The sequence below is a fragment of the Aliikangiella maris genome (assembly GCF_040719265.1).
GTDB classification, from domain to species: Bacteria; Pseudomonadota; Gammaproteobacteria; order Enterobacterales; family Kangiellaceae; genus Aliikangiella; species Aliikangiella maris.
The window spans coordinates 1-57,671 of the sequence record NZ_JBFDAH010000010.1 but is presented as its reverse complement, the minus strand read 5'-3'; the positions used below and the strand labels follow the sequence as shown (position 1 = coordinate 57,671).

The window sequence follows — 57,671 nt, the reverse complement described above, 5'->3', positions numbered from 1 at the left end:
AAAGACATGCATGAAGAAGCTATGCCTGAGTTTGCTAATTCCGACATCACTACCGATTTCGACACCAACGCCGATTCAGACATCAATACTGATTATGAAGCCGCATTAACCCAAATTGGTAATGAACTAAAAAAAGCCTATAAAAACAAAGAAGGATTCGATCAGGCCCAGCAGGATGCCGATCAGGCTCTGAAAGATAATAAAATTGTGTTAAATAAGCGTTTTGTGCTCGAATCCACCTTGGGGGCTGGTGGAATGGGGACGGTTTATAAAGCTCAGGATTTACGCAAGGTCGAAGCCAGTGATACTAACCCTTATGTTGCGGTTAAAGTGTTAAATAGTGATTTCCGCAATCACCCCGATGCTTTTATTTCTTTGCAAAGAGAAGCCAGTCGATCACATATATTGTCTCATCCTAATATTGTCACAGTGCATGACTTTGATCGAGATGGCAATACCATTTTCATGACGATGGAATTACTGGCAGGAGAAGATCTTGATACCTTGTTAAAAAAACATAAAGGGGTCGGGTTGCCTAAAGAGCGAGCTTTAAAAATTTTAAGTGAATTTTGTCAGGCTTTAGTTTTCGCACACGAAAAAGGCATCATTCACTCTGATTTAAAACCAGCCAACATATTTATTACAGATGATCAGGCTAAAGTGCTCGATTTTGGTATCGCTAGGCTGGCATCTGAATCGAAGTATCAAGATCATTTTGATGCGGGCACAATTCGAGCGCTTACGCCAGAGTATGCCAGTTTAGAAATGTTGGCCAATCAACCGCCACATATGAGTGATGATGTGTATGCTGCCGCAATTATTACCTATGAATTGCTGACCGGTACTCACCCTTACCAACGGAAAACGGCCGCTGCCGCGCAATCAATGGGATTAAAACCCAAACGAATTCCAGGGTTGAGTCGCCGCCAATGGAGAGCGTTGTCTCAAGCACTGGCACTAAAACGTAGTGAGCGAACTCAATCGATCGATGCTTTTAATCAGGCATTAACCGTGAAGCCCCGATTACCAGTTTTTAAAGTTGCCAGCTTTTTGTTATTAAGCATATTATTCTGGTTTGCATATTCTCAGTATTTTGTCCCGGACGAATTGACTCGATTCATCGATCAATCAATGAATAAGGCACAAAACTGTTATCACACAGAAGATTTTCAATGTGCCATTGATAGTAGTTTGGATATTTTAAAAGTGGAACCGAATCATGTTAGTGCGGTCAATTTATTGGCTAGAGCACAAAAAGCACAACTGGCTTTTGTACAACAACAACAAATAGATGAGGCGCTAAGCGCTGCTGAGTTGTGCGTGTCACAAAAGAATTTTAACTGTGTTTTAGAACAAACTCGGCGAGTATTAGCGATTGATCGTCACCATGTTTTGGCGTTAGCGCTAGCTGATAAAGCCGATAAAGCCATTGTGGCAGAACAACAACGTATATTGCAAATTGACAAGGCTTATACTGAAAATATGCAAAAAGCCACTCGTTGTTTCGAAGCAAAAGACTATCTTTGTTCGCAAAAGTACGCCACTTTAGCATCAGAAAATAAGCCAGATGATACCTCGGCCAAGTCGTTACTAGAAAACTCTGGGTATGCACTACGGCAGCAACAAGAGAATTTAAAGAAAGCAGATAAAATTTTGCTCGATGGATTACGTTGTTTTAAAAAGCTTGATTATAGCTGTGCGATTGCCAAGTCTGAATCTGCTCTGGAATTTGTACCTGGACATCGTGCGGCGCTAAAACTTAAACTCGATGCCAGTGATGCATTGGCTAATGTAAAAGAAACCATCGAAATTCAATAAGTCAGAGGAGCAAGTTTCGTGAGTGTTGTAAAAAATTATTTGATTACTGGCAGTGTTGTATTTTTTATGGTGACTGCGGGGTTAGGCTGTAGTGTTAGTAATAAACGTTTAAAACAAATCGGTGCGGTCGTGGTCATCGGGCTTGCAGCCAAGTTAATTTACGACATGGTAATTGATTCAGAATCGACGCAAACCACTAATGAAGAGAACGTGATTTCTAAATATAAAGCAGCTCATTTTACTTTGCCTCCACAGCCGCTGCTTGTATCTTACCAATCGAATATTAAACCCGGTGAAGTGGTAAAAGCAGGTAATGATATTTCTGTTGTTTCATCGCTTGAAGTGGTGCCGGGCACTTCAACTCGTCAGGTGGATATTAAAGAAAAGATTATTATTTTTGATAATGAAGATCACACCAAAGAACTGAAGAGCCTGACTAAAATGGTAAATAAAGAAACCCGAGCTGGTGGTATTTTTAAAAATCAATTTACCTTTAAATTACCCAAAGGAATGCCACAAGGTGTCTATCCAATCAAAACATTGGTTTATGTTAATGGCAAAGCGTTTGCACCAAATGATAATCGCATGCAGTTAGTCATGAATGAGGCCGACACACAATCACTGCTTGAGGTGAGCGTGGCACCTTAAGTTACTAACCTTAGTCATCGGCTTGCATGGATAACTTTTGCGATATTATTATCAGCAACATCAATAGAGCACAGTAAGGTATTTGCCTAAAAAGCTGTGCTACTGCGCTTAAATTCTGGTGGTTTAGTAGCAAAATTTGTCTGATGTCACTGGTTTTGCGCCGATTTTGCGTTGCAATCTATTATTAAGCCCCGTATAATCGCGCCTCTTGACCAAACTCCGTTGATTGTTTTATGAACAGTGAGCAGAGTTTAATTTTAAAAACTGACCTAACTCCTTGTTACTTGGTTGATTTTATCAAAATGATTGATGCAAGTGACTGGAAACCGTGAGGAGATCTTAATGCGACACTACGAAATCGTATTTCTGGTGCATCCCGATCAAAGTGATCAGGTTTCAGCAATGATCGAAAGATACAGTGCTGTTGTTACTGAAGCTGGTGGAACTATTCACCGACTTGAAGATTGGGGACGCCGTCAAATGGCTTATGCTATTAGCAATGTCCACAAAGCTCATTATGTATTAATGAATGTAGAGTGTGAATTTTCAGCGATTGAAGAATTGGAAAATTTATTCCGTTTTAATGACGCTGTACTACGTAACCTAGTTATCAAAAAGAAATCAGCAATTACTGAAGCCTCGCCTATGGCTAGAGCAAAAGAAGAAGCGGCCAAAAACTTTGACGCTCCTGAGAGAGGCACGAACAGCAACGATGATTCATCTGATGAAGTTGAAGACGACGTTGAAGAGTCAGTAGAAGATTAAGGGGAGAGCTAATATGTCAAGACATTTCAGACGTCGCAAATACTGCCGTTTCACTGCCGAAGGCACAAGTGAAATTGATTACAAAGATTTGGCTACATTAAAAAGCTATATCACTGAAACTGGTAAAATTGTTCCTAGTCGTATCACTGGAACTCGCTCAAAATATCAGCGCCAGCTTTCTACAGCAGTCAAGCGTGCACGTTATCTGGCATTATTGCCATATTCAGACGCGCATAAATAAGCAACGATTAACGAATAAGAGGAAAGACTAATGCAAGTCATTCTACTTGAAAAAATCCGTAATCTTGGCGAACTGGGTGATAGCGTTACTGTAGCAAATGGTTATGGTCGTAACTTCCTGCTCCCTAGAGGTAAAGCGGTTCCTGCAACTAAGGATAACCTGGAAAAATTTGAAGCTCGCCGAGCTGATCTTGAGAAAAAAGCAGCTGATGAATTAGCGGCTGCGCAAGCAAGAGCCAATCAGTTTGCTGACGCAACAATTACGATTGAAGCGCATGCTGGTGATGAAGGTAAGTTATTTGGCTCTGTTGGAACTAAAGATATTGCCGATGCTGCAACTGCTGCGGGTATTAAACTTGAAAAGCAAGAAGTTCGTTTACCAAATGGCGCAATTCGTCAAACTGGTGAATTTGAAGTTGCGATTCACTTACATACTGACGTTGATGCCGCTTTAAAACTGATTGTTGTTGCACAAGAAGGCTAACAACTGCAGTTTTTAATTGAAAAAACTGTTCAATATCAAATTGGTATTGCAGCTAGTCAACACAGATGACACAATGAAACACCTTGAGCTTTGGTTCAAGGTGTTTTTTTATTTTAATTTTGGCAACTTGCGATGTCTGTCTAATTCAAGTGGAAGTTAATCATGTTTGATGATTTGCCTGTCAAAAATATCAAAATGCCCCCCAATTCACTCGAAGCCGAACAATCGGTTTTAGGTGGCTTGCTGCTAGATAATGAGGCTTGGGAAAAAGTTGGTGAGAAACTGGTCGCAGAAGATTTTTATCGAAAAGATCATCGACTAATTTATCGGGCATTAAGATATCTGGCTGAAAACGGCCGGCCAATGGATGTGGTGACCTTACATGAGTTTCTTGAACAGGAAGGTGAGTCAGATGAAGTAGGTGGATTGGCCTATATTGCTGAGCTGGCTAAAAACACTCCAAGTGCGGCCAATATAAGTGCATATGCCGATATAGTCAGAGAAAGAGCTGTTCTTCGTGAAATGATCTCGGTTGCTAATGAGATTGCAGATGCGGCTTATTTTCCCAAAGGTCGAAACTCAGATGAATTGCTTGATTTAGCTGAATCACGCGTTTTTAAAATAGCTGAAAACAGACAAAATAATGATGGTGGGCTAAAAATTGCCTCTACCTTTCTTGATGAGACTCTTGATCGAGTGCAATATGCGGTCGACTCTAAAGGTGGTATCACTGGGCTAAGTACTGGATTTACTGATCTGGATGCAAAAACTAACGGTTTACAAAAAACCGATTTATTAATTGTCGCGGGTCGTCCAGCAATGGGAAAAACAACCTTTGCTATGAATATAGCCGAGCATGCCTCTATTCATGGTGGTAAACCGGTTCTAGTCTTTAGTATGGAGATGCCGGCAAACCAGTTATTAATGCGTTCATTTGCATCAATTGGTGGAATTGATGCGACTCGGTTGCGTACTGGGGCATTAGATGACAGAGATTGGGATAACTTGTCAGTCGCGACTAATATACTTAAAAATAATTGTAAAATGTTTATCGATGATTCTGCTGGGTTAACCCCAAATGAAGTCAGAGCTCGCTCTCGGCGCATTGTGCGTGAGCATGGTGATATCAGTTTAATCGTAATCGATTATTTACAATTAATGACAGTACCTGGGTTAAGCGATAATCGAACCCAGGAAATATCAGAGATTTCTAGGTCGTTAAAAGCGCTGGCAAAAGAATTAAAAGTGCCGGTAATCGCACTGTCTCAGTTAAATCGCTCACTTGAGCAACGGGCTGATCGTCGACCGGTTATGTCTGACTTACGTGAATCAGGCGCAATTGAGCAAGATGCGGATATCATCATGTTTGTCTACCGTGACGAAGTTTATAACAAAGAATCTGAACGTAAAGGAACGGCTGAAGTTATTATTGGTAAGCAACGGAATGGTCCAATTGGAACGGTAAACTTAGCTTTTCAGGGACACTTTAACCGGTTTGCTAATTTGGCTGCGCCGTTTGAAAATGAATATTAATTTCGTTAGGCTTTATTCATGGTGAACTTTCATCGTGTCGCTTTTTTATTTTAGCAATACAAATTTTAAGTAGCTTCAAATTTTAGGTAAATCAGTTTTGAGAAGTGTATGCGTTCGACTCGGGCTATTATCAATTTAAATGCAATTGAGCACAATATTTCTATAGTTAAGCAGCTAGCGCCGGGCTGTAAAATTATGGCCGTGGTTAAAGCGGATGCATATGGTCACGGCATAGTTCAAGTGACTAGTCACCTCTCTCAAATCGATGCAATTGCTGTCGCATGTATGGATGAGGCAATTACCCTAAGAAACGCCGGAATCACTCAACCTATTATACTGCTAGAAGGTTTTTTTAGTGACGATGAGTTGGCTCAAATTATTGAATATAATTTACAAACAGTAGTTCATCATGAAGCGCAAGTGATTGCATTGGAAAAACTTGCGCAAAAATATGCGACAGATACGACTAGGTTAGACATAAACGAAGTGGCTAAACCAAATCATCCACAATTTCAATTAATTGTGTGGCTCAAGTTTGATTCGGGAATGCATCGCCTGGGGTTTGATGATGCTGGCTTTATTGATGCTTATCAGCGATTGCAAGGCTTGGGATTTATTTCGACGATAAATCCAATGTCTCATCTGGCATGTGCAGATGATATTCAAAACCCAATGAGTCAACGACAAATTCAGCTTTTTAATCAGGTTACTACCAACATAACTGGTGAACGCTCAATGGCAAATTCGGCAGGCGTTATTGCTTGGCCTGAAAGTCATTATCAATGGATTCGGCCAGGAATTATACTATACGGTTGCTCCCCTATGATTGGCTTGACAGGTAGCGATCATCAGTTGATACCAGTGATGATGCTAGCTTCACAACTATTTGCTATTAAATCAATAAAACCTGGCGATCAGGTTGGTTATGGCTCGGCATGGACGGCAACTAGAGAAACTTTAATTGGTGTCATTGCGATAGGTTATGGTGATGGTTATCCTCGGCATGCAAAAGAAGGTACGCCTGTTTCAATCAACGGTAAAACCTATCCTTTGGTGGGTAAAGTTTCGATGGATATGATCACAGTTGATTTGGGGGAAGATTTTTCTGGAAAAATTGGTGATGAAGTCGTTTTATGGGGCGATGAACTACCTGTTGAAACGATTGCACAACATGCCGATACTATTCCCTATACGCTATTATGTGGTGTGACTTCGCGAGTTAAATTTGTTTGGAATAATTAAGTAAGCTCGAAAAATTATTTGCTTGATTATTTTGTATTTTGCCATTGTTAACTCTTCAGCAATACGCTTTAGTCAAACAACCTTTTGGTCATACATCAATAAAAACTGTTTAAGATTTTTTGAATAGTACCTGCCGTTGTAATTATTCAGTGATTAAGCAAGTCTTTAATATAATGAGTGATAATTCCTGACTTAACCTTGAATTATTTGTATATTTTTGGACTTTGCAGAAAAAATTGAGCTAATATTAGACTAATGCCTAAAAAACACTTCTAAATCAAAATTTTATAAGCTGTTAAAAAATCATTAAAACAAGGGGTAGATTATGCAATTAACCGTAAATAGTCGGCTAATAGGTGGTGCCGTATTATTTGTATTACTGTTAATTTTGTTTGTTTTAACCAGTTTTCGAAGTATTCATTTAATTGAAAAAGATCTGGTCCGCTTAAGTGAAAAAACAACACCGATGTTAATTGCTGGTAGCGAAAACTTATCATCCTTGTTGAAGTCTATGGTGGAAGTGAATCGATATTATCAAGCCACTGAAATTGCTGAATTACCTGTTTTTGAAAATAATTATCAAAAATGGATGAAAAATAATGATATGTCAAATCAGCAGTTACTTGAGTTTAGTCAAAATTTTCCAGATATTCTTAATTCGTTAAACCAAGGATTAGCGAGTGAAAAAAAATTTGCTGAATCGGCCAAATTAGTTTTTCAAACGCATCGCGAAGATCTTCAATTAGCTGAGCAGATTCAATCTCAGAAAAAAATACTCGAAACGGTTGCTGACGAACTTGACTCGCTATTGTTTGACTTTGGTGAAAGTACTGAGTCAACTCAACTTAATACCCTGTTGCTCTCAATTTCAAATCAAGTAAAAGAAATATCGGTCAACATTGTTGATACATTGCTTGTTAGAGAATCAACAAAAGTCAGCTCAGTCAAGCAAACGATCTCTATGATGCAAAAGGAGTTAATGACAAAGAGCCAAGCACTTGCAGCAATGAACGAAGAATTAGTCAATGAATACCGAAAGCCGGTATTAAAAGCAATTGAACAGCTCAATCCTATTATCAATGGACAACAAAGTTTATTAGTACTACATCAAAAACGTTTAAGAGTAAAAGGCGAGTCTCAAGTACAAGTTAAACAACTTGATGATGAAGCTGAACAAGCAAAAGCTCATATGAATAACTTATTTATCAAAGTTAAAAATATGACTCAGGAAGTCACAGATGATGCAGTAAAACAAGTTAACACTACTCGAAATTTACTCATGCTATTTACAGTCCTTGCAATAGTTATTGCTATTGGTGTTAACCTCTGGATTTTAAAAAGTGTGACGAATCCAATTAATGATGTGTTGGCTGTCGTCGGTAAAGTTTCACAAGGCGATTTAACGCAACACGCAAGAGTTTTTCATCAGGATGAATTAGGTAAACTTTCAGATGGTGTTAATCAATTGGTAACGGCGCTTAGTTCAACACTCAAGCAAATTGAAAATAGCGCTTTGCAATTGACAGCATCGGCTGAGCAAACAACTGTTATATCTAAACAAAGCCATGAAAATATCCACTATCAAAAAGAACAGACCGATATGATTGCAACCGCTATGACGCAAATGAATGCAACCGTATCTGATGTTGCCAATAGTGCTAACCATACGTTAATAGAAGTTCAAAAAGCAAACCAGCAGGCTGCTGAAGGCCGAGCTATCGTTGAGCAAAGTATTGACTCAATTAATCGACTTGCACAAGAAATTGAAAATGCAGCTTCAGTTATACAACGACTTAATCAATACAGTACCAATATTGGCTCAGTACTTGATGTTATACGAGGTATTGCCGAGCAGACTAACTTATTGGCGCTAAATGCGGCAATAGAAGCAGCCAGAGCTGGCGAACAGGGCAGAGGATTTGCGGTAGTGGCTGATGAAGTTAGAGAGCTGGCGAGTAAGACACAAGCCTCGACTTCTGAAATTCAAGAAATGATAGAGCGTTTGCAAGTCGGCACGCAAGAGGCGGTAAAAGTGATGCAGTTGAGCCAAACTGAAGCACAGTTAAGCGTTGAAAAAACAGCAAGAGCTGGAGACTCAATTGCTAAAATAACTTCGGCCGTTAGCGTAATTAATGATATGAGTACCCATATTGCCAGTGCTGCAGAAGAACAAAATTCGGTTTCTCAAGAAATGCATCAAAATATTTCGGCAATTTCTGAAATGGCAGATAAGACGGCGCAGGGGGCTGCAGAAAACTTAACTGCAAGTAGCGCATTAGCTGAACTGGCAGATGCGCTGCAAAAATTGGTCAGTCGCTTCAAGTTAATCTAAAACTGAACCTGAATCAGCATTATTTTTTAATGATGGTGGCTATGGCTTTTTATAGGTTTCAGTGTCAGTATTTTCACTTATTGATAATCATAAAAATATCTGAGTTTTAGAAAGAATTCAGGTGCTCTGCTAAAAAATTCTTGTGAATTGAGTCGGTTTAATCCTGCTTTCAGGTGGGCGCTAATAACTTGCTATTTTAAACTTGTCTTAATGAATTTTTTATAATGTAGAATTTTTATGCTGATTTTTTCAAGTATTATTTAAGTGCTGAAAAATATGTTGGCAATATTTTTTGAGAATATTTTTCACAAATTATATAATACCTCTTCATCAAATACGCCTTGCTGAATCGATTTTCACAGAACTTTAAAGAGTTATAAATGGCCTCTAACGGTTTGTTAAATAGAAAAAATTAGATTACCCTCATGATGGATGTGATTGTCAAATAATGCTCATTAAATTCAATTGCTTACTATTTGTTTGTGTTTTTAAGGGGATAAAAGGGTATTAAATACCTATAAGTGAATTAAACTCCCCTAAAGGCTCAATTTTGATTTCTAATTAAATATCTTTAAGCATAAATATTGTATCTTCATTAAAACCTTTGCTTTTATAAATTTTTCGCGCAAGCTGATTTGATGAAAAAACATTTAAACTTATTTGCGCTATATCCAATTTCTTAGCCAAATCTTCGGAATATTCAAGTAGCTTGGAACCTATGCCTTTCCCACCTTTATCTCTGGCAACTGCTATTATAGAAATATGCATTAGAGGATTTTGGTTAAAAAAATCAGTCCTTTGTTCCAAAAATAATATACCTACTACTGTTGACTCTTCCTCGGCAACAAATAAATGTTGATTAGGTTTAGGGCATGAAAAATAGCTATCAAGTGTTTTCATATCTTCCGATGTTATTTCTTCACATGTTCGCCACGATGGTGTTTTGAAATCAGATAATCTCTCACAAATTTTCAATACATTATTCTTATCACTTGCAATTGCTTTTCTGATATTCATATGTTGACCCTTATTTCTCTACTAGAGCCATAAATCATTTCTTGGTGCTCAACATATTTTGGCATTTCAAGGAGAAACTCGTCATCCCTTTTGTAGTATTTAGTCAACTGATAATTTTCACCTGCGAAACATGTAATTGGGTCAACAGATTCCCAAAAAGTTAATGTTGTAACATAAAGCTTATCGCCTCTTTCTTCCAGTGTTAAAAATGCACCTTGATTATCTTTTGTAGTGTTATATTCAGCAAAACCTGTTTGCATAATGTAATTTATATATTCCTCTCGTTTATGTATTGGAATAGGTGCTGTCCATTTTCTAATAATCATCTTTTTACCTCACTTGCCGAAAGCTGTTCTTGAAGTGATTTGGTTTTTTTTGTTTGAACTTCACCTGTATGTAAAGTCGATTTTGATTCAATGAGCATGATCCAACAAGAACTTGTCACAGCAACTGGATTGTGCGGTGTGCCTTTAGGCACAACATGAAAGTCCCCTTCTTTCAGGTTGACAATATGGTTTTCATATTCAATGTACATTTCGCCTTTAATGATGAAAAATGCTTCATCTTCTTGTTCATGTGTGTGCCATACCAGTTGACCTTCAATTTTTGCTATTTTAACGTATTGGTCATTCACTGAAGCTATGACTTGTGGAGACCAATGTTCAGTTAGTGATTCCGCAAGTTCATAAATATTATTAACATTCATTCGAACTCCTTATTTTTGATACTGTAAGTGCTACAAATCTTTGAAAACCAAATTTTTGTATTATCAGGTAAATTGTTGACTTCAAAATGAAGACTTGTGGTTAGTAGCCATTGCAAACTGCCAAATACAATAAAGTCAGGATACAGTGGACATTCGCCTCCAATGAATTCAGTTTTTATTAAATGTTTTTCAAGTAGGTTGAGTTTTACTAGAAAACTCTCTTTGGCAAGCTCGAAGCTTTCTTCTTGAACAATTTCTAGATTTTTACCGAAAAAACTTTCGCGTGTTTCTCGAAAGTAGGTTCTATCTTTATCTTGTAAATGACTATATATATCTGCAATAGCCATTCTTGCTATATCAGGATGTAATGAGCTTGCCCATGCTTCGATGAACATTGAAAGAGCACGTCCTTCATTGGATTTAAATAATGAAGGCTTTGCAGGATAGGCAGCTTCTAAATATTCAATTATATTAAAAGAATCGTTAATGTTTATTTTATCATCACAGAGAACAGGTACTGTCTTAAATGTACCATCATGTATTTTTGTTATGTCAGTGAAAGCTGTTTCTACGCTAGAAAATTTCAGTTGCTTATGTAAAAGAGCTAAACGTACACGCCAACAATAGGGGCTAAAAATAACGCTATTCTTACCTGATAATTCATACAATTTGATCATGATAATTACTCTTTGCTTTGTTGCTTTGTTGCTTTGTAGTTATCTTATTTTGGTTGAATAGGAAACTAGATGCCTTTTCGTTTACTGTTGGTTTTGTGTTGATCTTTTTAGCTATTTCTAATGCTTTAATCGTTGCAGGTCTCTCACTAACCGCCAATAGCCAACGTTCTAGGTGTTTAAACTTTGATATATCTTGTTTTTGATATTCATGAATCCTTACCCAAGGAAAGCAAGCTATATCTGCAATAGAATAGAAGTTACCCGCTAGATATTCATTAGAGGATAATTGATGGTCCATAACACTATATAGGCGGCTAGTTTCATTTTGATAACGTTTTATTGCATAAGGTATTTCTTCTGATGCATAGTGGCTAAAATGATGATTTTGCCCTGCCATTGGCCCTAGTCCAGCAACTTGCCAAGTCAACCATTGAATTACTTTATATTTGTCTTCAATCGTGCTTCCTATTAATTTCCCTGTTTTCTCAGCTAAATATTGTAGAATTGCACCAGACTCAAAAATCTTTATGCTCTTAGTAGAATTTATTGGTGAGTTATCTACTATTGCTGGGATCCTTTGATTTGGACTGATTAATGAAAAAACTTTTGAAAATTGTTCTCCTTCACTGATATTAATTGTGTGAATGTTGTACTCCAGTTGTAACTCTTCAAGCATTATTGCGGCTTTGTGACCATTGGGTGTCGTCCAGTAATATAAATCGATCATATGTACCTCGATTGTTTTAGGTGAATAGGTTAGATGTGTTATCTAGGGTTTGTTTTATTAACAAAATGCCGAAAATAAAAAATAATAAAGCGGATACTTTGTTAAAGGTTTGAGTAAACTTTTGAAGGTCAATTGATTTCGCCAAATGTCTAAAAGTACATACATAAAGACTATGTACAATAATCACATTGGTTGAGAATATTAGTGAAAGCAGAATAGGTCGTTGATAGTTAATCGCTTTAGTATCTAGATATAAAGGAAATATAAAAATGAAAAATGCGAGGGCCTTAGGGTTTAATAAACTGATTAATATTCCGCTTAGAAATGAATTATGGCGAGACTCATTTTTTAAATCATTCTTAGCAATTTTTTGCAAGCTACTAAATGATAAATAGAAAAAGTATAGTGATCCAATAACACTCGTTATAAGAAAAGCAAAATCCATTACGTTTGCAGCAAAAACAAGTAGTATTGTCGCAAGAGTTGCTATAAAAAGAATTCCTGTCGCTACACCCAAGATTCCTCGAAAAGTCTCGGATAACTTATGATTCAGAGTATTTTGGACTGTGAATAATATCGCAGGACCTGGACTTGAGACAGTTATCAAGGACAGGATAAAAAAGCTTATTAAGTAGGTATTCATGCTTACTCCATGTAGTTTACGCGATAAGTTTATCTTGCTACTATCAAGTGATTAATAGTGTTTTGGTATTAACAGTTTTAACTGAGGGTTCATAATGGATAGGATGCGAGCAATTGATATTTTTATCGCAGTATGTCGAGAAAAGAGCTTTTCTAAAGTTGCCAACCAATTTGATATTTCACCTGCTATGGTAAGTAAATATGTTAATTTTCTTGAAAAAGATGTGAATATAAAGCTTTTAAGCAGAAGTACACGAGGGCAAAAGTTAACTGAAGCAGGTATATTATATTTAAGCAATGCCGAAAAACTGTCTGCTCAGTATCAACAGCTAAAGCATGAAATGGAATATTTCTCAGGAGAGCCACAAGGGCGTATAAAGATAAATGCCCCAGTAACCTATGGAACCTATCAACTTACACACAGAATTAGTGTGTTTATAGAAAAGTACCCAGATATTCAGATTGATCTAGAGCTTTCAGATTCGTTATCTGATGTTTTTTTGGACGATTTTGATATGATCTTCAGAATTGGTGATTTGCAAGATGCTTCTTACATTTCTAAAAAAGTCGATGAACAACAATTAATATTTTGTGCCTCACCTCAATACCTAGGTAAGTTTGGTGTACCTGATAATATTAGTGATCTTGAAGAGCATTTATTTTTAGGGTTCAAAGCTTGGCAATCGCATTCTCGGTTGAAAAGAGAGTTTGACATAGATTCACTGCGGATTAACGATAGTAAATTTGTTTGCAATAGTGGTAACTGTCTCAGGGTTGCTGCGTGTCAAGGTCAAGGAATAATTCTTCAACCATTTTCTTTGCTTAAAGAGAATATTGAAAATTCTACTTTAGTTAGAATCCTTGTAGGACAAGAGCCAAAACCTCGACCAGTTCACTTATTGTATCCCGCTAAAAAACAATTACCGCTTAAAGTAAGGTTATTTATTGATTTTATCGCTAACTATCAAAGGTAAAAATGTTGGTAGTGTTTTAGTTGAGGATATTGCTTCACTAGAGTTACTATCGGTCCAATCATAGTCTCTCTTTTCTTTTGTTTAATCCCATCATAAACCGTATAATTGGATAGTGTTTAAGTTCTTTCTCAAACACTTTTAGCTATTTTTATATTTCTGGAATTACACCTAATTATATGATTTCTCATAGATTATCTTGTGCGCCCATGCTCGACTGGACAGACAAAAAATACAGAGCCCAAGTATTAAAGGCTCTGAGAGAGTTTTAGTTTTATTTGGATCACTATAGGATCCCCAAGGATCAATAAATGTCAAAAAACGTCAATAAATAACAAAGAATGAGTGAAGTGATAAATGCTTATAAAACAGGCAGATACAAGTGAAATTAAGTAGTTCGATAGATAGAAAAATTTCGATTGCCCCCATGATGGAGTGGACCGATCGTCACGATCGTTTTTTCTTGCGCCTAATTTCTCGGCAGGTGTTGCTATATACCGAAATGGTAACTACCGGGGCAATTTTACATGGTCAGGCAGAAAAGTACTTACAATTTAGTCCACAGGAGCACCCGGTTGCTGTTCAGTTAGGGGGGAGTGACCCGGCTGCATTAGCGCAGTGCGCGCGCATATGTGAAGATTTTGGTTACGACGAAATTAATTTAAATGTCGGTTGTCCATCTGACCGAGTTCAGTCAGGAAAAATAGGTGCTTGTTTAATGGCTGAACCGGATTTAGTTGGTGAGTGTGTCGCAGCGATGCAGCAACAGGTTAAAATTCCTGTGACGGTAAAACATCGAATTGGTATTGATGATATGGATAGTTACGCGTTTTTACACACTTTTGTCAATACAGTTGCTTCGGCTGGTTGCAAAACATTTATTGTTCATGCTCGTAAGGCTGTTTTATCAGGGTTGAGTCCTAAACAGAATCGAGAAATTCCACCATTAATCTATTCTCACGTCTATCAGTTAAAAAAAGATAATCCACATTTAGAAATTATTATTAATGGTGGAATTACTTCTCTGGACACCGCTGAGGAGCATTTACAACACGTTGATGGAGTGATGATCGGGCGAGAAGCTTATCATAATCCATTTATTTTAGCGCAAGTTGACCAACGCTTTTATCAATCAGATGTTCCCATACAGACCCGGTTAGATATTGTTACAAAATTATTACCCTATATAGAGCAAGAACTAGCCAATGGCCAACGATTGCAACATATTTCAAGACATATTCTGGGGCTGTTTCATGCGCAACCTCGTGGCAAACTTTGGCGACGTTATTTAAGTGAAAACTCTCACCAAGCCAACGCTGGTATTAATGTAATTGAAGATGCATTAAAGCAGGTAATCGGTTAAATAATTTATTAGGTCACTGGTTTTTCATTTTAGCTTTTCAATCCTTGTTTTAAGCAAAAATTGAATTGTGTTTTTCACCACTTTTTAGTGAAAAGTATAATTTTACCACTTTAGCCTTGCAACGAGTTGCTTCTCTTAATTATCAATCAGTCGCTTTAGTCTTTTGTATTTAAAGGATTTTATTTTTTTATTTTTGGGTTGGCACGATCTGTGAAAGTGTCTTTGCAAGCAATCATTAAATATTAAAAATTTAATTAGATTACTCAACGTGACCGTGTGCAATTACAGAGAGGAAGCCAATGAGCGTATTTAGACGATTTTCAGATATTATAAACAGCAATATTTCGGCGATGTTAGACAAAGCTGAAAATCCAGAAAAAATGGTTAAACTGATCATTTCTGAAATGGAAAATACTTTGTTTGAAGCCCGACGCGAATGTGCCAAAGTTATCGCGGAACAAAAAGAAATGCTGCGCCAACTCACTAATATGCAGCAAGAAGCGCAGTTATGGCAACAACGGGCCGAGAAAGCACTATTAAAAGAACGTGATGATTTAGCCAAACAAGCACTGGCAGAAAAAAATCGCATTGAACAAGCCATCAATGCACAGCAAAAAGAATTATCCGCACTTGACAGCGCGCTACTTAGACTGGAGCAGGAAATCAGCCAATTACAAGCTAAGTTAAATGAAGCTGTTGCTCGTAAGAAGGCATTACTTGCCCGCCATCAGACGGTTAACTCGACAATTAAAATGCGTCAGCAATTTGAACATTCGGCGATTGATGAGGCGCTTGAACGCTTTGAAAACTTTGAAAGAAAAATGGACCAACTCGAAGCGCAGGTTGAAGCGATGGATTTTGGTCGCAATCAATCGCTAAGTGAACAAATTGACTCTTTAGAAAAAGAGGATGCGCTAGATAAAGAGTTAGCTGCTCTTAAACAAAAAATGCAGAGTAAAAACATTCAGACTGATACACCCACTACAGAAAAAGTGGATTAATAAACTAAGTTGTTGGTTTTAAAAGCTGTTGAAAAAATTGAATAAAATTTATTTTACAGCGTTTATCAATAGAATTTTTTTGGAGTCATAATCGTGAATAAATATACCCACTATCGTCGAGATTATTCGTATCGAGAAAAACCTGTTGCACGTAGTAAAATTATGGGCGTATGTGCTGGAATTGCACACCAAATGGACTGGGATGTCACCGGGGTGCGTGTGGTCGCTGTGATTGGATTGTTTGCTTTTACTGTACCAACGGTACTGGCCTATATTGTTGCGGGTGCACTGTTTTACTAATCGATGTCACTATTTCGAGCCATAATTTAGCTGGGTTAAATTATGGATTATTTAAGATTGTTAATCGTATTTAATGAATTTAAGGTATAACCTCTCTATGATGTTTTTACATGGTAGAGAGGTTTTTTTGAAAAGAGCAATCAAACTGCTTTTATCACTGTTATAATACTGGCCGCATTATCATCAATCAGCTTTATCATCGATTAGTTGTTTTCGATTAATAGACAAAAACGCATAACGAGGCCTAGATAATGAAACTCAAATTACTACTTTCGTTGCTAATATTAGCGACTAGTTTTGGCGAAATTTTAGCCAATAATTTCGCTGAGTCGAGTCAACAAAACCAAGCAACGACCACTGATTCGGCTCAGCTTGATTCTTCTATAAACGCAAAGGTTAAAGCACTCGATGAGAGTATAAAAACTTCTCAATCTCACAGCATAAAAGTTTCGAATGTGCACATGCCTGATGTACCAAAAGTGAGTCAAATGGCCGCCATCTATCTTACCTTAACTAATCTCAGTGAGCAGTCGGTTGAATTAATCGATGTCAATACACCCGTTGCTCACCACAGTATGATTCACCAATCGATAGAAGAAGATGGCGTAGCAAAAATGCGGCATCAGGATACTGTTCAAATTCCTGCGAATGGCAAACTTGAATTTGTACCAGGTGGTTATCATATAATGTTGATGGGCATTGATAAGCAATTAATTTCACAAACTTTTGAAGTGGAGTTAACTTTTGCCAATTTACAGACGTTGAAGTTCAAGGTTAAACCTTAAAGGGTAAAAAGCATGAAGTGGCAATTTTGGAAAAAAAATAATGATGGGCTAGAGGATATTTCAACTGGTTCAGGTGATGAGTCCGTTTTAGATAAAACCGCTTCGCTGCCCAAACTCATATTTTACAGCCTGCTGGCATTAATGATTATTTTATATTTCATTGGCGCCTATTGGAGTTCAGAACCTGAACCATTTGTTGTAGAAGACACCAATGCTTATCAGTTTGTTCAAGGAGAGAAAAAACTGATTGTTGGTTACACAACGGTTGCAACAACTGAAAAAATTGCCTCAACATTGCTTGATAAACCCGGTGGATATCTCAGCAATGATATTATGCCGCCTTCGGTGTTTTTAGATAATATTCCTTCATGGGAATTTGGTGTGTTGGTACAAGTGAGAGATATCGCTTTGGTATTGCGTAATCATATGAGTCGCTCCCAGTCTCAGTCGATGGAGAATAAGTATTTAAAGGAAGCAGAGCCTTTATTCAATAATGATCACACCTTATGGATGTGGCCTGATGCACAAAATAAATATCAAAAAGGTATTGAGAAACTCGCTGCTTATCGTAAGGAGTTGGGGCAGATAGATAACCCAGACGCTCAATTTTATACTCGTGCTGATAATTTAAATGCCTGGTTGATTTTGGTTGAAAAACGATTGGGTGGATTATCTCAGCGTTTAACCGCTTCAGTTGGTCAAGTGAGAATCAATACTGACTTATCTGGTGATGCGGCCGCCCACCAATCGACAGAGAATTCCTCACAATTGGTTGTAAAAACTCCTTGGCTGGAAATTGATAATATATTTTATGAGTCGCGTGGCGCCTGCTGGGCATTAATTCACCTGCTTAAAGCGATTGAAATTGATTTTGAAGCCGTGTTGGAAAAAAAGAATGCTAAAACCAGTTTGGCACAGATCATTCGTGAGCTAGAAGCAACTCAAGAGTCGATTTGGAGCCCAATTATACTAAATGGCAGTGGCTTTGGGCTATTAGCTAATCATTCTTTAGTAATGGCGTCATATATTAGCCGTGCAAATGCGGGACTGATTGATTTGCGTGAGCTATTAGCGAGAGGATAAGTTAAAAGTATAACCTTACCAATACAAGGGAGTACTTGAGAACTAAACAATGATGATATTTTCATTCGTCTTTAAACCATTTTTGCGCCTGCTACGTCTTAGGTACTAATGGTCATGAGTAAATCAGTAGGTTTTCGTTGCAATCAAATGTGAGTCGTTCAATTGATGAGCTTTCTGAATGGGTTTCCGCTGCAAAAGCTGGCAATAAACGCGCTTTTGAGCAGGTATATATACTCACTCATCGAAAGCTCTATCTGTATTGTTTAAGGTTGCTGGCTAAGCCTGAAGTCGCGGAAGAAATTCTTCAGGAAAGTTATGTTAAAGCTTGGCTTGCGCTGAAAGACTTTAGAAACGAGGGCGGTTTTTATAGCTGGATACGCCAGATTGCTTCTCGGTTAATGATTGATCATTTCAGGCTAAAAGAGTCTCGAGTTTGGCAAAATATAACGGATTTAGACGTTGAACTACCCGCAGCTTCATCTTCGGTTGAGCAAGCGATCGATATGGAAAACCAAATTCGACGATTACCACAAGGGGCTCGGTTGGTGTTGGTAATGCATGATTTAGAAGGATTTGCTCATAAAGAAATTGCGCAACTTACTGGGATTGCTGAAGGAACTTCCAAGGCTCAGTTATCTCGGGCTCGTCAGCTATTGCGTAATGCACTGACATCAAACCACCGCAATCAAACGCAGGACAATGAAGATCGGGAGGAATCATGACTGATCGAAGAATGAGTTCTCAAAATAATCAATCAGAACAGGCTGAAGTCTCAAATCTGTCGAATAAGCATGTTGCTGAAAATTTATTTATAGATGATGCAACATTGGCGGATTTTTATGCTCAATTGCCCGTGGAACAAGCGCCAGAGCGTGATTTATGGCCAGCGATAGAAAATAGACTTCAAGCACCGGTAACAAAGATTTACAATCGGCGCTGGATTCCTTTAGCGATTGCAGCTAGTTTACTGCTCAGTATTATGTCACTTGGTATAAGCTGGCAACATTTACAAAAAGCAGAACAAACATTAGCGCAGGCACAGTTAATCAAGCTGCAATATGCAAACGTTGAGCAAGCGACAACCGCCGATGTCAATACGCAAATAAAAGCGATGGAATTAGAATATCATGCCGCTAAATCGGCTTTATTAATGCAAATTGGTTTGAACCAATCACCGACAGAGCATAATTTGTTGGCTGAAGTTAGCGGTAATTTGATGATAATTGAACATGCCACACAGGAACTTAAAGCTGCTTTAGCTAAAAAACCTGCTGATCCGCTGTTGATTAATTTGTTGAATTCAACGTATCAGCAAGAACTGGCTGTGTTATCGAAATTGGTGAAGATTGCACAATCTTCCTAACGGATTCGGGTAGATAGCGAAAAAACAGAATCGGGTAAAATGGCCATGATAAAACCAGCTTACCTGGATGAAAGATTTTAATGATGAGGTAATCAAGAATGAAAAAATTATTTGCTTTGTTGTGTTTTAGCATAAGTTTTTCGATTTTTGCCGGAGAATCTATTGATCAGTCAATTGATGCCGAGGCTGATGGAATTGTCGATATTCATAATGTTCGTGGAAAAATCAGTATCGCTGGTTGGGACAAAAGTCAGGTAAAAGTCACTGGAACCCTCGATGACTTGACTGAAGAGTTTATTTTTGAGCAGCGTGGCGACAAAGTTTTAATCAAGATCAAATTACCACGTAATTCGAGTTATCATTCACGGCAGGGTTCTAAGTTGACAATTATGGTGCCTAAAGCTTCAAAATTGAACTTTTCAGGAGTTGCAACTGATTTGATGATTGAGCAGGTATTGGGGGGGATTGATGTCAACTCGGTGAGTGGTGCGATCAGTGTTAGTAAAGCTCGGGAGCGAACTTACATTAACAGCGTCAGCGGTTTATTGAGTTTAACCGACATTGCGGGGCGCCTCGAAGTTTCTACGGTCAGTGGCAATCTCGATGCTAATGTACAATGTCAAAAAGTGAACATCAGTGGGGTTTCGGCAAAACTGGATGTTAAGTTAACAGAGATTGAATCCGCACATGTTTCCAGTGTTTCGGGAGATGTTTACCTATACGGTCAGTTATTGGCTGATGGTGAAATTCGTTTAGGCAGTGTTTCGGGCGATGCTATTTATTATGTCGATGATAAACTTGATGCTCGGGTAACCATCGAAACTGCACCGGGAGGCCGAATCGTCAATCAATACTCCAGTGATAAGCCGGTAAGTTCTTTTATTCAATCCCATAGTCTAAAATTTACTGCTGGTAAAGGTAACGGTTTAGTAAAGATGTCGACGGTCAGTGGCAGAATAGGACTAAAAGCTATTGGCAAATCCAACTAATAGTGAGATATTAATGACACCCCGAATAATAATCACTTTGCAAATCAATTGCTTAAATATTGAGTGAAAAGGGTAGCATAGGTTAAGTCGACTGTTTTTTGAGACTATTGCCACTAATTTAACGGCTATTTCATTGAACTTGTCGTCTTATTGGTTATTATAATTAAGTTTAGCCTGTTGATGTTGTTAATCAGGAAATCACGTGTCTAGTATCTGGGAAGAAGTTAAAAGCCGAAAAATTTTTAAGGCTGCAACCATTTATGCGGCTATTGCCTGGGGGATCATCCAGATCGCTGATGTATTGCTACCTGTTTTAGGTATCGATAGCTGGGTAATGTCGTCTATGGTATTGCTGGCTTTTTCTGGTTTTCCGGTCGCACTGATTACCGGTTGGATGCTGGATTTACGCCATGAGCGCAAAAGAGTTGCCGAGTTTGGTGATGGTCAGCCGCAAATTATTCGCCAGAGTTTTTCTTCGAGAGTTGCCGAAATCGCTGTTATCAGTCTGTTTAGTATCGGTGCAATCTATTTATACTTTAACAGTGTCAGTGAGCCCGTTCAGGCAAATATAACCTTTAAGGAAGATATCGACAAACTTTTACTTCCGGCAAATGAACAAAAAACTATTGCCGTTTTACCCTTTGCCAACTTTAGCGACTCTACCCAGGATGAATTTTTTGCAGATGGATTGTCAGAAGAATTACTGAATGTGTTAGCGCGAAATAAGCGCTTACGTGTTGCCGCCAGGACGTCATCTTTTCAATATAAAAATACTAATATTAATGTCAAAACTATCGCTCAAGAGCTGAATGTACAATATATTCTCGAAGGAAGTGTAAGACGTTCGGGGAATTTAATTCGCATTACTGCTCAATTGATAAAGGCAGATGAAGATTCTCATGTATTCTCTAAGTCATGGGATAGAAATACCGAAAATGTATTTAAAGTTCAAGATGAAATCGCCCATTCGGTAATGGATGAATTAAAAGTCAGTCTGCTGGGTGAAGCAAACGAAGCGGTTGCTGAAATTGGGACTAATAACATTACGGCCTTTGCTGACTATTCACGTGGCTTGTCACTCATTCGTAATCGTACTAAAGATGACTTTGAACAAGCTATTCTTAATTTTCAAAAAGCACTGGACATTGATAGTCACTATGCGGAAGCGATGGTGATGTTGGCACAAACTTATTTGCTTCAGGCAAATTATGGGCAACGTAAAACCAATGAATCATTTGAATTGGCTGAACCGTTATTAACGAAAGCATTTGAGCTGAATGCAAATTTAGGCGCTGCACATGCGGTAAATGGGCTATTTCACTGGCAAATGGCTGACAAACGGTCAGATAAAAATGAGCAGCTGGAACTCGCCAAAAGTTATTTATCACGTGCTATTGATATCAACCCTTCATTAGCCGAAGCTTACATGTGGTATGGTTCGATATTACAAAATCAAGGCTCCTTTATTGAAGGCGCTAAATTACGCCAAAAAGCGTATGAAATTGATCCGCAGGCAGCCGTAGTAGGCTACAACCGGGCAAAAGATTTGGTTCGCTATGGTGACTACAAAGGCGCGATGGATGTTTTTAATACTGTGGTTCGCAATAATCCTAATTATCCTAATGCCTATACGATTGCTGGTGATGTCAGTTATGCGGTTGGTCAGCTCGATCAGGCCTATAGCATGTACTATCGTCTGGCAGAGCTGAGTGATGAAGAGTTTGAATGGTTAATCAATTCAACACGTTTGATGATCCCATTAAATGAGTTCGAAATAGCACAGCAACAGATCGATAAGCTTAACCAATCTTCAATGAAAGAGTATCACGATAAATTCGATCAACTACAGGCCAGTATTTGGGTTGCTAGTGATAATTGGCAGCCTTTTCACGGATGGACTGAAAGTTTTGCTGAAGGAACTGAAAAGTGGGGTGAGCGACTTTGGCGCAGTTTAAGCTGGATGAAAAAAGAAAAGTGGCAATTTGCCGCTAACGATTTAGAGAAATCGTTAATTCTGGTAAGACAAGAAAATCACAAACGGATTGATGAAAATACGGTTCGAATTCAATTATTTTTAATTAAAACTTATGCGCTGCTCGGTGATCGTATTAAATCTGAATATTATCTTGATGAAGTAACCAAAGAGCTGGCACATTTAAAGGTAAAAGGTTTTGATTCACAGGCATTACGCTATCAACAGGCTTCTTATGCTGCGCTTTCTGGAGATGTACAAAAATCTTTAAAATTGCTTAGGCAGGCAATTCAAGAGGGATTTGTTGAATTTTGGTGGGCTGAAGCCGATCCGATATTTGATGAAGTGAGACGTGACCCGCTTTATGCTTCAATAAAAGATGAATTCAATATACGTATTCGCTTGATGAAAAATAATATTGAATCGCAGTTTGGTAAGTTTGCAGCAAATTAGTACTGTGAGAGATTGGCAAAGCATCTTTTCAAATTATTTTTTTTAAGAATATTTTGTTGAAAAATCAAAGTCGCTATATTTTACTGATTTTATTTTAGCAGTTTTAGTCCACCTATTTTTGCAATTGCATTGGTTAGTCAAATTCTATGCTAGTAGGCGGTATTTTTTACTTAGTCAATGTGCTTAGTTAAGTATTAAAATAACGCCATTTTTAATATCTATCTGAATTTGGTGTTAACGGTGTTTTTCAAACTGAGCCAGCAATTGATAGAAGCTTTCCTGACTTTTATAGCCTTGCATCCCAAACACCTCTTCACCATTGTTCAAAAATATAAATGTTGGTGTGGCAAAGGTTGGTGTAGTAATCGTTAAACCATCAAGTTGAGAAGCTTGTCGATAGGTTAGAGGAATTTTGCCTTTATATTGATTGCCAATTTCTTTTTTGAACTTTTCGCAAAATGGACAAAACTCTGCTTCTACCACGATGATTTGTTTCCCTTTGTTGAGTGGCTTGTTATCAATTTTATGCAAGCTTGGTTGAGTTTCAGCAAAGGTAACGCCAGTGCGGTGATCAGGACAGTAACCATTTGGGTTTTTGACTAGATAGTCCTGGTGCCGTTCCTCAGCCGGATAAAACTTTTCGATTTCTTGTATTTGAGTGACGATTTTGCCAAAACCTGCTTGTGTGAGCTTTGTCTGAAAGGTTTTAATTAACTCTTGTGTTAATTGTTGCTGAGATGCTTCATGATAAAGCACGATGGAGCGATAAGATGGACCTACATCCGCTCCTTGTCGGTTGAGCTGTGTTGGGTCATGAGATTCAAAAAATACTTTAAGTATTTTTTCTAATGAAATTTGCTGGCGGTTAAAAGTGACTTTTACCACTTCTGCATGATTGGCTTTGATTAGTGCATCACTATAATTATCTGAAGGATATTGGCTAATATCCACAATTGCTCCGCCAGCAAAGCCTGTCGTTGCATCAACGACACCTGGCAGCGCAGCATACATTTTTTCAGCGCCCCAAAAACATCCTCCACCTAAAACAATACTGTCAAGATGTTGAGTCGCCTGCATGATTGGTTGCTCAAAGCCTTGAGCTTTTTGAAATTGAGTTGCTGCAATGGAAGGAGGAAACTGCATGAGACAGATGAATAAAATAAAAAATTGACTAAAAGTAGCAACTCTTTTTCTAATAAAACTAAGCATGTTTCACCCTAAAATTAATTAATTCGGTTGCCGATTATTAACACTCGTCAGCATCATAATAGATGAGATTAATTTAAATGTTTTACCAACAATACTCTCAAAAGTGTCTGTAGGTGACAAGGTTATTATTACTGTTATTTATATTTTAAAGGAATAAAATATTGAACGGTTTTTAAAATGGCTTTGATTGTTATTTTTAATGGGTTATTTTATGACGATTTAAAAACCAAAGGAATATGCGGATATCGGTCGAAATTTCGAGGTAACTGGGGTGCGAAATAGCAGAATGATGGCAATGAGATTGGTGTAAAAGAGAAGTAATAATTCAAATGATTAAATAAGATTAAACCGCAAAGTCAAAGGTTTCTACGGATAATTGCCAAACCATCAACCTGTAAGCCATTATCGGTTACAGGTCTGGCTAACAACTAAAATTTTCTGTGCTAAGGTGAATAGACCCGCGTTAAAATGCTGGTTTTTCTGGGGCTTCTTCGTAGCGTTTAACACTATTAATGATTTCTTGTTTGGCTGCTTCAGCATTACTCCAGCCATCAACTCGAACCCATTTACCTGATTCAAGATCTTTGTAATGTTCAAAGAAATGCTGAATTTGGTTGAGCAACAATTCAGGCATGTCTGAATATTCTTCAACACCTTGATAAATTGGTGTTAACTTTCTGACTGGAACAGCTAGAATTTTAGCATCAGTGCCAGATTCATCTGTCATATTTAAAACACCGATTGGACGACATTTAATGACGGATCCAGCTAATAATGGGAAAGGTGTTGGTACCAAAACGTCTACCGGATCACCATCTTCTGAAAGGGTGTGCGGCACATATCCGTAGTTAGTTGGGTAGTGCATACAAGTTGCCATAAAACGGTCCACAAAAATGGCACCTGAATCTTTATCAACTTCGTATTTTACCGGATCGGCGTGTGCTGGAATTTCAATAATGACATTGATTTCGTCGGGGAGGTTATTTCCCGCTGGAACTTTATTTAAACTCATTGGCTGTGTTTGTATTATTTGCTTACTTTAAAGGCGCGTATTATAACGGATACTGCGTCGCAAAATAAACCGTCTCAAAAAAATAAATAAATAGTATAGAAATCAAAAAGTTAAAATATGTTCTATTCCGTGGTTTACCTGTCAGAGGATTACTGCTATACACAGTTAATGGTTTTATAAAGTTTGTTGAAAGCAAGCTGAAACTTTATAAACTTCGACCTATGGCAATTGGGCTACCGGAATATTCTGATGTATCCGATCCTTGTCATGCTGTTGGTTCGCCCGTTAGTCAATAATTTTCGTTAATTCTAATGAATAACAAATGTTCGATTAACTCAATCAAAATAGCGTTGTCGATGTTAATTAAGATACACAAGCCTGTGTCTCTCAATAACCCTTCACTATAGCGAGTTAATCGCGAAATCCTGATTAGAAGTCATATTAACTGTGGGGGAAGTCATGGAGCTTGTATTAATACCACCCGTTCTGGGTGTTTTAGGGCTGTTTGCCGCTTTAGTAATCTACTTGTTCATTCTCAAATATCCTGGCGGAGAAGGTAAAACCGCCAAAATTGCCGCTGCCATTCATGATGGCGCAATGGTATTTATGCGGCGCGAATATACAATTTTAATTGGCTTTTTAGTCGTGCTTACCATTTTATTGTATGTCGGCTTTGGATCTTGGCATACGCCAACGGCTTTTGTTGCAGGAGCCTTGAGTTCGGCTATTGCCGGTTATATGGGTATGTATACCGCAACTCATGCCAATGTGCGCACAACTGTTGCCGCAGCCAATCAGGGGGCGTCAGCTGCTTTGACGGTTGCTTTTTATGGTGGCTCGGTAATGGGGCTGGCTGTTGCATCAATGGGATTACTTGGTTTAGGTGGTATGTACTATCTGTTTGGTGGCGATCCAGCTCACGCTGAAGCGATTCATGGATTTGGTATGGGCGGTTCGGTAGTGGCTTTGTTTTCACGTGTTGGTGGTGGAATCTATACTAAAAGTGCTGATGTTGGAGCAGATTTGGTGGGTAAGATAGAAGCTGGAATACCCGAAGATGATCCAAGAAATCCTGGCGTTATTGCTGATAATGTTGGCGATAATGTTGGTGATGTTGCTGGCATGGGATCCGATATTTTTGAATCTTATTGTGGTTCGATGATTGCTTCAATAGCTATCGCTTCAACAATGAGTCTTGCCCTGGTCAACACCCTGACCGGGGGAGATAATCGCGAATACTTAATGTTTCTTCCCTTGGCTTTAGCTTCGGTGGGACTGCTCTGTTCCATTATTGGGATTATGATAGTTAAAATGTCATCAGGGGTTGAACCGGCTAAAGCACTAAGGACCGGTACTCTTGGAGCGACAATTTTATTGATTATAGCCGCTTATTTGTTAATTCAATGGCTTGGGCTTTCAATCAATATTTGGCTATGTGTGATATGTGGTGCCGTTGGTGGCAGCATCATTGGGCTTGTGACAGAACACTATACCGGTGGTAAGCCCGTGCAGCGACTGGCTCGAGAAGGTGAAACCGGCCCTGCCACAGTAATGATCGCCGGGTTGGCAATCGGTATGGAGTCGGTGGTGATACCCGTGTTGACAATAGCGGCAATTATTTTCGCAAGTTCGCAGTTATTGGAAGGGGCTGGCGTATACGGCGTTGGAATTGGTGCCGTTGGTATGTTAGCAACGGTTGGTATCACGATGGCTATTGATGCCTATGGACCGGTTGCTGATAATGCTGGCGGCATTGCAGAGATGGCTGAACTGGGTGAAGATGTACGTAAAATTACCGACGGATTAGACGAAGTTGGTAACACGACAGCTGCGATTGGTAAAGGCTTTGCAATTGGTGCTGCAGGGCTGGCCGCTTTAGCGATTATTGCTGCTTATATTGAAACGGTTTCTCATAAGATTGTAGGATTTAGTTTACAGATTAATGATCCACAAGTGCTGATGGGAATGTTTATTGGTGGCATATTTCCTTTTCTGGTTTCTGCAATAACGATGCGTGCTGTTGGTAGTGCAGCATTTGATATGATTAAAGAAATTCGTCGTCAATTTAAAGAAATACCCGGGCTGCTCGAAGGAAAAGCTGAGCCAGATAACGCTAAATGTATCGATATCGCGACGCGGGCTGCACTTAGAAAAATGACACTGCCTGGCGCATTAGCGGTAATTGCTCCTGCTGCGGTTGGATTTGGTCTTGGCGCAGAAGCGCTAGGTGGAATGTTGGCCGGAGCATTAATTACTTGTGTGTTGCTGGCACTAACAATGGCAAATGCGGGAGGTGCCTGGGATAACGCTAAGAAGTTTGTTGAAAAAGGCAATTTAGGCGGTAAAGGATCAGATGTACATAAGGCTGCTGTAGTTGGTGACACTGTTGGTGACCCATTCAAAGATACTTCCGGCCCCTCGATGAACATTTTAATTAATGTTATGGCCATTGTGAGCTTGGTTATTGCGCCACTACTCACATAACACCTTGACCCGAATTGGGCTAGTTGCTCAATTATACTTTGATTAAATAAACAAAGACAGCTTTGTTAAGCTGTCTTTTTATAGGTGGATAGTTGGGCTATGTTACTAATATTTCACATTATTTTAAAATCTTTGCCATACTTCTAATAGCTATACTGCTATCGGTATATCTGTTTGGCAATATTTCAATGGTCAGACTGGCGTATGGTAATTAGACGCTAGTAATGATAAATCGAATATTTATTATTAAATATCAACACAGCGAGTAAAGCATGACGCGACCATTAGTTTGAATACTTGATTATCGTATCAATTATCCAGTTTAAATATTCGAGGTGAAAGATTTAGTGAGTCAAGCGGATTTCGATGCATTTAATCAATTAGAGGATGAGGTAAAACAAGAGTTTTATGAAGATGTTCTTGCTGCAATTAAAGATATAGGTGAGTGTGCTACAACGCTAGAAAGTGGCGCAGATGCTCAAGTTATTGATCGTATGTTTCGTTCGCTGCATACGGTTAAAGGTAATTGCAACATGGTTTTTTTAACCACTTTTGTTGAAACTAGTCATAAACTTGAAGATCTTTTTTCAAATATACGCAGTGGTAAAATTGATTACCATGATGTTTATGGACAATTTGCCATTGCCGTTGTCGACTTGATTAAAAAACAATTGATCAACTTAATTAATACACAAACTGTTGAAATACAGATTCTTTCGAATATTGAAAATTTAATTACCAAAATCAATCAGGCCGAAGAGATAGAGCGATTGGTCGTGACAGAAAAAGCCATAATTGCAATCCAGGACGGACATTTTAACCTGGATATGATAGCTGTCGACCACGAACACGGGCGTGCATTCAGTTTTTTAGAAGCAACTGACTTCGAGTTTTTTCAATTTATCGCCGATTTACAGGTGGATGTTGATGAACAACAGCATTTATTTTTAACCATATGTGAGAGTCTTGTATTAAAGCTAAACACTCAATTAAACCGATCTGTTGATGAGCAACAATTAAAAGCAGCGGTACTGTTTATTGCATTATCACGTCGATTAAATTCAACCTACGAATGCAAAGTGGAGCAAGTTTTTTTTGCTTCAGGGTTATTAGCTCGTATGGCTGGATGGAATATTGCAGCAGAAGTTATTTTACAAATGCTGGAAAGACATGATGGAAAAGGGGCGCCTAAAGGACTGCAAGGTGAAGCAATTATGCCTGCTGCACAAGCTTTGGGATTAGCTGTTGAGTTTGCATTAACGATTATTCAAAATCAATCAAAAGGGTACAAGCTTGCTTTATTTGCCGCAGTCAAATCAATCAATGGACAAAAGGAACTACGTTACAAAGCCCGATTGATAGAGCGCTTTAATAACATTATCAAAAATGAGTATTTAACATCGCACATGTGGTAAAATGGTTTACTTTAAATCAGCATTTAGTTAGACAATCAATATTACTATTGAACAATTCAAGCTGTTTATGATTGCGGCTTACTCATCGTTCAAATGAAATAAAATAAGGTGTATATTTCAATTCGACTCTATTTTATTTCATGTTATTCTGTTCGATTCAATTTTATCCAATCCAATCCAATCCAATCCAATCCAAAAAAATTAAAATTATTTTTAACCCTATTCAAAAAAATAGACGTTTGTAAGATATGTCAATTATGGCAGTTAAACAAAAAATAGGGGAAAAGTATGAGCAAAATTTTTTCAATTGGACTGGCGGTTATCTTATCATTTTTTACCTTTTTACTGATGAACCAATTAATTACTAAGGAGGTTTCGATAAACTCATCTCCAAAACCAGTTATTCTGGATTTTGTGACAGTACCCAAAGAACTTGCACCAACACCTAAAGAGCCTATAAAGAAATATCCTGAACCCAAACTTAAATCGCCAACTCAAGTACCCGAAATTGCCATTTCAAAACCGCGTTCAACACTAGTTAAACCACCAGGGTTGCCAGCCGTTCCTGGAATAGGTGATTCTTCATTTGTTTTACCTTCAGTTGGTGGTGGTAATGAATTTATGCAAGACATTCCCACTATGGCTGGGAATGGCGCTCCTTTGGTTCGAATTGAACCGCAATACCCACCTGATGCGGCAGTTAAAGGAATAGAAGGGTTTGTTACTTTATCCTTTGATGTCGATGGTTTGGGTAAAGCGACGAATGTAAAAATAGTTGAAGCAAAACCTAAAGGATATTTTGAGCGAGTTTCTAAAAAAGCACTACAAAAATGGAAATTTAAACCAGCTGATAGCGAGGGACAGGTGCAAACAGTCACTTTAAATTTTCAATTAGCAAAAGAATAAATAGGATTAAATCAGATAACGACTATGCCGCAATCATTAATACGTGGTGATGCAAAATATAGGGTGATGGAACGCTTCAGAGAGTAAGATTTACGGTTAAATAGTTTCTCTGCAGGTAACGGAATCAATAGTTTTTGGTGTGCTATTGATTCCGTTCTTTTCTTTTAAGATTAACTACGTATTAAAATAAAAAGTAAATTATTATTCTATTTCAAAGGTTGTATCCAGCTTTTTAGCAACGGGCTCATTTTTCAATTTAACATATTGTGGCAAGCCGTTTTTAAAAGGAGGAAAGTATTCGCCTTTTATTAATGGCAGCAAGTAATCACGGCAGGCATCTGTGATATGCATACCATCTTTGGATATATAATTTTTAGGTAACTGCTTTTCAACATTGGCAACTTCAGACAAAGGCGCTTCACCAATTTCCCAACGATAAGTCTTGGTATTCTTACGAACAATCGTTGGCATCACCGCATTTTTTCCTTCCATTGCAAATTCAACGGCGGCCTGACCAACAGCATATGCCTGGTCAACATCAGTTTCAGACGCAATATGTCGGGCGGCGCGCTGCAAATAATCGGCAACTGCCCAGTGATATTTATAACCCAGTTCTTGTTTGACCAAGTTAGCAACAACGGGTGCAACGCCACCTAATTGTTTATGACCAAAAGCATCTGTTGTACCTGCATCGGCTAAAAAGGTGCCATCTTCATATTTGGCACCTTCAGAAACAACAATGGCGCAGTAACCAAACTTTTTAACACAATCATCAACTTTTTGTAAAAATGCTGCCTGATTGAAGGCAACTTCAGGGAATAAAATAATATGAGGTGCATCACCTTCATTCTCGGCTGCCAGACCTGATGCCGCGGCAATCCAACCCGCATGACGTCCCATAACTTCCATAACAAAAACTTTAGTCGAAGTTTTGGCCATAGAGGCAACATCAAAACCTGCTTCTCGAATAGATACCGCAACATATTTTGCGACGCTGCCAAAACCAGGACTGCAATCGGTAATCGGTAAATCATTGTCAACGGTTTTAGGAATACCGATACAGGTAATCGGATATCCGAGTGATTCACTTAATTGAGAAACTTTTAAGGCAGTATCCATTGAATCACCGCCGCCGTTATAGAAAAAATAACCAATATCATGTGCTTTGAATACTTCGATTAGCCTTTCATATTCGGCGCGATTTTCTTCTAGACTTTTTAATTTATAACGGCATGAACCAAAAGCCCCAGATGGTGTATGTGCCAGAGCTGCAATGTCTTTGCGTGACTCTTTACTGGTATCTATTAAATCTTCGGTAAGTGCGCCAATAATGCCGTTTCGGCCCGCATAAACTTTTCCTATTTTGCTTTTATAGAGTTTTGCGGTTTCTAACACGCCGCAGGCTGAAGCATTGATAACGGCGGTAACGCCACCTGATTGAGCGTAAAAGGCATTTTGTTTTTTGACTTTTGCCATGAAAGAAACTCCAATTTGAGGAAAGTGTTAACAATGAAATTTGACGCATTATAATGCAAATGCGAATTCTAGGAGATGCTTTTTTAAGAATAATTCGTTACATTTTACCAGACTTCAAAATCTGTTGTGTAATCAATAAAACAGACTCCTTTTTTCTACCCGATTAGCACTATGCGGGTTCCATGTTACAATGAGATTAATCATTGCGTTGAAATGTTAAATAAGTGAGTAAAAATTATGCATCTGCATATTCTAGGAATTTGCGGTACATTTATGGGCGGTATTGCTCGGCTGGCTATTGAGAAAGGGCATACTGTCAGTGGCTCTGACCGAAATTGCTACCCACCGATGAGTACGCAATTGGAAAATATGGGGGTGACAATTCATCAAGGGTACGATGCCGCACAGCTTGACTGTAATCCTGATTGCGTAGTGGTCGGAAATGCCATGTCGCGTGGTGTTGAAGTCGTTGAAGCGCTATTAAATTCTACTATTCCTTATCGTTCGGGGCCGCAATGGCTAAATGAAAATATTTTACAGGATAAGTGGGTCATTGCTGCCGCAGGAACTCATGGTAAAACCTCTACCGCCAGTATGATTGCCTGGATTCTCGAAGCGAATGGATTTAACCCCGGGTTTTTAATTGGTGGCGTGCCAGAAAACTTTGGGGTATCTGCTCGTTTGACTGACTCACCATTTTTTGTGGTCGAAGCTGACGAATACGATACCGCATTTTTCGATAAGCGTTCGAAATTTGTTCATTATCGGGCAAGAACCTGTATTTTAAATAATCTCGAATTTGATCACGCTGATTTGTTTGTTGATTTAGCCGCTATTGAAACTCAATTTCATCATTTGGTACGAACGGTGTCAGGTAATGGATTAATCATAAGGCCCGCACAAAGCGATGCACTGGACCGAGTGATAACGCGCGGCTGCTGGACGCCTTTGGCAACGCTGGCTACTGAAAAGTCTGGTGCTGACTGGTATGCCGTTAAAAAACAGTCTGATGGCAGCGTTTGTGATATTTATTGGCGTGATGAATATCAAGGAGAGTTGAACTGGCCATTAATTGGTGAGCACAATGTCAGCAACGCCTTGGCTGCCATCGCAGCGGCACAGCATACTGGTTTGCCAGCCAAACATGCAATTGAAGCGCTTTCGCAATTTAAGAATGTTAAGCGGCGAATGGAGTTAAAAGGTTGCGTACGAGGGATTGAAGTCTATGATGATTTTGCTCACCATCCTACCGCGATTGAATCAACTTTGGCTGGACTACGAGAAAAAAAGGGAGCCGAAAGAATCATTGCTGTTGTTGATATTCGCTCGAACACTATGAAAATGGGCGTGCATAAGACTCAATTGCTAAAATCAGTAGAAAAAGCCGATTTAGCCATCTTTCATATACCTGAGCAAATTAGTTGGTCTTTGCCTGATTTGACCGTCGAACGCTTGACGGCTTTACCGAGTGTTCAGGCAATTATCCAAACGATATTGGCACAGGCCAAGCCGGGCGATAGTATTTTAATTATGAGTAATGGTGGATTTGATGGGATTCATCAAAAATTACTGGCGGCATTGGAAAGCGGCCACATTGAAGAGTGAGCAAATGATTCAGAATAAGCGACAAGTAACTTTGGGGATTACTGGTGCATCTGGGGCGATTTATGCGTTAAACCTGTTACGCCATTTAAGCCTGCATTTTGAACAGGTGCATATTATGATAACCGATGCGGCCCGCATTGTTTTTGCTACCGAATTAAATATAAACTTGCCTGTTGCACCCCAAAAAATTCTGGCTGAATTAAATGCACTTTGCCCAGATAAGCAGGCAGAGTTGTTTGTTTATGCCAAAGAAAACTGGTATTCCCCCGTCGCTAGTGGTTCAGCTGCCCCTAAGCAGATGATTATTTGCCCCGCGAGTATGGGGTGTATTTCGGCGATAGCTTGTGGTGCCAGCAACACTTTGTTGGAGCGCGCCGCAGATGTCATTTTAAAAGAAAAAGGACAACTGATTGTTTTACCCAGAGAAATGCCTTTTTCAACGATTCATCTTAAAAATCTGTTAATGCTAAGTGAAACCGGTGTGACGGTAATGCCTGCCTCGCCCGGTTTTTACGGGCAACCTCAGTCGATCGATGAGTTAGCTGATTTTGTGAGTGCTCGAGTGTTGAATCATTTAGGAATAGACAATAGAATCAGTACGGTTTGGGGGTATCAAAGTAAACCGGATTTGAATGATTCCGATTAAGGAACTTATTTAAATGTCATCTGTGGCTGGATCATATCTGTGGGCTACTGCGAACATTAATACAGCCTAAAATAATTACAGATATTATCGCTGGGTTGGTCTGGGCGTCAGTTAATTAAATGTTTAACCCGACTAGATTATTGGCGCTGGTTAGTATTACTAAAGCTTTTGCATTGATGGTGCTTTGAGAAAATTAATATCCGTTATCAATATAAACTATCAGAATCGATTGTTATATTCACTGATTTGTTTCACCCGAATATGTTAAATTGAACGGATCGTCTATTTAATCGGCTGATAGCTGATTAATTTCCATTTATATCGAGATTAACGCTGAGATACCTTGGCGCAAACCCTATTGATGTGGAATTTTAAATGAAACAAACTGCTATAAAAATTTCAAACTTAAAGAAAACCTATGGAGAGGATGTTCACGCATTAAAAGGTATTTCTTTCGAAGTCGAAGAGGGTGATTTTGTTGCCTTGCTGGGTCCTAATGGTGCTGGAAAGTCGACCACTATCGGAATTATCTGTTCGCTGGTCAATAAAAGTTCAGGTACAGTCGAAGTTTTTGGACATTCTATCGATACTGAGCTTGAAGCGGCAAAACGTTGTATTGGACTGGTTCCTCAGGAGTATAACTTTTCGCAATTTGAAACCTGCCGACAGATTATTGTTAATCAGGCGGGGTATTATGGTATTCCTCGTAAGGAGGCTATGGGGCGCGCAGAAGAAGTGCTTAAACAGCTTTCATTGTGGGAAAAACGCAATACTCCATCAAAAGATTTATCGGGTGGTATGAAACGGCGTCTTATGATTGCCCGTGCATTAGTACATCAACCGAAAATATTAATTCTCGATGAGCCAACGGCAGGTGTTGACATTGAAATACGGCGAAGTATGTGGGAGTTTTTAACTCAACTTAATCAGCAGGGTACAACAATTGTTCTGACCACTCACTATCTGGAAGAAGCCGAACAGTTATGTCGCAATATTACTATCATCAATCATGGACAAATTGTAAAAAATACCAGTATGAAAGCATTAATCGCTCAGCTGGATATAGAAACTTTTGTACTCGATCTAGATAAGGTGCCTGAACATTTTCCCGAATTTCGAGATGTGATTTTTCGGTGCAGAGACAATACAACTTTAGAAGTAGATTTACCTAAAGATATTGCTCTCAATCAAATTTTTGAATGGCTCACTTCACAACAGATTAAGGTATACAGTATGAGGAATAAGTCAAATCGACTCGAGGAGCTTTTTGTTCAGTTAATTGAATCGGTTGAAGGTAAATAAAGTATGTTTGAACGTCAATCTCTTATTGCACTGCAAAGTATTCTGGTTAAAGAAATTACTCGTTACTTTCGTATCTGGATTCAGACCTTACTGCCGCCTGCGATCACCATGAGTTTATATTTCGTCATTTTTGGTCAGTTAATTGGTGCGCGAGTTGGAGAAATGAGTGGTGTATCTTATATTGAGTATATAACGCCAGGCATTATAATGATGTCGGTAATTACTAATTCTTACTCTAATGTCGTCAGTTCATTTTTTAGTGCTAAGTTTCAACGAAGTATTGAAGAAATGCTAGTCTCGCCGGTGCCAACGCTTTATATTTTACTCGGCTATGTATTGGGTGGTGTGACTCGCGGGATTTTGACCGGTATTATCGTCACTTTGGTTGCTGCGCAATTTGTCGAGATTAATATTCATCATTGGGGAGTTTTAATTTTTGTTGTTTTAATGACCTCAATGCTCTTTGCAACTGGCGGATTGGTCAATGCTATTTTTGCAAAAAAGTTTGATGATATTTCTATTGTTCCAACTTTTATTCTAACGCCTCTTACTTATTTAGGTGGGGTATTTTATTCTATCAGTCTGTTGCCTGACTTTTGGTATAAGCTTTCCATGTTTAATCCTGTATTGTATATGGTAAATGCTTTCCGTTATGGATTTTTAGGATTCTCAGATATCAATATTACTCATGCGCTAATACTAATTTCAGCTTTTATTATTTCATTATTCAGTTTGGCTTACTATCTGTTAAAAAAAGGCATAGGTATTCGCGCCTGATAGAACGAATTAATAAAGTTATCATCCATACTATTTTTTATGTTAAAAATGGACAGCAACTTAGCCATTTGATGAGCTATCAAATGGCTGATGTTTAAACTTCGTTGTTTTACATTGTTTTAGTTCGAACGGTTTTCGAATTGTTCGATACACGTTTTGAGTTCTGGCTTTAAAAAATATTCGCCAGTTTGAGGTAAGCAGCTCACGCATATTTTTTGTTGGTGCCAATTGAATTTAAGTTGATAGGCATGTAGATATGTTCTGTCTGCTTGGCTCCCCGAATAACGTAAATCCCCGAGTATTGCAGAACCTTGTGACTTGAGAGCAACGCGAATTTGATGGGTCTTACCTGATTGTGGTTCAACCCAGAAAAATCTTTTTCCTGGTAACAAACTGCAACTATAAAATTGAGTTATTGCTGGATTTGTTTGCGTTTTTGTCAGTTTCCAGTTCCCGTTACGAGTTTTTTTCATGTCACCACGAATTAAGCCTTGTTTTTTATTGGGCTTGTTATCGGAAATTGCCAAGTAAACTTTATGAATGGCTTTGTCAGTAAACAACTGCGTCAGTTCACTGGCAGCAACTTTATTTTTAGCGAAGATTAGCAACCCTGAAGTTACCTTATCTAATCGGTGAACTGGCCAGATAGTAAAGCCTAGATAATCGCTAAGCTGATTAAAAAAGCCAGGTTGATTTTTTTCACGGTGAAAAGAAATATTGGCAGGCTTATCAATAATAATTAAATCATCATTTTGAAAAATGATACTGACAGTAAACGACATAATGAACAAAATAACTTAGCAAATATTACTTAGCATGAAATGCTAATGCGACTGAATTAATACAGTAACGTGTGCCATATGGGCCGTCAGAAAATTTGTGTCCTAAATGGGCCTCACACTTTCCACAAACTACTTCTACACGAGTCATGCCGTGACTGTGGTCAATGCGCTCTTTAGTCGCATCTTCAATTGATTCAAAAAATGCTGGCCATCCGCACCCAGAGTTAAACTTTGTGTCTGAGCTAAACAAAAAGTGATCACAGCAAACACAATGATACTGACCCGTTTGACTGAATTCATCGTATTCACCAGAAAAAGGGGGTTCGGTGGCTTGTTCTTGGGTGACTTTCCAGGCTAGTGGCGAAAGCTTGTTTTTTAAATCATCATTCATTATTTTGTTACCCCGATTTTTAACACAAAATTGCGATTTCTATTTCTGCTCGCGTACAATGTTGATTATTTTACTGACATTTTTCTTGAATACAATTTGTCTCTTTTAAATTATCGGATATAATTCTTAAGTTAAAAGAACTTGAATTCTATATAATTTATATAATAATGAGGAAATGGATGCATAATTTGACGGACAGGCAAGTTCAGCTGATACGGAAATATTAAGGGAGTCATGACCTATGGCACTAGTAATGATCGTAGATGACGATCCACAAATGTTGAGATTACTCACTGATGTTGTTGAGTTAGACAACCATGATGTACTGTTAGCACAAGATGGTGCTTTAGCACTTGAATATTTTGAGTTTCATGCCCCTGACTTAATGATTACCGATATTTTAATGCCAAATAAAGAGGGACTGGAGCTAATTTCTGAAATCAGAGAAAAATTTCCTGGCGTTAAAATAATTGCCTATTCTGGTGGTGGATCCGCTAATCCTGAAAGTTATCTCGAATTTGCCAAAGGTATGGGGGCTGACAAAGTCTTTACCAAACCGGTTCCTCTTGCGAGTCTGCGTCAAGAAATTCAATCATTACTTGGAGGACAAAATTAATCACAAATTGAGTTTTGTGTTATTGTCCTTTGATAAACATTTCACATTAAAACTGATTAACAATATTCATCCTGTTGATTTAAGTCGCCTATAAAACGCTTCTGTTCATTACATAATAAAGCGAGTGTTGTTTAGCAATAATATACAAAATACACTCAGTTTATTTCAAGTTGCTGCATAAGCAACAAACCTGAGTCGTCACCATTATTTGATAGTGCTCTTTTTGATTGTTTTCTATTTAATTATGTTCTATTTGTTAAGCTCTGCCCCAAACGCTAGATTGTTAGTGTATGGCAGGTATTCGATATTTGAATAGATCTATAGATTTGTTTCGCTCGCATTGAGTTAAATAGCAACAGTAAACCAAAATTGACTGCCTTTGCCTGACTCACTAATAACACCAATTTCGCCGCCCATTAGCTCGGTTAAATGATGCGATACAATCAGCCTTAATCGACCGGCGAAACTGCTATTGGTCAATTTGGTTGCTTGTTCCAGTGATTTAAATAGATCTTTCTGGGCTTCTTGAGGGATTCCAACCCCCGTATCTTTTACCGTAAAGCGCAACATTTTTCTGTTATCGGTTTCAATGATATCAGCATACAAAGAAACTTCTCCTTGTTTGGTAAAGCGAATCGCATTACCTAACAAGTTGCGCAAAATTTGCTTTATTCTGAATGCATCTGCGTTAATCTCCGCAGGCACTTGCGGATCGGTACTTGCTTGAAGTGACAGTCCTTTATCATTAGCATAGTGCGATAGCTCTGATGATAAGTCATCAACTAACTCTCGAATCCTGAATGTCGATTTTGAAAGTTTCAACATACCTGCATCCAATTTTGAAAAGTCGAGAATATTATTTAAATTATCAACCAATGTACGAGTTGAACGTTTGGCAATATTGAGTAATTGCTTTGGTTCCGCATCAAATTGATATTCAGACAATAGCTTTAGCATGCTGACAACTGACTTCATCGGCGTGGTAATTTCATCGCCCATTCGCGAAAGAAATTCTGATTTCAATTTAGGGGCAGCGAAAGCAGTATCTCTTTCTGTTTTTAAGTGAGTAATTTTGCTGTTTAACTGACGTTCACTCTCTTTAAGCCGTTTAACTTCGAGATTGAGCGATTTCTTCTCGGTTAATAGTTGTTCAACTCTGGCAATAACCGCTTGAGCTACCTGGTTAATATCGGCATCTTTATTTATTCGTTGTAAGGTGGTTAAACGACTAATTTGTTCTGATACCGGTAACTGCAAGTCAATGGTATCTTTCAGTAATCGAGTTGCTCGTCGAGAAACCGCTAGTTGTTTAAGTATCATGATGAGCAGTAAGGCTGTCAGCAAGATACCAATAATGATCGACAACAATGGCAGCCTGTGGAAGGGCGGTGAGCTCATCACTAATACCATTGACCACAACGAGGATTGAATTGACTTGGGCCATCCAATAGTCGTTGTGTGGTAGTCAAAAACCGACTCGATATGATTATCGCTCGATAAATGAACATCGTCACCACTGACAACTGCAACTGGTACCTGATATTGTTGGGCGATTTGTTTTAAATAAGTTGGTGAAATTGATTCAATACCAATTAAGGCGCCAAGCATTTCACCTTTAACTGATTTGATTGGCGCAAGTGTAATAATCACCAATTCACTTCTGAATTGTTGTAATACGTTCACTAAGGCTTGTGTTTTGTATAAATGTGCCAAGGGTTTTTTGAGCTCTGCATACTGCCCGGGTAATGAAGCTTTTTCAAAGTAAACCGTATCATTAGCCAGAGTGTGAACGCCAATTAGCGAAAAACCTGCGGCATAAAACAGTGGTTTTTGTGCTTCTAACCAAAAATTCCATTCAGATACCGGGGCATTTTGCCAGTAGCTGTTATAAGTAAGCGTTTCAAGGGCATTGTTATTTGTCTGCAGTTTGTTGGTCAACTGGGTTTCGATCGCTTTGGCTTTATCCAAGGCTTGGTTGAGATCTTGCTCAGGAGGGACTGGACTGATTAACTGTGTCCAATAAAGCAAAAAAGTAAAAATAGAGCCGATAAAAATAATACTGATTGCAGATTTTGCGGCAGGATTCATGAATTTGCTTCACCTTTGGTCAGACTTTAACAAAGTTAGTTTTTTACTTAATTAAGAATACCAAAAGAATGTGAATTGTACCGATTTTATCGTTCAAATTGTGAATCAGTTTCACAAGTCAGTGTGCTAACCGCTTGATTTGCTGAATTATTTGATGATTTTTGGGCAAGTTAATAGCGTGTTTTTTAGCCAGCTTTAGCAAGTGACCATTAATAAAATCAATTTCTGTTGTACGTTTTTTTAAAACATCTTCTTTCATTGAAGAAGAATTTTCAGCAGTTGCCTTTGCTACACGAATGATATTTTGACGAATTTCAGCTGGATCAAATTGCGGAATGAGTTTTTCAAGCAACGGAAATAGTTCCTCTAATAGCGCATTCGCAGTGGGAATAAGTTGATTATTGTTAAGTATTTGTCCATTTTTACACTGTAATAACGCAGTTACAGGGTTAATAATTGCATTGGTAATTAGTTTGAGATACAAAGTTGTCTCATGTTTTTCATTCCAGATTACTTCTGGTAAGGCCTGGTTGAGCGGCGCAATAATGGGGGCAAATTTGGCTTTTAGATTTTGATGACTCATTTCTCCCAATAAAGTTTGCCCAGAACCGGTATAAATTAATTGGTTTTTGAGCCGTTTCACGCCATGAGTCACTGCCGCATGAACAACTGGAGCGCCTGGCAGATAGTGCTGTACAATATCAGTCAAACCAAGGCCATTCATCATTAGAATGATAGCCGGATAAGTAGGGCGCTTAAAAGCCCGACTTTCTTTGGTAAAGCCTGGCAGAGTTGAATCATTAGAAGATTGGCTTGCTTGATTTGGTTGGTTCAGGTGATGATGAAGTTGCTCACACAACGATGTTAACTGCTGGGCTTTGACACAGATTAGCAGTACATCAGCAGTTTGCCATTGGCATAAAGGCGTATAGGTTATTGTACTTTGCCATTTTATTTGGGGTGATAAAAACTCAATTGAAGTCGGAGTCTGCTGGTGCCTTGTATACAGTCGATAAGGAAATTTTTGGCGTTGAAAGCTACAGGCCCATAAATGTCCAATTGCTCCCGCACCAATAATGCTGAATTGCCGATGATACTTGCACAAATCAATTATCTCATTTAAATTGAATGGGTTAGCCGCCAGTTTAATCTAATATAAAAGTGTAAATCAAACCAATCTGTAGGAAGAGTCATTTGCAAAGTTCTGAAAGTCCTAATTCATCACCTCAAGTTGATACGAAGTCTCCCCGTCAATCTGATACGCAGTTAGATGCTACAAAAAAGCAGAGCTTAAAGGACGTTATTTTTAATAAAAAAATGATTGTTTGTCTATTTACCGGATTTGCATCGGGTTTGCCGCTTTATCTGACTTTTCAGTTGATTCCCGGCTGGTTACGTCAAAATGGTATCGATTTATCCGTCATTGGATTATTTGCTATTGTGTCTTTTTCCTATAACTGGAAATTTCTCTGGTCGCCATTAATGGAACGATTTCGGCCTCCATTTTTGGGTAAACGGCGAGGATGGATGTTAATTACTCAACTACCACTAATTATTTTTACTGCGGTTTTAATTGGTTTAAATCCATTAACTGACATCGGGTTGATTGCGGCGGTTGTAGGCATCATCAGCTTTTTTAGCGCCAGTCAGGATATTGTGCTGGATGCATACAGGCGAGAGCTACTCAATGACACCGAAATGGGGATGGGCTCTTCCTTTTTTACTAATGCGTATAAATTTTCTTCATTAGTGCCTGGGGGATTATCGTTAATTATTGCCGATCTAGTGTCGTGGGAGTGGGCATTGGGCACGGTGGTTATTTTCTTATTTGTTGGGTTAATGACAACCTTGATTATTGATGAATTAAAAGCGACACAGATTCAACCATTAACTATGAAGGAAGCAGTTGTCGAACCTTTTAAAGAATTTTTTAATCGAGATGGCTGGCAAAAGGCATTACTGGTGTTGTTATTTTTGGTGCTTTATAAGTTGGGTGACAATATGGCAACCGCGCTGGAGACTCCTTTCTTTTTTGATCTGGGATTTTCAGGCAGTGAAATCGGGTCGGTGGCTAAAATTTCTAAATTATGGGCCGCGATTTTTGGTACATTCCTTGGTGGAATCATTTTAACCAAGTATGGGACAAATCGGGCATTATGGATTTTTGGCGTATTTCAGATCATCAGTATCCTTGGGTATGCAGTATTGGCTTATTTTGGCAATCATCTTGGCTTGTTATTTGTTGCGGTGAGTTTTGAATATCTGGGCGTTGGACTGGGAACTGTTGGTATTTTAGCCTTTATGTCTGAATTGACTAGTAAGCAATTTACCGCAACACAGTTTGCGTTATTAAGCAGCCTGGCGGCAGTACCTCGAACTTTTGCGACAGTTTCAACCGGGTTTATCATCCAGTCAGTCGGATATACCTGGTTTTTTCTGATTTGTTTTGCCTGCGCTATACCGGGAATGCTGCTATTAATGAAAGTAGCGCCATGGAACCCTAAAACAACTGAGCAATAAACAAGCTTACAAATGATTGATGGATATGAGAGGTTTTCCGTAAACTTATATTTTTAACTGCGTTCTGACCCCCAATTAAATAGAAAGCTACCCAATAGTGTGAAACCAATCGTCATACCAATTAAAGTGAGCAAATTGGGCATTACATCAATTAAACTGGCCCCATCGGTCATAATGGCTCGTGCTGCATCTAACAGGTGAGTGAGTGGAAAAATTTGCGCAAATTGTTGAACATAGCTTGGTGAGCCTTCGAGCGAAAACCATACACCAGATAAAAACATCATTGGCCAAGAGGTTATATTTAACATGCCTCCCGTTAACTCTTCACTATTTGCTCGCGAGGCAATGAGCAAACTCAGTGCAATCATGCTCGATGCGCCTGCGGCCGCAATAATGAACAAATCCAACAATGAACCAAGAATATAAAAGTCTAACAGTAGATTACTGCCGAAAAACAAAATTAACGTGGTCATCAAAACAATCAACAGTCGGGAAACGATTTGTCCTGATAAAAATTCAAATGCCGACAGTGGTGTGGCTTGAAAGCGTTTTAAAACCCCGTTCTTGCGGTAGCGTACGATGACATAGCCGACACCAAATAAACAACTAAACATCATATTCATTCCTAGTATTCCGGGCATTACCCAATCAAGATAACGAATTGCCCGACCGTTGGTTGTTGATTGTTGCATAGCTGGAAATGATGCCAATAAAAGTTGTTCAACAATGTAGCCTTTGGCTGAGGTTTCATTTAACCAGTATTGATGCGCAGTAAAGTCGACAAGTAAGTCAATTTTATGTTGATCAACTTTTAAAATCCCTTTAGTCATTTCGTTGTAAGTAACAAATTCGAAATGTTTCAATTGGGTAAATGTATTATTCAAGTCTTCAGCGGAATTTTGTTGAGGATTAATCACTAAGCCGACTTTATATAAAGGGTTGCCATCGCCATTAAAAACAAATGCGAATCCAAAAAGTAATAAAATCGGGAATAAAAAGTTCCAGGAAAGGGCTGCACGATCACGAAAAAACTCCAGATTGCGAGCGGTTAAAATAGCTAAAAATCGGCGCATTGGGTATTAATTCCTGAGGGCATGACCAGTAAGTTTGATAAATAAATCTTCAAGATTTGGGTGTCTGACTTGGAGGCCATCGATTGAAACTTGATTGGCTAACAAGATTTTAATTGTTTGTTCAATGTCCTGAGTTTCGATTTCCAGTAAATGGTTGGTTATTTGAAAATTTAATTCTGTTTTGGCCAGTTGTGCTTGTTGTTCAATGGGAAGACAAACGATAGTACCGTGAAAATGTGCTTTTAATAGTTGATTTGGCGAGCCTTGCTCAATAATTTTTCCTCGATCAATAATGACGATGTCATCACACAATGATTCAGCCTCATCCATATAGTGGGTGGTCAGAATAACTGTTTTGTTTTGAGCTTTGATATTATTGATAAGCTGCCAGAAATTACGCCGTGATTGAGGATCGAGCCCCGTTGTAGGTTCATCTAAGAAAATAATTTGTGGATCATTTAATATTGCTAATGCCAGCAATAATCTTTGTCGTTGTCCACCCGACAATTGGCGTGTATCTTGATCTGCAATGTCAGCCAGTGCACAAATTTTAATAACTTCGGACTCAGGTAAACAATGGTCATAAAACTTTGTAAATAGAGCTAAAGTCTCTTTGACGGTTAAATAATCCTGAATGGCAGTATGTTGAAACTGGATACCAATTTTTTGGTAGTAATTTTTTTCAATGGGGGCACCGTTGAATAATATTTGTCCACTTGATGGTTTTAAAATACCCTCCATCATTTCAATTGTTGTGGTTTTGCCTGCGCCATTTGGGCCCAGCAATCCAAAACATTTACCTTGAGGAATATTAAAACTAATATTGTTTACTGCGTGAAAACCTGAAAATGATTTACACAGGTTTTTAATTTGAAGTATGTCAGCCATTAGCGCATTCTAATGGCTGACCTCAAAAAAGAAAAGGTTAATTTAATGACAAAAGGAATAGTCAATTAAAAGTGGAAGAACGCACTAAAATAAGTACCTGAAAATTCCAGGTCAGCAGTTAAGTCGTCATCTTCTACATCAAGTTCAAATGTGCGATAACCGAGCTTGGCACCAAAACCAACCGTACTTTCATAGCCAACACCAATCATCATATCTGAAATTGAGTCACCGTCGTAACTGACTATGTTGACTTCGCCATCAACAAAAAAACCAGAAAGTGGTAAATCAAATCTTGCTTTGCCATATAATAATGGAATGGTAAAGTCGACATCTTCCATCTCGCTGATGTTACTTCCTGTCTCTGGCGTTTTTAATTCAACTTTGCCATCGTATTGACGCAAAGTTAAACCTAAATCAAGATTTACCCAGTTATCTAATATTTCATAATAAAAAGTGTACTCGGTATTACTCATATCTACCGCTGTCGCTACATCTTCACTGACGTTGTAAGTTTGGCCATTAAAGATAATTTCGCGACTTAGTGATGAATTCGCGCTTGACCCCAAGTCGGAAGACACAATTTTAACATTTGGCAACAGAGGAACAGGATGCTCAAGTGATACCCAGAAAATATTGTGAGAGTCATCTTTAAAACCTAAATCATCCTGAATATCGATGTTGGTTCCACTCAGGAGGTTAGAGTCGACAGCTAATGTTCCTTCATAATCGGGTTTCCATTGGTAACCTCCAACTTCAAACCCAACGATATCTGCTTTCGCAACAGGAATCAGACAGATGCTCGCAACAGTTAAAGCGCTAAGGAGTTTTTTCATAATTTTTTCTCTCTGTTGTAAAAACGCATTAATTATGGACACTAATTATGGACTAAGTGTCGTGAAAAAGGGAGATTTAATTCACAGAATAGGCTTATTTAAAGATGTTTTTCACTCTATTTGCGATATTTTAAATGGGTTAATGACCACTAAATTGGCAATTTTACTAATTAACCTGCTGGTTGTTTGGTAACTTTTTCGATCACAACAAGTCTAAACTGGCTGTTTATTTTAACGCTTTATTGTCAATTAATTAAGTCAATCTAATTCATGTATACGCTGACGATTGTTTATCTGGAGGTTAGTTAACGGTTGTGTTTAAAACCGGATAAACAATTTATGAACTTCAATTTAGGTGCTAATCATAAATCAAATATCACCAAACGCAATTTAATAGCAATGACTTAATCGCCAGCGTGTTTTTCTTATTGTGGTTACAATTTTGTCACAAGTTAATCGTATTCTGATGCAGTTGCAGCTAGGTTAAGTAAGGCTGGTTCGTTAAATATACTGGTTAACTGTTGACTCAACAACTGATTGACGACACCCGTAACATCAAGTTCTTTAACCGGGTTGGCAACATCTTGCTCTCGCGTTGTGCGAAATAGTTTTTCAATCTTATTTCCTTGTTTGCTAGCAATTAGTCGAATGTGGCTATCGACCTTGATAGTCGATTTAAGCATGGATTGATTCACTGCTGCTTGTAATGTTTCTATTTGTAGCTCAACGTTCAGATCGGCTAACAATGGGTTGCTAATAATACGAAATTGACTTCGAGTAAGATTGTCTATTATCTGTGCTTTTAGTTGCGCGGCTTCATCAACTGGACCACTAATTAAAGTGATTTTATTGTTTTGGGTTGGGTAATTGTTGGAACGCAAATCGGTTACTTGAACTGCAATAGTTTGCGCTTTAGCGGCTAGTGATTGTGCTTGAGTAATTTCCGGATCGATTCGATAGCGAAATTTAGCCGGTGTACAAGCACTGACAGCGGCAAGGCAAGTGATCATTAAAAAATAGCTGGTAAGTTTACTTAACATTTTTACCCCCAAATTAAAAATAATTTTGGACATGAATAATTCTTGGCAAGACAAGAATAGTTTTCGACACTAAGGGGGGCTTAGTAGTCAATGAGTAAGCAGTCTATCAATTATGCTAGGTAAGTGAAACTCTTATCAGTATTACCCCGATTTTGGTTTAAATTTTGGCTGTTGAGCCAGCCATACAGAAAACTGACGATCAGCTGATAAAATTTTAACTTGCTTAAAGTATTTGCAGAGCATTGGCTGATATTTTAAGTGACGATTGGCTACGACTAACAGTTTTCCATCTGCCGATAAAATTTGTGCTGCCGATTGAAACATATTTTGTGCAATAGTCAGGGTCTGCACATTTTGTTGATGAAAAGGAGGATTACATACAACGTGGGTTACCCTTTGATTAGCAATTTTATCGGTGATATTAGTATGAAAAAATAATCCGTTGGTGAGCTGATTTTTAGTAAAGGTTAATTCTGCAGATTGAATGGCTAATGCTGATTCATCGGTTAGCAAAATTTCTGCCTGAGGAAAACGCTTTGCCATGACTGCGCCTAAAACCCCATTACCACAACCCAAGTCGAGTAATCGATCACTTTTGGAAAGTTGAGGTAAATATGGTAATAAAACTTTAGTACCAATATCTAATTGGTTGCGCGAAAAAACACCAGGTAAGCCAAAAATGGTCAGTTCTTCTTCAGTTAGATAATAACTTTTTAGTGGATTATAAGATAACTTACCCGGTTGATATTCAGAAAAAATTAAGCGTGCTTTTTTGGTCGCTAATGAAGTTTTTGTTGGACCAATAATTGTTTCAAATAATTTTAAATTACTATTATGAATTTCTTTTGTCATGCCTGTACCAATGATGATGGTCCGCGTATTGATGTAAGGCTTAAGTTGATGAAGCTGAAACTCGAGCAAGCTATTATGTTTGGGGATGCGAATAATGACCAGATCAAAAGTTTGACTGTTATTGGTTGTCTTTTGACACTCACTTTCATAACTTTTTTTAGATTCTTCACTTTTACTGAATGATTCAATGGCATTAGATTCAATCGAGGCAACACTTTTAAGGTGAGCTGTGGTAGAATTTATCCGCCAGTTCGAAATGTTTTTACAACTGGATAAATTATTGAGTAAATTTAGTTCAATAGCACGATCAGATAAGTAAGAGTCAACCCAATAAGTGAGTTTATATTGGTGTAAACTGACCGCCAGTGCACCAAACTGATCATTGATTATCAGTGTGTTGGCTGAGTAAGGGACCGAGAGTTCGTTGAGGTGTTGTACCACTAATTCATCCGCGGCATTATAAGCGCGCAGTGATGGATCGCGAGATTTTGGAAACCGCTCAAGGCGATATTGTGATGGTAATTGATTTAAAAATTGCATTTTTAATAAAAATTGAGAATTTATTGTTCAATTATACGATATTCCTAAATAAAAATTAGGTATATCCCTGTGATTTTAAAGAAACTTGTCTATGCTTATTGTGAAATATGGAGTTAACAGTAGGGTTGTATGTTTAAGTTATCCTCGCGTTAACGGATAAATGATTCTGGATATGATTTTAGTTTATTTAGAAGTGTAATAATATGCGCCTGTTAGTTGCTGATGATAATGAAATCAACTTGAGAGTTGCCTGTGCCTACCTAAAAGCTTTGGGTATACCACAAGACTCAATTTCGACTGCGGTCAATGGTCGGGAAGCCACTGAGTTATGTACTCAACATAATTTCGATTTAGTTTTTATGGATATTCAAATGCCCGAAGTAGACGGATTAAAAGCGGCTAAAGATATTCTGCAAAATCACACTCATAAACCTGCCATTGTGGCCATTACCGCCAATACTTCGCAAGAAGCAGAGGAGGAGTTTATTGCGGCTGGAATGCGTATGGTCATTCATAAGCCGGTTAACAAGTCGGCGTTTCGATGCGCCCTTAAACTGGCTGAAAGTGAAAACTAAACTTAAATTATTGAGTTGTTAAGTTTAAAGTTTTTATTGAACTGATTATCCTGCTTTTCAATTGTGTTCGTGTAACTCATCATCTCCCGTATTCGCAAGGTTATCTTTGGGACGGGATAATAGTATCTATTTTGTTAGCTTAAATTTGCTCAATAGATAGTCTGGTAGGATTTGGCTGATTTTAAGAAAGTGAGTTTAAAAAGTCAGTTAAAAAATACGCTTTAAAAAATTTTATACTTTGTGTTTTTACTAGTTTTTAATTTTGAAAAAAATAATTGCTTCTCATTTAAATATTGATAATTTTCTTCATTGATTTATTTTATTTATTCTGTTTTCATTCATCTTCATCATCGAAGCCAGTTTTTGATTTATCATAAGTATCTGGAAATTTTTGTTTAGCATTTTTAAGCAACGTAACCATTCCGCCGATAATAAAAATAAAGACTAATACAATAATGATAATGGCTTTTGTCATTTTGTGCCTCGCTGGTGCTTAGTTTGTGGTTTTTCGCCTAATTTTAATGCTAGTTGATCTAAAAACCTACTGCATTTATCAAAGTTATGTATAATTATTGAGCCGGTTATGGTTGCGGTAAGCAAATATTATCAAAGTATTGGCATAAATAATGGTCTAGTTGTTGTTGAATAATTGCTTTGCCTTCCAGTTTAATGGTATCAATAAAATTCAAATATTGTTTTTTATTAAAGTATTGGCGAAATTGGTGAGAACATTGAATGTGTGATATATGCCAAGGTTCAGCTGCGACACCTTGTTGATAAATTCGATATGGCCTAAAAAATTGAAAATTTTCAAGATTATTATCTAACCAATTGGCTAAATGCGTGCAGGGACCAAGAGAGCCGAATTCTTCGGGGATTAATCTAACTTGATAACCTTTATTAATGGCTTGCGCATTAAAAATGTCAAAATCAGTTCCCCAATGATGTCGACTTAGACCGGGAATAGCTGACCAATGGCAAATGGCTTTAAATTTTTGCTCATCATCAAGTTGGCTAAACTCAAGGGGCTGGGCGTTCCTATCTAGTAGCTGTGACTTACCTATCCATTTGTTGTTCCATATCTGAAGCTGGCGACTAAAACTACGATAAGCACTGACAACTGCAATTTCTATCCCGGCTTGTTTTGCGGCAGATAAAAGCGCTTGCAAATCTTCATGTACCTGCCGATTAATCTGATACTTTACACCAGTTATATCAATAAATTCACTGAGGTGATTCTCAACAATACCAATGGAATTTTGCCAACTGATAGACGGATGCATAATATAAGATGTTGATATTAGGCTAATAGTTTTTTCATGGTTTGGTAATACATGTCACTTAGTTGCTCCAGTTCACTAATTTTAACGCATTCATTAACTTGATGAATGGTTTTATTAACAGGCCCCAATTCAACAATTTGTGCGCCGGTTTTAGCAATAAAACGACCATCTGAAGTACCTCCCGAGGTTTCGGGGCTAGTTTTAATGCCATTTACTTGCTCGATTGCTTGTGAAACAGCATCGATTAAATCGTGTGACTGAGTTAAAAAGGGTTCACCATTGAGTTTCCAGTTTAGTTCATAATTGTCGGCAAACTGGTTTAATACTTGCTCGATAGTCTGCTGTATTTTTTGGTGTGTTTGCTCAGTTGAGTAGCGCAGGTTAAATTCGATGGCAATTTCACCGGGAATAATATTACTGGCTTCTCCAGCACTGACATTGGTTACTTGTAAACTGGTCGGTGGAAAATGTTCATTACCATGATCCCAGTGAATGTTAACCAATTTACTTATAAAATGACTGGCGCGATGAATCGCATTATCTGCTAAGTGCGGATAAGCCACATGTCCTTGAATTCCTTTTAGAATAACATAGCCGGTTAATGAGCCTCGACGGCCAATTTTAATCACATCACCCAGTGTTTGGGTCGAAGAGGGCTCACCAACGATAGCATAATCAATTACTTGCTTGCGTTGCATTAGTGTTTCGACGACTTTAACCGTGCCATTTATAAATGGGCCTTCTTCATCACTGGTGATTAAAAAGGCAATACTGCCGCGATGTTCTGGAAAATCACTAACAAAACGACTGGTGGCGGTTAACATTGCAGCAAGCGAGCCTTTCATATCGGCTGCTCCACGGCCATATAAATAACCATCTTTCTCAACAGGATCAAACGGATTGGTTTGCCAATTGCTTAAATTGCCTGGTGGCACGACATCGGTATGCCCAGCAAAAACCAGACAGGGGGACTGTTGTCCACGCACTGACCAGATATTTTGCGTGTCACCAAAATCTAAGTGCTCGGTGGTAAAACCACATAAACTCAAGTAATCAGCCATAAAACTCTGGCAACCGGCATCAGCAGGTGTAACCGATTCGCGGGCAATCAGGTTTTTGGCAATATCAAGAGTCGTTGCCTCTAACGAAGGTAAGTGTGTTGTTAAATCAGTCATTAATTTTGCTTTTTTCCAAAATAGGTTTGCCAGGTTTCGGCTTTAAATCCCACTGTCCAGTTACCATGATATTTTAATACAGGGCGTTTGATTAATGATGTATTTTGCATAATTAAATCAATTAATGAATCTGTATCGGTCAAGGACTTCTGTGAGTCATTCAGGTTGCGCCAAGTTGTTCCTCGACGATTAATCAAAGTTTCCTGGCCGATTAACTCTAACCAGAGTTGGATTAATTCAGCGTTTGGAATTTCCTTTTTAAAATCATGAAATTCAAACTCAATCTGGTTCGCTGTTAACCAGGTTAACGCTTTTTTTACGGTGTCACAGTTTTTTATGCCGTAAACTTCAACTTGACTCATAGAAACCCTCTTAGTAATTATTACTGAGCAGTGGCATTTAATTTTTAGGCCATCGATTTAAATTAGGCTAATCGTAATAGCTCATTCACGGAGGTTTTTGAACGAGTTTTTTCATCGACCTGCTTTACAATAACCGCGCAAGCTAGACTATACCGACCATCTTCTGATGGTAAGCTGCCAGGAACAACCACCGAACCTGCCGGTACTCGGCCATATGTAATTTCACCGGTTTCACGATTAAAAATTCGTGTACTTTGGCCAATGAATACGCCCATTGAAATAACGCTGCCTTTTTCAACAATAACACCCTCAACAATTTCACTACGCGCGCCGATAAAGCAGTCGTCTTCGATAATTGTTGGGCTGGCTTGCAAAGGTTCTAAAACACCGCCGATACCGACACCACCCGATAAATGAACATTTTTTCCGATTTGTGCACAAGAGCCTACGGTTGCCCAAGTATCAACCATGGTACCTTCGTCAATATACGCACCAATATTAGTATAACTCGGCATTAGTACAACATTAGGCGCAACATAACAGCCATTACGAACGACCGCTTGTGGGACAACACGTACGCCCATTTTTTCAAATTCGGCTTGTGAGGTTGTTGCATATTTTAAAGGAACCTTATCAAAAAAACGTGTGTGGCCAGCATCAACCACTTCATTGTTTAAAATACGGAATGATAATAATACCGCTTTTTTGGCCCACTCATTGACCTGCCAGCCTGATGCAGTTGGCTCGGCAACACGCAATTGGCCACTATCAAGCAGGCTAAGTGTTTCTTTTACTGCGTTAGCGATTTCGTCTGAAACGGTGCTCGGGGTAATTTCAGCTCTTTGCTCGAAAGCTGCTTCAATAATCTGAATCAGATGGTTCATTACTGGTTATTCCTTAGTTACTTAATTAATGTTTAATTGGTTTTTAATTTCCAGGCGAATTTCTTCTTGTTGCTGACAATTGGTAATTGGTGTGTTATTACGATTACTAATAATAAATGTATCTTCAACTTTTTCGCCCAATGTTGTAATTCGGGCATCATGCAAACGGGTGTTTGTTTGAATAAATGCTTTACCAACCGCAGCAAGTAAACCAGGTTGGTCGCGAGTAATTAACTCCATTCGCGTAAAACCGGTGTACTCGTCTTCAAAAAATTCGACTTTGGTTGGAATTGAAAAATATTTAAATTGGCGAGGCATACGTCGCTGAACAGATAATTCTAAATGATCGATGTTAAGGATGTTTTCGATTATAGCCTGCTTAACCTGCATCTTGATGTATTGATTGGCAAGTGCTTTGCCATCACTGTCGAGAACGATAAAACTGTCGTAACAATAACCACTTCTATCGGTATAAATACTTGCTGCCTGAATACTTAGACCTTGTTGGTTAAGGGTAACTGCTAGTGCAGCAAATAGATTATCTCGATCTTTACTGTAGACAAAAATTTCACTACCACTTTTTTGAAGTGTTGAACGAATACCGACGACAATATTATCATCACCTTTCTCAGTAATAATTTTTTTACTGCGCCAAGTGATTGCTTCTACGGAATGTTTAGCAAAATATTGATCATCTAATGCGCTCCACAGACTTTCAATATCATTTTCATGTAAAGTTTGTTCTAATAACCGTTTTTTGGCTTGTTTACGATTAATCCGCCAGAACTCCACCGATTCTTGTTGCTCCTGATTTAGATAAGAGGAAGTACTCAAGTATAAATTCTTTAATAATGAGTCCTTCCATGAATTCCATAAACTGTGGCTGGTTGCACGAATATCTGCCACCGTTAATATATACAACAGTTCAAGATGATGCTGAGTTTTCACTAGTTCGGCAAAATTTTGGATAACTTTGGGATCGGAAATATCCCGCTTTTGCGCGGTTAACGACATAATTAAATGATTTGCGACAAGCCATTCGATTTTTTCGGCATGTTGTGGATTAACGTCATGTTTTTGGCAAAATTTTCGTGCCTCGATTGCGCCCAACTCACTATGATCACCACCTCTGCCTTTGGCGATATCATGAAACAATCCAGCAATAAAAATAATTTCAGGACTTTTTTGACGCTGCATAATTTCGCTGCATACTGGAAATGCTTCGTTCAAATGTGGATCGGCAAACTCTGCAAGATTCTTTAACAAAAATAAAGTATGCTCATCAACTGTGTAGTTATGAAACATGTCGTATTGCATTTGACCGGTAATATCACGAAAAGGGCGCAAGTAATCAGCCAGCACGCCACTACGTTTCATTAAAAACATGGCCCGTGATGAAGAGTGCGGAATGTGCCAGAACTCAATAAACAGACGTTTATTGTTGGGGTTATTAATAAATGAATTATTAATTTTGGGGCGCGCATTGCGAATGGCACGTAAAGTTTGTGCGGTAATGCCTTTTAATGAATTATCTTGAGCAACATATTGAAAAACTTTTAATAATTGACTTGGATCTTTTTGAAAAAGATCGGTATCTATGGCATCAATTCGCTGATTAACTACTTGAAAATATTGATCGATCGGAATGGCTGAGTTGACTTCTTTATTTTGGAGTAACTCTTCTTCCATGACTTGCATTAAAATATCACAAATATTACGGACGATTAATACGCAGCGATAATATCGCTTCATCATTTTTTCAACAGCAAGCGATCCTTTGCTGTCTTGATAACCCATCAGTTTGGCTGCACTTTTTTGATAATCAAACAATAATCGATCTTCGGCTTTGTCACTCACAAGATGTAGCGCAAACCTCACGCGCCAAATAAAAAGACGCGATTTAATTAGCGTATAATATTCATTTTTTGAAATGAGTTTTTGCTTAATTAACTGGTAGAGCGTTTTAGGATAATAAGTTCGCTGCGCAATCCAGCCAATTAAGTGAATATCTCTTAATCCACCCGGACTTGATTTTACGTTGGGTTCTAAATCAAATGATGAACCATCATATTTTTTATATCGAGCTCTTTGTTCTTCTGATTTGGCAATAAAGAATGATTTAGCATCCCACATTTTTTCTGGTGTAGTTTGCTGTACCAGTTGTTTAAACAGAGCTCGGTTTCCGATTAATAAACGGGATTCCATTAAGTTGGTGGCCACACTTAAGTCATTTTGGGCCAACTCAATACATTGCGCCAGAGTTCTTACTGATTGACCGACTTTTAAGTGACAATCCCACATGATAGAAATCATTAACTCAATTTTTTGAATATCACTTTGAGCTGGCTCTGGACCCACTAAAATAAGCAAGTCAATATCGGAATGCGGATGTAATTCGCCGCGCCCATAACCACCGACAGCAACTAATGCAATTGAATTATCAATATTTAAATGTTGCCATAAAGCAATCAGCAATTTATCGATATGACGACTACGCGAATGAACTAGTGATCGAACATTTGAGCCTTTTTTGAATTCAGTGCGTAAATATTGGTGTGATATCTCAATGTAATTAATCAGTGCAGGTAGCAGCTCTTCGGTCTTGGTATCACTACCTGCAAAGTTTAGTATTTGGGCTAATTGCCGATTAATTGAGAGCGTACGCTTTGGCGGTTTCATATTGAATAATCAGATTGCACCCGAATGGTGCGTTAGGCCTGTGCTAAAATTTTTCGTCAGGTCTTTTTGTTAAAACTTCTACGCCATTCTGGGTAACTAATAAAGTGTGTTCCCATTGTGCAGATAAACTCTTATCTTTCGTCACTACGGTCCAGTTGTCCTTGAGTAAACGAGAGTGACGTTTACCGGCATTAATCATAGGTTCAATCGTAAAAGTCATTCCTTGTTGTAAAACCACACCTGTGCCAGGTCGCCCGTAATGCAAAACTTGTGGCTCTTCGTGAAAAATCTCACCAATACCATGACCACAATATTCTTGTACTACTGAAAAACGATTATGATGAGCATGAGTTTCAATTGCATGGCCAATATCGCCTAAGCGAACACCCGGTTTAACCATGTCGATACCAATATATAAACATTCCTGAGCAACCTGAGATAGTTTCTCGGCAAGCACTGAAGGTTTTCCAATAAAAAACATTTTTGATGTATCGCCGTGGAATCCATCTTTAATCACGGTTACATCGATGTTGATAATATCGCCATCCTTTAATTTTTTATCAGAAGGAATGCCATGGCAAATGACATGATTAACAGAAGTACAAATTGATTTAGGAAAGCCATTGTAATTAAGCGGTGCAGGAATAGCTTGTTGCTCATTAACAATATAATTGTGACAAATTTCATTCAACTCATTTGTCGTCACACCTTTTTTTACATAAGGGGTAATCATTTCCAGAACATCAGCGGCAAGCTTGCCTGCTACGCGCATTTTTTCAATTTGGGCTTCATTTTTAATACTGACTGACATTAATCATTCCAAGAATAAAATTATTGGCGTATTTTACTGAATTTGCGGGGAATTGGAATAGCTACCCAATCGTGCCTATGACGATGTGATGGCTGTTTTCAGTAAATACTGCGGTATTTGCTATCTATCTAAAAAAATAAAAGAAATAGATATTATTAATAATTGGGGTTATTGAATATATCGCGCTCACCGATTTTAAAGCAAGCGAATGTCCCATCAACTGATTATGGTTAAAAAGTAAGTGCTTGTCACATTTATATTTGTTGCTTAAAGACTAACCCTATGTTTTAAAACAAATAATATTAACAACCAGCGACTAAATCGGCGTTTTATATAAAGTTGCTGGGCCGGGAAGGCGCATTCCAGAATTAAGTGAACTAGTGTTAAAATCATCACAAGAGTATCTATATTGATTAATGAAACCTCTTAGTAAATTGAATTGCCGATAAAAATTAACAATTAAATTGGGCGTATAGAAGGATCTTTATTTGGGAAAATTCGTACTTTCAAGTTGTACTGTGAATCAGACAAATAACTAACAATTATGTTTTACTGCAAAAGTATCGGAAACTTGATCGTTCGATATAATGCTACATATGGAGCGATTATCTCTAGATTAGCGCCAATTTGTCGATAAAGGCAATTCGCTTGGCTTAACCAACTAATACTGAATTTATTATTTACAACAGTCAAATGAGATATGGGTTAGTTTAGAAACAAATACTTGCCTACTAGTATAAGTAGGTGTAGGATAAGTAGTAATTTGGGGTGGTTAACGGATATTGACCAATTCCAATGACGCTGGTTTGAATTAACCAGTTTTGAGAGCAAAAATTAATCGCTAACTGCTAATTAAACTCGAAACTATTGCCTATACGACAATTAAAGGCGCTACGACCTAGGCTACCGTAATTTATAGTGTGAAATTCAAAGTGCAAAAGTCTATAAACACAAAAGTGTTAGGCACTAAAGGTTGATACTAGAGGTTGACACTGATAAAGGTAATTGAACGTCATTAGACTAGTTTCTAGGTATTGTTAAGCATTAGAAGATTCCTGTTGTGCTGCCGCCGACTTGAATCTAAGTAAAAAATTTAACCGAATTAACAAAACGTTGTGGAGAACAGAATGGACGATAATCGTAAACAGGCACTCAATGCCGCTCTGAGTCAAATCGAAAGGCAATTTGGTAAAGGTTCCGTGATGCGCTTGGGAGAGGCTCAAGCACAAAAAATTGGTACTATTTCCAGTGGCTCTCTTGGGCTAGATATTGCCCTTGGTATTGGCGGATTTCCTAAAGGTCGTGTAATTGAAATTTATGGTCCGGAATCGTCTGGAAAAACAACGCTAACCTTGCAAGCAATAGCTGAGTGTCAAAAACAAGGTGGGACGGCCGCATTTGTTGATGCTGAACATGCATTGGACCCTATCTATGCTGAGGCATTAGGAGTTAACCTTAATGAACTGCTGGTGTCACAACCTGATACAGGAGAGCAAGCATTAGAAATTTGTGACATGCTAGTTCGTTCAGGTGGCGTTGATCTGGTTATTATTGACTCTGTCGCTGCATTGACCCCAAAAGCTGAGATTGAAGGCGATATGGGCGATTCACATATGGGATTGCAAGCTCGTTTAATGTCGCAGGCATTGCGAAAACTAACGGCTAACATAAAAAAAACCAACTGTACTGTCATTTTTATTAATCAAATTCGAATGAAAATTGGTGTAATGTTTGGTAGCCCCGAAACAACTACCGGTGGAAATGCGTTAAAATTTTATGCGTCCGTTCGTTTAGATATTCGCCGTATTGGTGCTGTCAAACAAGGGGAAGAAATTATTGGCAATGAAACTCGAGTTAAAGTAGTTAAAAATAAAGTCGCACCGCCATTTAAACAAACCGAGTTTCAAATTTTATATGGACAAGGTACTTCTCGTTTAGGTGAAATTATCGATATTGGTGTACAGCAAAATATTATCGATAAAGCAGGCGCTTGGTATAGCTATAACGGTGATCGTATTGGTCAAGGTAAAGCAAAAGTAACTGACTATTTAATTGAAAATCCTGAAATCGCTGAAGAGATTGAAAGAATCATTCGTGAACAACTTTTACCTCAATCGCATAGTCAAAGCGAAGCTGTTGAAGAATAAGTAACCTCAACTCTGAATAAAGTAATCTATGCTCGGTAAAAATTTATTTTGCCGGGCTTATCTGCATCTATTGTATAATACCTAGTCGCCCCTGAAAAAAGAAAACCCCATTGATTTTTTATCAGCCAATCATGCGCAGAAGCATTTTAAATGGTGAGTTCCGGCTGCGCAATCTCATTCCGCGATCAA

Annotated in this window: 54 protein-coding genes (1 of these 54 running past the window's edge); 29 read left to right on the top strand and 25 right to left on the bottom strand. The window is 38.3% G+C overall.

Annotated elements, in window-relative coordinates; translation table 11 throughout:
- The 8 genes from ABVT42_RS11215 to ABVT42_RS11180 all read left to right on the top strand — a co-directional run.
- A protein-coding gene (locus ABVT42_RS11215; RefSeq protein WP_353895699.1) for a serine/threonine protein kinase crosses the window boundary here: on the top strand, positions 1 to 1,818 show its 3' portion. The gene continues 84 nt to the left of window position 1, outside the view; 1,818 of the gene's 1,902 nt are visible here — the last part of the coding sequence; its start codon lies off the left edge, out of view; its stop codon occupies positions 1,816 to 1,818.
- A gap of 18 nt (positions 1,819 to 1,836) precedes the next feature.
- Positions 1,837 to 2,466 (top strand): hypothetical protein, encoded by a 630-nt coding sequence (locus ABVT42_RS11210; RefSeq protein ID WP_353895700.1) that lies wholly within the window; start codon positions 1,837 to 1,839, stop codon positions 2,464 to 2,466.
- A gap of 342 nt (positions 2,467 to 2,808) precedes the next feature.
- A complete protein-coding gene (rpsF, locus tag ABVT42_RS11205; RefSeq protein ID WP_353895701.1) occupies positions 2,809 to 3,231 on the top strand; it encodes a 30S ribosomal protein S6 in 423 nt (140 codons plus the stop codon).
- 13 nt (positions 3,232 to 3,244) lie between these two features.
- Positions 3,245 to 3,472, top strand: coding sequence for a 30S ribosomal protein S18 (gene rpsR / locus ABVT42_RS11200; RefSeq protein WP_353895702.1), 228 nt, complete (start codon positions 3,245 to 3,247; stop codon positions 3,470 to 3,472).
- Between the two features lie 30 nt (positions 3,473 to 3,502).
- Positions 3,503 to 3,955: a 50S ribosomal protein L9 gene (rplI, locus tag ABVT42_RS11195; RefSeq protein WP_353895703.1), complete on the top strand. Its 453-nt coding sequence runs from the start codon at positions 3,503 to 3,505 to the stop codon at positions 3,953 to 3,955.
- Positions 3,956 to 4,117: 162 nt separating this feature from the next.
- On the top strand, positions 4,118 to 5,488 hold the full coding sequence (gene dnaB, locus ABVT42_RS11190) for a replicative DNA helicase (RefSeq protein ID WP_353895704.1): 1,371 nt from the start codon (positions 4,118 to 4,120) through the stop codon (positions 5,486 to 5,488).
- 108 nt (positions 5,489 to 5,596) lie between these two features.
- Positions 5,597 to 6,730 (top strand): alanine racemase, encoded by a 1,134-nt coding sequence (gene alr, locus ABVT42_RS11185; RefSeq protein WP_353895705.1) that lies wholly within the window; start codon positions 5,597 to 5,599, stop codon positions 6,728 to 6,730.
- 325 nt (positions 6,731 to 7,055) lie between these two features.
- On the top strand, positions 7,056 to 9,062 hold the full coding sequence (locus ABVT42_RS11180) for a methyl-accepting chemotaxis protein (RefSeq protein WP_353895706.1): 2,007 nt from the start codon (positions 7,056 to 7,058) through the stop codon (positions 9,060 to 9,062).
- A 561-nt stretch (positions 9,063 to 9,623) separates the two neighbouring features.
- On the opposite strand, the gene ABVT42_RS11175 is transcribed toward ABVT42_RS11180, so the two are convergent.
- From ABVT42_RS11175 to ABVT42_RS11150, 6 genes are read right to left on the bottom strand one after another with little or no spacing between them, the layout of a single operon-like run.
- Positions 9,624 to 10,079, bottom strand: coding sequence for a GNAT family N-acetyltransferase (locus ABVT42_RS11175; protein ID WP_353895707.1), 456 nt, complete (start codon positions 10,077 to 10,079; stop codon positions 9,624 to 9,626).
- Complete coding sequence (locus ABVT42_RS11170) at positions 10,076 to 10,405, bottom strand: hypothetical protein (RefSeq protein ID WP_353895708.1); 330 nt, start codon at positions 10,403 to 10,405, stop codon at positions 10,076 to 10,078. The genes ABVT42_RS11175 and ABVT42_RS11170 overlap by 4 nt, the downstream gene beginning before the upstream one ends.
- The gene (locus ABVT42_RS11165) at positions 10,402 to 10,785 is read right to left on the bottom strand and encodes a cupin domain-containing protein (protein ID WP_353895709.1); all 384 of its coding nucleotides are present in this window, start codon (positions 10,783 to 10,785) and stop codon (positions 10,402 to 10,404) included. The genes ABVT42_RS11170 and ABVT42_RS11165 overlap by 4 nt, the downstream gene beginning before the upstream one ends.
- A complete protein-coding gene (locus ABVT42_RS11160) occupies positions 10,782 to 11,462 on the bottom strand; it encodes a glutathione S-transferase N-terminal domain-containing protein (RefSeq protein ID WP_353895710.1) in 681 nt (226 codons plus the stop codon). The genes ABVT42_RS11165 and ABVT42_RS11160 overlap by 4 nt, the downstream gene beginning before the upstream one ends.
- A complete protein-coding gene (locus tag ABVT42_RS11155) occupies positions 11,446 to 12,189 on the bottom strand; it encodes a glutathione binding-like protein (protein ID WP_353895711.1) in 744 nt (247 codons plus the stop codon). Before ABVT42_RS11155 ends, ABVT42_RS11160 begins: the two co-directional genes overlap by 17 nt.
- A gap of 16 nt (positions 12,190 to 12,205) precedes the next feature.
- Complete coding sequence (locus ABVT42_RS11150) at positions 12,206 to 12,832, bottom strand: LysE family translocator (RefSeq protein ID WP_353895712.1); 627 nt, start codon at positions 12,830 to 12,832, stop codon at positions 12,206 to 12,208.
- Between the two features lie 94 nt (positions 12,833 to 12,926).
- Between ABVT42_RS11150 and ABVT42_RS11145 the strand changes: the two genes are divergently transcribed.
- The 10 genes from ABVT42_RS11145 to ABVT42_RS11100 all read left to right on the top strand — a co-directional run bounded on the left by ABVT42_RS11145 (position 12,927) and on the right by ABVT42_RS11100 (position 23,111).
- The gene (locus ABVT42_RS11145) at positions 12,927 to 13,805 is read left to right on the top strand and encodes a LysR substrate-binding domain-containing protein (protein ID WP_353895713.1); all 879 of its coding nucleotides are present in this window, start codon (positions 12,927 to 12,929) and stop codon (positions 13,803 to 13,805) included.
- Between the two features lie 379 nt (positions 13,806 to 14,184).
- Positions 14,185 to 15,165, top strand: a complete 981-nt coding sequence (dusA, locus tag ABVT42_RS11140) for a tRNA dihydrouridine(20/20a) synthase DusA (RefSeq protein ID WP_353895714.1) — start codon at positions 14,185 to 14,187, stop codon at positions 15,163 to 15,165.
- Between the two features lie 299 nt (positions 15,166 to 15,464).
- A complete protein-coding gene (gene pspA, locus ABVT42_RS11135) occupies positions 15,465 to 16,166 on the top strand; it encodes a phage shock protein PspA (RefSeq protein ID WP_353895715.1) in 702 nt (233 codons plus the stop codon).
- Between the two features lie 93 nt (positions 16,167 to 16,259).
- Positions 16,260 to 16,466 carry a PspC domain-containing protein gene (locus tag ABVT42_RS11130; RefSeq protein WP_353895716.1) on the top strand — a complete coding sequence of 69 codons (207 nt, stop codon included), beginning with the start codon at positions 16,260 to 16,262 and terminating at the stop codon, positions 16,464 to 16,466.
- Between the two features lie 251 nt (positions 16,467 to 16,717).
- The gene (locus ABVT42_RS11125; protein ID WP_353895717.1) at positions 16,718 to 17,251 is read left to right on the top strand and encodes a copper chaperone PCu(A)C; all 534 of its coding nucleotides are present in this window, start codon (positions 16,718 to 16,720) and stop codon (positions 17,249 to 17,251) included.
- A 12-nt stretch (positions 17,252 to 17,263) separates the two neighbouring features.
- On the top strand, positions 17,264 to 18,334 hold the full coding sequence (locus tag ABVT42_RS11120; RefSeq protein ID WP_353895718.1) for a DUF2333 family protein: 1,071 nt from the start codon (positions 17,264 to 17,266) through the stop codon (positions 18,332 to 18,334).
- A gap of 149 nt (positions 18,335 to 18,483) precedes the next feature.
- Positions 18,484 to 19,056, top strand: coding sequence for an RNA polymerase sigma factor (locus ABVT42_RS11115; RefSeq protein WP_353895719.1), 573 nt, complete (start codon positions 18,484 to 18,486; stop codon positions 19,054 to 19,056).
- Positions 19,053 to 19,697 carry a hypothetical protein gene (locus tag ABVT42_RS11110; protein ID WP_353895720.1) on the top strand — a complete coding sequence of 215 codons (645 nt, stop codon included), beginning with the start codon at positions 19,053 to 19,055 and terminating at the stop codon, positions 19,695 to 19,697. Before ABVT42_RS11115 ends, ABVT42_RS11110 begins: the two co-directional genes overlap by 4 nt.
- A 98-nt stretch (positions 19,698 to 19,795) precedes the next feature.
- Positions 19,796 to 20,686: a DUF4097 family beta strand repeat-containing protein gene (locus ABVT42_RS11105; protein ID WP_353895721.1), complete on the top strand. Its 891-nt coding sequence runs from the start codon at positions 19,796 to 19,798 to the stop codon at positions 20,684 to 20,686.
- 202 nt (positions 20,687 to 20,888) lie between these two features.
- Positions 20,889 to 23,111, top strand: coding sequence for a TPR end-of-group domain-containing protein (locus tag ABVT42_RS11100; protein WP_353895722.1), 2,223 nt, complete (start codon positions 20,889 to 20,891; stop codon positions 23,109 to 23,111).
- 234 nt (positions 23,112 to 23,345) lie between these two features.
- Here the strand turns inward: ABVT42_RS11100 and msrA are convergent, their stop codons facing one another.
- Both msrA and ppa read right to left on the bottom strand, forming a co-directional pair.
- A complete protein-coding gene (gene msrA, locus ABVT42_RS11095; RefSeq protein ID WP_353895723.1) occupies positions 23,346 to 24,320 on the bottom strand; it encodes a peptide-methionine (S)-S-oxide reductase MsrA in 975 nt (324 codons plus the stop codon).
- Positions 24,321 to 24,783: 463 nt separating this feature from the next.
- Complete coding sequence (gene ppa / locus ABVT42_RS11090; protein ID WP_353895724.1) at positions 24,784 to 25,332, bottom strand: inorganic diphosphatase; 549 nt, start codon at positions 25,330 to 25,332, stop codon at positions 24,784 to 24,786.
- A gap of 459 nt (positions 25,333 to 25,791) precedes the next feature.
- Here ppa and ABVT42_RS11085 point away from each other — a divergent pair, with 459 nt between their 5' ends.
- The 3 genes from ABVT42_RS11085 (at position 25,792) to ABVT42_RS11075 (ending at position 30,137) form a co-directional block, all read left to right on the top strand.
- A complete protein-coding gene (locus ABVT42_RS11085) occupies positions 25,792 to 27,816 on the top strand; it encodes a sodium-translocating pyrophosphatase (protein WP_353895725.1) in 2,025 nt (674 codons plus the stop codon).
- Between the two features lie 347 nt (positions 27,817 to 28,163).
- The gene (locus ABVT42_RS11080; protein ID WP_353895726.1) at positions 28,164 to 29,231 is read left to right on the top strand and encodes an Hpt domain-containing protein; all 1,068 of its coding nucleotides are present in this window, start codon (positions 28,164 to 28,166) and stop codon (positions 29,229 to 29,231) included.
- Positions 29,232 to 29,519: 288 nt separating this feature from the next.
- On the top strand, positions 29,520 to 30,137 hold the full coding sequence (locus ABVT42_RS11075) for an energy transducer TonB (protein WP_353895727.1): 618 nt from the start codon (positions 29,520 to 29,522) through the stop codon (positions 30,135 to 30,137).
- A gap of 201 nt (positions 30,138 to 30,338) precedes the next feature.
- Here ABVT42_RS11075 and ABVT42_RS11070 read toward each other — a convergent pair whose 3' ends face one another.
- On the bottom strand, positions 30,339 to 31,613 hold the full coding sequence (locus ABVT42_RS11070) for a 6-phosphofructokinase (protein ID WP_353895728.1): 1,275 nt from the start codon (positions 31,611 to 31,613) through the stop codon (positions 30,339 to 30,341).
- A gap of 237 nt (positions 31,614 to 31,850) precedes the next feature.
- Here ABVT42_RS11070 and mpl point away from each other — a divergent pair, with 237 nt between their 5' ends.
- From mpl to ABVT42_RS11050, 4 genes are all read left to right on the top strand, one after another.
- Positions 31,851 to 33,218 (top strand): UDP-N-acetylmuramate:L-alanyl-gamma-D-glutamyl-meso-diaminopimelate ligase, encoded by a 1,368-nt coding sequence (gene mpl, locus ABVT42_RS11065; RefSeq protein ID WP_353895729.1) that lies wholly within the window; start codon positions 31,851 to 31,853, stop codon positions 33,216 to 33,218.
- Positions 33,219 to 33,222: 4 nt separating this feature from the next.
- The gene (locus tag ABVT42_RS11060; protein ID WP_353895730.1) at positions 33,223 to 33,864 is read left to right on the top strand and encodes a flavin prenyltransferase UbiX; all 642 of its coding nucleotides are present in this window, start codon (positions 33,223 to 33,225) and stop codon (positions 33,862 to 33,864) included.
- Positions 33,865 to 34,239: 375 nt separating this feature from the next.
- Complete coding sequence (locus ABVT42_RS11055; RefSeq protein WP_353895731.1) at positions 34,240 to 35,166, top strand: ABC transporter ATP-binding protein; 927 nt, start codon at positions 34,240 to 34,242, stop codon at positions 35,164 to 35,166.
- Between the two features lie 3 nt (positions 35,167 to 35,169).
- On the top strand, positions 35,170 to 35,943 hold the full coding sequence (locus ABVT42_RS11050; RefSeq protein ID WP_353895732.1) for an ABC transporter permease: 774 nt from the start codon (positions 35,170 to 35,172) through the stop codon (positions 35,941 to 35,943).
- A 119-nt stretch (positions 35,944 to 36,062) separates the two neighbouring features.
- Here ABVT42_RS11050 and ABVT42_RS11045 read toward each other — a convergent pair whose 3' ends face one another.
- Together ABVT42_RS11045 and msrB are read right to left on the bottom strand one after the other, a co-directional pair.
- Positions 36,063 to 36,725 carry a TIGR01621 family pseudouridine synthase gene (locus ABVT42_RS11045; RefSeq protein ID WP_353895733.1) on the bottom strand — a complete coding sequence of 221 codons (663 nt, stop codon included), beginning with the start codon at positions 36,723 to 36,725 and terminating at the stop codon, positions 36,063 to 36,065.
- A 25-nt stretch (positions 36,726 to 36,750) separates the two neighbouring features.
- The gene (gene msrB / locus ABVT42_RS11040) at positions 36,751 to 37,116 is read right to left on the bottom strand and encodes a peptide-methionine (R)-S-oxide reductase MsrB (RefSeq protein ID WP_353895734.1); all 366 of its coding nucleotides are present in this window, start codon (positions 37,114 to 37,116) and stop codon (positions 36,751 to 36,753) included.
- A 241-nt stretch (positions 37,117 to 37,357) separates the two neighbouring features.
- Between msrB and ABVT42_RS11035 the strand changes: the two genes are divergently transcribed.
- A complete protein-coding gene (locus ABVT42_RS11035) occupies positions 37,358 to 37,732 on the top strand; it encodes a response regulator (protein WP_353895735.1) in 375 nt (124 codons plus the stop codon).
- Between the two features lie 345 nt (positions 37,733 to 38,077).
- Here ABVT42_RS11035 and ABVT42_RS11030 read toward each other — a convergent pair whose 3' ends face one another.
- Together ABVT42_RS11030 and ABVT42_RS11025 are read right to left on the bottom strand one after the other, a co-directional pair.
- Positions 38,078 to 39,820 carry a sensor histidine kinase gene (locus ABVT42_RS11030; RefSeq protein ID WP_353895736.1) on the bottom strand — a complete coding sequence of 581 codons (1,743 nt, stop codon included), beginning with the start codon at positions 39,818 to 39,820 and terminating at the stop codon, positions 38,078 to 38,080.
- A gap of 118 nt (positions 39,821 to 39,938) precedes the next feature.
- Positions 39,939 to 40,925, bottom strand: coding sequence for a ketopantoate reductase family protein (locus ABVT42_RS11025; protein WP_353895737.1), 987 nt, complete (start codon positions 40,923 to 40,925; stop codon positions 39,939 to 39,941).
- A gap of 89 nt (positions 40,926 to 41,014) precedes the next feature.
- Here ABVT42_RS11025 and ABVT42_RS11020 point away from each other — a divergent pair, with 89 nt between their 5' ends.
- Complete coding sequence (locus tag ABVT42_RS11020) at positions 41,015 to 42,340, top strand: AmpG family muropeptide MFS transporter (protein WP_353895738.1); 1,326 nt, start codon at positions 41,015 to 41,017, stop codon at positions 42,338 to 42,340.
- A gap of 53 nt (positions 42,341 to 42,393) precedes the next feature.
- Here ABVT42_RS11020 and ABVT42_RS11015 read toward each other — a convergent pair whose 3' ends face one another.
- The 5 genes from ABVT42_RS11015 to ABVT42_RS10995 all read right to left on the bottom strand — a co-directional run bounded on the left by ABVT42_RS11015 (position 42,394) and on the right by ABVT42_RS10995 (position 47,566).
- Positions 42,394 to 43,413, bottom strand: coding sequence for an ABC transporter permease (locus tag ABVT42_RS11015; protein WP_353895739.1), 1,020 nt, complete (start codon positions 43,411 to 43,413; stop codon positions 42,394 to 42,396).
- A 6-nt stretch (positions 43,414 to 43,419) separates the two neighbouring features.
- Complete coding sequence (locus ABVT42_RS11010) at positions 43,420 to 44,301, bottom strand: ABC transporter ATP-binding protein (RefSeq protein ID WP_353895740.1); 882 nt, start codon at positions 44,299 to 44,301, stop codon at positions 43,420 to 43,422.
- 65 nt (positions 44,302 to 44,366) lie between these two features.
- Complete coding sequence (locus ABVT42_RS11005) at positions 44,367 to 45,134, bottom strand: TIGR04219 family outer membrane beta-barrel protein (RefSeq protein WP_353895741.1); 768 nt, start codon at positions 45,132 to 45,134, stop codon at positions 44,367 to 44,369.
- 452 nt (positions 45,135 to 45,586) lie between these two features.
- Positions 45,587 to 46,207 carry a YajG family lipoprotein gene (locus ABVT42_RS11000; protein WP_353895742.1) on the bottom strand — a complete coding sequence of 207 codons (621 nt, stop codon included), beginning with the start codon at positions 46,205 to 46,207 and terminating at the stop codon, positions 45,587 to 45,589.
- Between the two features lie 108 nt (positions 46,208 to 46,315).
- Positions 46,316 to 47,566: a methyltransferase gene (locus ABVT42_RS10995; RefSeq protein WP_353895743.1), complete on the bottom strand. Its 1,251-nt coding sequence runs from the start codon at positions 47,564 to 47,566 to the stop codon at positions 46,316 to 46,318.
- A gap of 203 nt (positions 47,567 to 47,769) precedes the next feature.
- Here ABVT42_RS10995 and ABVT42_RS10990 point away from each other — a divergent pair, with 203 nt between their 5' ends.
- The gene (locus ABVT42_RS10990; protein ID WP_353895744.1) at positions 47,770 to 48,141 is read left to right on the top strand and encodes a response regulator; all 372 of its coding nucleotides are present in this window, start codon (positions 47,770 to 47,772) and stop codon (positions 48,139 to 48,141) included.
- A gap of 334 nt (positions 48,142 to 48,475) precedes the next feature.
- On the opposite strand, the gene ABVT42_RS10985 is transcribed toward ABVT42_RS10990, so the two are convergent.
- From ABVT42_RS10985 to map, 7 genes are all read right to left on the bottom strand, one after another.
- Entirely contained in the window at positions 48,476 to 48,616 is a 141-nt protein-coding gene (locus tag ABVT42_RS10985) for a DUF2897 family protein (protein ID WP_353895745.1), read from the bottom strand.
- Between the two features lie 106 nt (positions 48,617 to 48,722).
- Positions 48,723 to 49,424 (bottom strand): M15 family metallopeptidase, encoded by a 702-nt coding sequence (locus tag ABVT42_RS10980; protein WP_353895746.1) that lies wholly within the window; start codon positions 49,422 to 49,424, stop codon positions 48,723 to 48,725.
- A 17-nt stretch (positions 49,425 to 49,441) separates the two neighbouring features.
- Positions 49,442 to 50,599: a succinyl-diaminopimelate desuccinylase gene (dapE, locus tag ABVT42_RS10975; RefSeq protein WP_353895747.1), complete on the bottom strand. Its 1,158-nt coding sequence runs from the start codon at positions 50,597 to 50,599 to the stop codon at positions 49,442 to 49,444.
- Positions 50,599 to 50,961, bottom strand: a complete 363-nt coding sequence (locus ABVT42_RS10970; protein WP_353895748.1) for a Spx/MgsR family RNA polymerase-binding regulatory protein — start codon at positions 50,959 to 50,961, stop codon at positions 50,599 to 50,601. Before ABVT42_RS10970 ends, dapE begins: the two co-directional genes overlap by 1 nt.
- A gap of 62 nt (positions 50,962 to 51,023) precedes the next feature.
- The gene (gene dapD, locus ABVT42_RS10965; RefSeq protein WP_353895749.1) at positions 51,024 to 51,845 is read right to left on the bottom strand and encodes a 2,3,4,5-tetrahydropyridine-2,6-dicarboxylate N-succinyltransferase; all 822 of its coding nucleotides are present in this window, start codon (positions 51,843 to 51,845) and stop codon (positions 51,024 to 51,026) included.
- Between the two features lie 21 nt (positions 51,846 to 51,866).
- Complete coding sequence (gene glnD, locus ABVT42_RS10960; RefSeq protein WP_353895750.1) at positions 51,867 to 54,524, bottom strand: [protein-PII] uridylyltransferase; 2,658 nt, start codon at positions 54,522 to 54,524, stop codon at positions 51,867 to 51,869.
- A 43-nt stretch (positions 54,525 to 54,567) separates the two neighbouring features.
- A complete protein-coding gene (gene map / locus ABVT42_RS10955) occupies positions 54,568 to 55,335 on the bottom strand; it encodes a type I methionyl aminopeptidase (RefSeq protein WP_353895751.1) in 768 nt (255 codons plus the stop codon).
- A gap of 1,127 nt (positions 55,336 to 56,462) precedes the next feature.
- On the opposite strand from map, the gene recA reads away from it, so the two are divergent.
- Positions 56,463 to 57,482, top strand: coding sequence for a recombinase RecA (gene recA / locus ABVT42_RS10950; RefSeq protein ID WP_353895752.1), 1,020 nt, complete (start codon positions 56,463 to 56,465; stop codon positions 57,480 to 57,482).
- Positions 57,483 to 57,671: the final 189 nt, after the last annotated feature.

Excerpts from the sequence above, each read along its gene's own strand:
- rpsF (WP_353895701.1), top strand. The coding sequence starts at position 2,809 with ATGCGACACTACGAAATCGTATTTCTGGTGCATCCCGATCAAAGTGAT.
- rpsR (WP_353895702.1), top strand. The coding sequence starts at position 3,245 with ATGTCAAGACATTTCAGACGTCGCAAATACTGCCGTTTCACTGCCGAA.
- rplI (WP_353895703.1), top strand. The coding sequence starts at position 3,503 with ATGCAAGTCATTCTACTTGAAAAAATCCGTAATCTTGGCGAACTGGGT.
- dnaB (WP_353895704.1), top strand. The coding sequence starts at position 4,118 with ATGTTTGATGATTTGCCTGTCAAAAATATCAAAATGCCCCCCAATTCA.
- alr (WP_353895705.1), top strand. The coding sequence starts at position 5,597 with ATGCGTTCGACTCGGGCTATTATCAATTTAAATGCAATTGAGCACAAT.
- ABVT42_RS11180 (WP_353895706.1), top strand. The coding sequence starts at position 7,056 with ATGCAATTAACCGTAAATAGTCGGCTAATAGGTGGTGCCGTATTATTT.
- ABVT42_RS11175 (WP_353895707.1), bottom strand. The coding sequence starts at position 10,079 with ATGAATATCAGAAAAGCAATTGCAAGTGATAAGAATAATGTATTGAAA.
- ABVT42_RS11170 (WP_353895708.1), bottom strand. The coding sequence starts at position 10,405 with ATGATTATTAGAAAATGGACAGCACCTATTCCAATACATAAACGAGAG.
- ABVT42_RS11165 (WP_353895709.1), bottom strand. The coding sequence starts at position 10,785 with ATGAATGTTAATAATATTTATGAACTTGCGGAATCACTAACTGAACAT.
- ABVT42_RS11160 (WP_353895710.1), bottom strand. The coding sequence starts at position 11,462 with ATGATCAAATTGTATGAATTATCAGGTAAGAATAGCGTTATTTTTAGC.
- ABVT42_RS11155 (WP_353895711.1), bottom strand. The coding sequence starts at position 12,189 with ATGATCGATTTATATTACTGGACGACACCCAATGGTCACAAAGCCGCA.
- ABVT42_RS11150 (WP_353895712.1), bottom strand. The coding sequence starts at position 12,832 with ATGAATACCTACTTAATAAGCTTTTTTATCCTGTCCTTGATAACTGTC.
- ABVT42_RS11145 (WP_353895713.1), top strand. The coding sequence starts at position 12,927 with ATGGATAGGATGCGAGCAATTGATATTTTTATCGCAGTATGTCGAGAA.
- pspA (WP_353895715.1), top strand. The coding sequence starts at position 15,465 with ATGAGCGTATTTAGACGATTTTCAGATATTATAAACAGCAATATTTCG.
- ABVT42_RS11125 (WP_353895717.1), top strand. The coding sequence starts at position 16,718 with ATGAAACTCAAATTACTACTTTCGTTGCTAATATTAGCGACTAGTTTT.
- ABVT42_RS11120 (WP_353895718.1), top strand. The coding sequence starts at position 17,264 with ATGAAGTGGCAATTTTGGAAAAAAAATAATGATGGGCTAGAGGATATT.
- ABVT42_RS11110 (WP_353895720.1), top strand. The coding sequence starts at position 19,053 with ATGACTGATCGAAGAATGAGTTCTCAAAATAATCAATCAGAACAGGCT.
- ABVT42_RS11105 (WP_353895721.1), top strand. The coding sequence starts at position 19,796 with ATGAAAAAATTATTTGCTTTGTTGTGTTTTAGCATAAGTTTTTCGATT.
- msrA (WP_353895723.1), bottom strand. The coding sequence starts at position 24,320 with ATGCTTAGTTTTATTAGAAAAAGAGTTGCTACTTTTAGTCAATTTTTT.
- ppa (WP_353895724.1), bottom strand. The coding sequence starts at position 25,332 with ATGAGTTTAAATAAAGTTCCAGCGGGAAATAACCTCCCCGACGAAATC.
- ABVT42_RS11085 (WP_353895725.1), top strand. The coding sequence starts at position 25,792 with ATGGAGCTTGTATTAATACCACCCGTTCTGGGTGTTTTAGGGCTGTTT.
- ABVT42_RS11075 (WP_353895727.1), top strand. The coding sequence starts at position 29,520 with ATGAGCAAAATTTTTTCAATTGGACTGGCGGTTATCTTATCATTTTTT.
- ABVT42_RS11070 (WP_353895728.1), bottom strand. The coding sequence starts at position 31,613 with ATGGCAAAAGTCAAAAAACAAAATGCCTTTTACGCTCAATCAGGTGGC.
- mpl (WP_353895729.1), top strand. The coding sequence starts at position 31,851 with ATGCATCTGCATATTCTAGGAATTTGCGGTACATTTATGGGCGGTATT.
- ABVT42_RS11060 (WP_353895730.1), top strand. The coding sequence starts at position 33,223 with ATGATTCAGAATAAGCGACAAGTAACTTTGGGGATTACTGGTGCATCT.
- ABVT42_RS11055 (WP_353895731.1), top strand. The coding sequence starts at position 34,240 with ATGAAACAAACTGCTATAAAAATTTCAAACTTAAAGAAAACCTATGGA.
- ABVT42_RS11050 (WP_353895732.1), top strand. The coding sequence starts at position 35,170 with ATGTTTGAACGTCAATCTCTTATTGCACTGCAAAGTATTCTGGTTAAA.
- ABVT42_RS11045 (WP_353895733.1), bottom strand. The coding sequence starts at position 36,725 with ATGTCGTTTACTGTCAGTATCATTTTTCAAAATGATGATTTAATTATT.
- msrB (WP_353895734.1), bottom strand. The coding sequence starts at position 37,116 with ATGAATGATGATTTAAAAAACAAGCTTTCGCCACTAGCCTGGAAAGTC.
- ABVT42_RS11035 (WP_353895735.1), top strand. The coding sequence starts at position 37,358 with ATGGCACTAGTAATGATCGTAGATGACGATCCACAAATGTTGAGATTA.
- ABVT42_RS11030 (WP_353895736.1), bottom strand. The coding sequence starts at position 39,820 with ATGAATCCTGCCGCAAAATCTGCAATCAGTATTATTTTTATCGGCTCT.
- ABVT42_RS11015 (WP_353895739.1), bottom strand. The coding sequence starts at position 43,413 with ATGCGCCGATTTTTAGCTATTTTAACCGCTCGCAATCTGGAGTTTTTT.
- ABVT42_RS11010 (WP_353895740.1), bottom strand. The coding sequence starts at position 44,301 with ATGGCTGACATACTTCAAATTAAAAACCTGTGTAAATCATTTTCAGGT.
- ABVT42_RS11005 (WP_353895741.1), bottom strand. The coding sequence starts at position 45,134 with ATGAAAAAACTCCTTAGCGCTTTAACTGTTGCGAGCATCTGTCTGATT.
- ABVT42_RS11000 (WP_353895742.1), bottom strand. The coding sequence starts at position 46,207 with ATGTCCAAAATTATTTTTAATTTGGGGGTAAAAATGTTAAGTAAACTT.
- ABVT42_RS10995 (WP_353895743.1), bottom strand. The coding sequence starts at position 47,566 with ATGCAATTTTTAAATCAATTACCATCACAATATCGCCTTGAGCGGTTT.
- ABVT42_RS10990 (WP_353895744.1), top strand. The coding sequence starts at position 47,770 with ATGCGCCTGTTAGTTGCTGATGATAATGAAATCAACTTGAGAGTTGCC.
- ABVT42_RS10985 (WP_353895745.1), bottom strand. The coding sequence starts at position 48,616 with ATGACAAAAGCCATTATCATTATTGTATTAGTCTTTATTTTTATTATC.
- ABVT42_RS10980 (WP_353895746.1), bottom strand. The coding sequence starts at position 49,424 with ATGCATCCGTCTATCAGTTGGCAAAATTCCATTGGTATTGTTGAGAAT.
- dapE (WP_353895747.1), bottom strand. The coding sequence starts at position 50,599 with ATGACTGATTTAACAACACACTTACCTTCGTTAGAGGCAACGACTCTT.
- ABVT42_RS10970 (WP_353895748.1), bottom strand. The coding sequence starts at position 50,961 with ATGAGTCAAGTTGAAGTTTACGGCATAAAAAACTGTGACACCGTAAAA.
- dapD (WP_353895749.1), bottom strand. The coding sequence starts at position 51,845 with ATGAACCATCTGATTCAGATTATTGAAGCAGCTTTCGAGCAAAGAGCT.
- glnD (WP_353895750.1), bottom strand. The coding sequence starts at position 54,524 with ATGAAACCGCCAAAGCGTACGCTCTCAATTAATCGGCAATTAGCCCAA.
- map (WP_353895751.1), bottom strand. The coding sequence starts at position 55,335 with ATGTCAGTCAGTATTAAAAATGAAGCCCAAATTGAAAAAATGCGCGTA.
- recA (WP_353895752.1), top strand. The coding sequence starts at position 56,463 with ATGGACGATAATCGTAAACAGGCACTCAATGCCGCTCTGAGTCAAATC.